Consider the following 57,671-nt stretch of genomic DNA (forward strand, 5'->3'; position numbering starts at 1 on the left):
CCGCCCCCACCCTCATCGAAAGCTCGCAGTCCGCCCATCAGGTATCGGCCGGGCAAACGGTCACCTTCCACGTCACCGGAAGGGATGACCTGGCGTGCCCGCTTCAGTTCTCCTGGGACGCCAGCTCGGGCACCCTGGGGAGCCCGGAGACCTCGGCCGCGACGAGTGATGTGACATGGACAGCTCCGCACTGCGTGCTCTGGAGCTCCGAGGTCACCATCACCCTGACCGTCACGAACACCGCCCGGCTCTCCGCCTCCAAGTCCTTCACGGTGTCCGCCCCGCGATGCCCGGGCCCCGTGGTCTCGGGGGGTGTCTCACACTCGCTGGCCATTCGTGGCAATGGCACCCTATGGAGTTGGGGGCACAACTCCTTCGGCCAGCTCGGCGATGGGACGAACGCCACGCGCCACGCCCCCGTGCAGGTGCCGGGGTTGACCGACGCTACGGCCGTCGCAGGGGGCCACGCCCACTCGCTGGCCTCACGCGCCGACGGCACCGTCTGGGCCTGGGGGCTCAACGGCGGCGCGCTCGGTGATGGGACGACCTCCATCCAGTACGCCCCTGTGCAGGTATCCGGGTTGACCGGCGCCATCTCCGTTGCCGCGGGCTCCAGCTTCTCGCTGGCCCTGCGCGCCGACGGCACCGTCTGGGCCTGGGGGATGAACGGGAACGGCGAGCTCGGCGACGGGACGACCACCGATCGCCTGACCCCGGTGCGAGTGTCTGGCTTGAGCAACATCACCGCGCTCGCCGCGGGCACCGGCCATTCACTGGCCCTGAGCGCCGACGGCACCGTCTGGGCCTGGGGACTCAACTTCAATGGCGAGCTCGGCGACGGAACGACCGTCAGCCGCCCCCACCCCGTGCAGGTGCCCGGGCTGACCGGCGTCATCGCCGTGGCCGCGGGCATGTACCATTCGCTGGCCTTGCGCAACGACGGCACCGTCTGGGCCTGGGGATGGAACCTGAAAGGTGAGCTCGGTGATGGGACGACCACCCAGCGAGAGAACCCCACGCAGGTGCCCGGGGTCACGGGTGTCATCGCCGTGGCCGCGGGTGGCTACCATTCGCTGGCCCTGCTGAGCGACAACACCCTCCGGGCCTGGGGCGAGAACGAAGATCGGCAGCTCGGCGACGGGACGAATACCGACCGCCATACCGCCGTACAGGTCTCCGGGCTGACCGGCGTCACGTCCGTCTTCGCGGGCGGCGGCCATTCACTCGTCCTGCGTAACGACCAGGCGGTGTGGGCCTTTGGCTCCGATGTTTCCGGCCAGCTCGGAGATGGGAACCCGCCATCCGGCCACGGTCCCGTCCAGGTCTCCCTGCCGTGACACCGTGAGGGAAGCCGGTGCCCGGCGGTGGAACCTCGAGTCCGCCGCCGGTGCCCCTCCGGCGCGAGGTGGCGCACCGCACCGTCATTCAATGAGGCGTGGCGGGGGCTCAACGACTGACGAAGGCCTTCTCGATGAGGAAGTCGCCGCGCTCGTGTGAGTCGCCTTCCTGAAAGCCGAAGCCTTCGAGAATGGTCGCGGTCTCCTTGATCATCTCGTGGCTGCCGCAGATGACGACGCGGTCGTGCTCGGGGGAGAGCGGCTTCGCGCGAAGCAGGTCGGTGATTCGGCCCTGATTGCGGAACGGCTCGCGCGTGACCGTCGGAAAGTACGTCAGCCTCTCGCGCACGAGTTCACCGAGGTACGGGTCGTTCGGCAGCACCTCTTCGAAGAACTTCGAGTACGAGAGGTCGCTGACGTGACGACAGCCGTGCACCACGGTGACGCGCTCGAAGCGCTCCCAGGTGTCGGGGTCTTTCACCATGCTCAGGAACGGCGCGAGGCCGGTGCCGGTGGCGAGCATCCAGAGGTGACGGCCCGGCCTGAGGTTCGCGACGGTGAGCGTGCCCACCGCCTTCGTGCCCACCAGCACCTGATCGCCCGGAGCGACCTTCTGAAGTCGCGAGGTGAGCGGGCCGTCCTGGAGCTTGATGGAGTAGAACTCGAGCGTGTCGTCGTAGTTCGCGCTCGCCATCGAGTACGCGCGCATGAGCGGGCGGCCTTCGACCTCGAGGCCCATCATCACGAACTGACCGTTCTGGAATCGGAAGCCGCTGTCACGCGTGCAGACGATGGAGAAGAGACGGTCAGACCAGTGTTGCACCGAGAGCACACGCTCGGTCGTGAAACCAGTGGCCATGGTTCAGACTAGCTCCTTGTGAGTGGTGCCCCCATTGCCATGTGCCCGCCAGGCTGTCCTCCTTTTGCCAATGTATTGGCACAAGGCCAACACGCTGGCGCGCGGGTCATTCGCGGCGCCATGCCACCGCGGAAGGCACCACTGCCCGGCCCACGTGAGGGACCGGGCAATGGCGGAGAGGGCTAGAGGCCGTCGTGGTAGCAGAAGCCGTGGCCGCGGTCGAAGCCGCCACCGGGGAGCGCGAAGTTCATGTAACCCAGCTCATCGCCCGGGCCACACTCGGAGCGGGCGCGGTGGTAGGGGTAGCACTCGCCCTTGCCGTCGCGGTTCAGGTCGGCACACACACCACGCGCGCCCTCGGTGCCACAGTAATTCGCGAAGCCCAGGCTGCAGATCTCACCCGTCAGCGCGGGGTCGAACGTGAAGCCGTTCTGCTCGAGGACGGACTGCTCGGTGCACAGGCCGTACACGCCGCACATGGTGCCGGAGGGGCAGCCGGGGTTGGGCGCCATGAAGTCACACGTCTTGAGGCACTGGGCGTTCTCCGACAACAGGTCGGTGCAGGCGAAGCCCTGCTCGCAATCCGTCGAGGCCAGTTCGGACTCGCTCGCCGCCGCGGTCTTCGTGCAGGCCTCTCCCTGGACCTTGGCCCCCAGCGCGCGCTCCAGCGTGCCGTCGGAGGCGACGTAGTCATTCGGGACGCAGGTGGTGTCCGGCAGGTTCGCCGTCAGCGAGCCCTGGCGAGGGTCGCACCCGTCCTGGCGCACCGTGTTCCACGTCGCGAAGCGAATCCACCGGCACTCACCGCCCGGCACCACCGCGCTGCCCCAGTACGGCGCGTTGAGGGGCGGGGCATCCACCGACTCACGCAGCGTCACGTTCGTCAGCGCGCCAAGGGTCTGCTGCGGCGACACCTTCACCGCGAGCAGGAGCGTGCCCGCGTCGGCGACGAAGAACTTCTCCGCGGGCGAGCCCTCATCCTGATAGCCGAAGACGCAGCGATCACAGGTGAAGGTGTTGCCTCCACCCACGGACAGGTCATACACGCCAGGCGCCGTGTTCACGTCCAGGCGGATGCGCGCCGGGTCCGGGAACGCCGGGTCGCCAAAGTTGTTGAAGTGGCCGCGGTACGTCGGCTGCGGGGAGTACATCGTCGGCGTCAGCCCGATGCCGTTGGCCAGCTCCCCCATCGTGATTTCGGTGCAGCCCGCGGGAGGTTGGAGCTGCTGCGCCTGCGCCTTCACGGCCTCGATGGCGTCCTGTTCGGGCGCCGGCTTCTGCGCCTCCTGTCCACAGCCCACCAGACCGGCCAGCAGCACCGCGCTCCACCTCATTCCCTTCACGTTCGCTGCCTTCGCAACAGGGAACGACATATCGTGTCTCCGATTCCTCTCAGACGATGTCTGAGTTTCTCTGCCCGGACGCGCCGGGGCTTGGTGAACGCAAATCCAATTGATGTAGGTGAAGCAGCGCTTTGGCCGTCAACGGGCGAGATGGATGCTCGAAAAGCAGGGATGCCGGCCTATTCAACATATTAGCGAAATCCCGTCGCAAGTCGAAAACCATACCAAGCTCAAGGAGGAGGACTGTTGCAACGGGATTGAAAAAGGCCGTTGGGGGATGACACGCGAGCTGTGCGCCGGACCGAACGCCCCTTGGAGCACTCGCCGGCCCGAGTTCTGCTACGTGCCCGAGCCCCGGGCCCGTTGCCCTGGTGAGGTCGCGAGCAACCGCGCCACGGCATGGAACACCGCGGCCGCATTGGCCGGATGCCTCACGTACGCCGCGGGATTCAGGTAGGAGAGCCGGCCCACCAACGAATCCGGTCCGCTCACGTTCACCATGACGCTGCGCGTGCCGATACGGGCCGCGGACGTGAGGCACGGGCGAGGAGGCGTTCGGGAGCATCCGGCAACGTGATTCGCAGCACCAGCATGCGGCCCCAAGAGGGTGGTGTACGCCTTGGGGGTGCGTGCGCCCGCCGTGCCCAGGAGCCGACCACGCCGGAGAACGGCCACGTTCTCGTCCTCCAAATGTCATTTCAAGACATGGCGGATATTTTGAGCTAGCCGTCATATCCACGCTTCCACGATTCAATCAAAAACGACGACTGAACCATGAATACACGACGCAGCGCGCCGCCCCAGATGCGGCGGAGACGGGACGCGTCGCGCAGGCGCCAGACACCTCGGACCCGCCAGATGTGCAACTGACGATACATTTGCAACGCGCAGTCGCCACACAAACAGTGCGGGCCATCCGTCGGAGCAGCTGTTCCGCTTTCTCAGCGCTCCGCGGCGTGTATCGGCCCGGATTCCCGTTGAAATGCCCCGTTCCAGCACGAGCCAGACACCCCTGACCCACTGCCGCGTCGCACGCTGCGAGTGAATCAATTTGTAATCAACGACGCTCCTGCTAATCGTGTGTAGCAACTTTGCGAACAGGCCGTGACGAATGCGGTCCTCGTGACGGGCGCGGCGCGCCCGGAGCGACGGTCCCATGGGGGGACGGGGTCCTGCGCGGGAAACCGGCAGTACAGCCCTCCATGGTGGTGGGCTACCTGCCTTGGAAAGGTGGCACGCATGACTCGTGGTGCATCGCTGAAGAGCAGTCGTCGGACCGTCGCTCCCACACACGACCGGAAGCGTGGCGTGATGCTGGGTGCGTTCCTGCTGGCGGGAGCAGCCTCGGCCGAGCTACCGGACTACACGTTCCAGTTGCAAGCGCGCACCAACCTGGCCGTCAACACGGAGGAGGGCTCCTACAACGTCGAATTGGGCAGCCTCACCTCCGGCGGCAGCTATTTCGTTCCCATCACCGCGGACCGGCAGCTGGCCTTCCAGCTCGCCATCACGCTGGAGGGACGTCCGGGCGTCTGGTACGGCCAGAACGGCGAGGGCGGCCGCATCTACCTGCTCCCTGACGGCCTGGGGCCGGATGCACGCCTTGGCGAGGTCAGCCTCAACTCGCACCGGCAGTTGGTCTTCTCCGTCACCGGGACGAATGACGCGTCGAAGAACGGCATCTACGTGCTGAACGCGGACGAACCCGATGCGCCGCCGCAGATCGTCCGCTCGCCGCTGGGCTCCTCCAGTTGGTCCAGCCTGGTCATGAACGAGGCGGGGCAGATGGCCGCCCGAGTCACGCTGAGCACGGGATATGCCTACGTGCTGTACACGCCCAATACGACGGGCGGCTTCGACGCGAAGGTGCTCGCGGCGGAGAAGTACGTCGACCCGGGCTACCCCTACACGTTCCTCTACTCCCCGGGCGTGAACGACCTGGGGCAGATCGCCGCGGCGGTGGACCTGCAAGCGCCCACCTCCAGCGCCTGGTACCAGGAGCTGCGCATCTTCAACCCGGATGGGACGTCGCAGGTCATCGCGGACACGCGCGGGCACAACCCGGACTCCAACATCTTCCGCTTCGCCGCCGTGCAGCCCGCCATCAACAACCTGGGCCAGGTGGCCATCCAGGCCACGCTGCTGGAGGCGGCTGGGCGGCAGAGCACCGCCATCCTCCTGTGGGATGGCAACGAGCTGAAGGTGGTCGCGAAGAACGGAATGGACGTGCCGGGCGAGCCCGGCGAAGCCATCGGGACGGTGGAGGTATTCCCGCCCGACATCAACGACCGCGGACACGTGGTCTTCCGGGCCACGCGCAAGTCGGACGGGTTCCGCGCGGTGTGGGTGGGTGACGGCGAGAACTTGAAGCGCGTGGTCACCGAGCACGACATCCTCCCCTCGGACAAGGGTGACGCCCGGGTGGACCAGGAGACCCCCTCCAACCCGGTGTTCTCCGGCATGCCGAGCATCAACCGCCACAGCGACATCAGCTTCGGCGTGGGCCTGGCCCCGCCGGAGTCGGACCAGGTGGAATGGGGCACCGCCGTCTACATCGCCCAGTCCTCGCTCTGGACGCCGGACGCCCCGGACGCGGGCACCGACCCCGAGCCTGACGCCGGCACCGAGCCCGACGCCGGCACGGAGCCCGACGCGGGCACCGAGCCTGACGCCGGCACGGAGCCCGACGCGGGTACCGAGCCTGACGCCGGCACCGAGCCCGACGCGGGCACCACCCCGCCGGACGCGGGCCCGGGCACCCCCGAGCCGCAGCCCAACCCGGAGTCGGACAGCGGCTGCGGCTGCCAGTCCACCTCGGCCGCCGGCCTCTGGCCCTTCGCGCTCGCGGGCCTGGCGGGCCTGACGCGCCGCCGCTCGCTGAAGCGCCGCGAGCAGGCCCCGCGCGACTGACGCCCTCTCCTTCCCTTTCGCGGGGGCGCGCCCGAAGGCGGCGCGGCCCCGCAACCACTTCGCAACGTCGGGGGGCGCGGCCTGTCTGGGTCGCGCCCCCTGTTGTCTCTACCCTCCTCTCCGGAAGAACGATGCATCTCAGGAAGCAGTGGCTCACCCATGTCCTGCTGGCGTCATGTCTTGGCACCAGCGCCTCGGCCGCTCCACGGTCGAACTTCGACGCCTTCCTCGCGCGGCCCGGCAGCACACCACTCGCCGTGGGCGATGAGCAGGCCCATGCCCGCGGCCTGCGAGTCGAGCACACGGAGGCACGGCTCGGCGTCCCCTCCGTCCTCTGGACCATGCAGTCCGGCCCGGGCCTGCAGACCGCGGCCCGAGCTGGCACCCGCCCCGAGGACGCGGCGCGCGCCTACCTGGGCCAGGTCGCGGACCTCTACCGGCTGAAGCGGGAAGACGTCTCCGCCGCGCCGTTGCAGTCCGTACACCAGACGGGCAAGGGCGCCGTCATCGTGACCTTCCGCCAGGCGGTGGATGGCGTGGAGGTGTTCCGCAGCGAGGTGAAGGTGGTGATGACGCAGGCGCTCGCGCCCGTGGCCGTCACCGGCTACCTGGCGCCGAGCGAGCTCACCCTCGCGGCCCGGCAGCGCACCGGCGCGAACGCCTTCCAGCGCTCCGCGGCGGACGCCGTGGCGGCGGCGTACTCGGACCAGAGCGGCACCCCGCTGGGGGCGCACGCATTCATCGCCGTGGACTCCCGCGGCGGCTACACGCTGTTCGACTTCGAGCCCGGCGTGCGCACCGTGATGCCCGGCCAGCTCGTCGTTCCCGCACGCGCGAAGAAGGTCTTCTTCACCCTGCCCGACGGCCTGCGGCCCGCCTGGTACGTGGAGGTCAACGCGGGCCCCAAGAACAGCAAGGACTCGGACTACACCTCCTACGTCATCTCGGCCACGGACGGCGCGGTGCTCTTCCGCAATGACCTGCGTGCCCACACTGCGGAGCAGACGTACCGGTACACCGTCTGGGCGGAGACGGCCGCGCCGTACCTCCCGTTCGACGGCCCCCAGGGGTCCGCCGGCTCACCCTACCCCCGGCAGGAGCTGGACGGCTACGACGCCCCGCTGGACGTGGCGCCCAACGTCGTGGAGCTGCGGAACAGCCCCTTCTCGCGGAACGACCCGTGGCTGCCCGCCAACGCCACGCAGACCGTGGGCAACAACGTGGACGCCTACGTGGACCTGGTGGCGCCGGACGGCTACCAGCCAGGCTCGGACCTGCGCGCGGACATCACCGGTGAGCGCGCCTTCGACTACGTCTACGACCCCCACCGTGCCCCGGGCTCCAGCATCGAGCAGATGAAGGCCTCGGTGGTGAACCTCTTCTTCATCAACAACTTCCTGCACGACTGGTACTACGACGCGGGCTTCGACGAGGCCTCCGGCAACGCGCAGATGCAGAACTTCAACCGTGGCGGCATCGAAGGTGACCCGCTGCGCGTCGAGGGGCAGGACTACAACGGCCGCAACAACGCCAACATGGCCACGCCGGCGGACGGCATCTCGCCCCGCATGCAGATGTATGTCTTCGACGGCCTGCCCATCCTCCAGGTGACGGCCCCCGCCTCGCTGGCCCGCGGCTACGTGAACGGGGATAGCCGCTTCGGGGCCCAGGAGTACACGCTGGACGGTCCGGTGCGGGTGCTCGCGCCCACGGGACGGACACTCGGCTGCACGCCCTTCGAGGCGGGCACGTTCGCCGGCCACGTGGCGCTGCTCGACCGCGGCTCCTGCGACTTCATCACCAAGGCGCTGAACGCGCAGAACGCCGGCGCCACCGCGGTCCTCGTGGCCAACACCAATGCCGGTGAGGGCCCCCTCTCCATGAGCGGAGACGACGCGCGCGTCACCGTGCCCGTGGCCTCCATCTCCCGGGAGACGGCGGACCTCTGGAAGGCGGAGGTGGCCGCCAACGCGAGCACCCTCCAGGTGCGCCTGCACCGCTCCAAGGACCTGGACCGCGACGGCACGCTCGACAACACCATCATCGCCCACGAGTGGGGCCACTACATCAGCAACCGCCTCATCGGTAACGCCAGCGGCCTCACCAACAACCAGGGCCGCTCCATGGGCGAAGGCTGGGCGGACGTGCACGCGCTGCTGATGATGGTGCGTGAAGGGGACGACTACGCGCGCGGCGCCTACGCCGTCGGCGGCTACGTTTCGGGCGGTGGCGGCGGTGACGGCTACTACTACGGCGTGCGCCGTGCGCCCTACGCCACCGCACCGACGCTGGCGTCGAGCCGCAACGCGCTGACCTTCCGGCACATCGAGAACGGCAATCCCCTGCCGACGAGCCACCCGCTCGCCTACGGCCAGGCGGGCCTCGGCAACTCCGCCGTGCACAGCAGCGGCGAGGTGTGGGCCTCCATGCTCTGGGAGTGCTACGTGTCGCTCCTCCAGGCCCACCCCTTCCAGGAGGCCCAGGACCGCATGAAGCGCTACCTGGTCGCCGGGTACAAGGCCACGCCCGTCTCCCCCACCTTCCTCGAGGCGCGCGACGCGCTGCTCGCGGTCACCGCCGCGAGCGACCCGGCCGACTACCAGCGCTTCCTCCAGGCCTTCGCCAAGCGCGGTGCCGGCATGGGCGCGAAGGCGCCGGACCGTGACTCCATGGACCACGTGGGCGTGGTGGAGAGCTTCGCGGCGGGCAACTTCCTCGAGGTCACCTCCCTGCGGCTCGATGACGCCCTGGAGGGCTGCGACCAGGACGGCGTGCTCGACGTGGGCGAGACGGGCCTGCTGCGCGTGAGCGTGCGCAACGTGGGCAGCGGTTCGCTGGGCGCCTTCTCCGGCACCGTCTCCACCACCAGCAGCACGGCCACGCTGGAGTTCCCCTCGGGCAACACCCTGACCTTCAGCTCGATGGGCCGCGGCGGCACGGCCACCGCCACCCTCCCGGTGAGGCTGACCGCCGCGCAGCCGAACGCACACGCCGGCCTGAGCATCACCTTCGACGAGCCCTCGCTCCCCGCCAGCGCGAGCAGCACGACGTTTGACCCCCGGGTGAACTACGACGACGTGCCCGGCGCGACGGCGGAGGACGACTTCGAGGGCGCCCTGTCGTCGTGGACCTCGTCCACGTGGCTCAACCCCTACGGCGAGGCGGACTGGAAGGTCCAGGGCCCGGAAGGCGGGCGTTACATGCACGCGCCCAACCCGGCGGTCCAGGCGGACCTCTTCCTCGCCTCCCCGTGGCTGAAGGTGACTGAGACCGGCTCGTTCACGTTCAGCTTCCGCTACCGCCACTCGTTCGAGTCCGACATCTACCCCGGCGGCTCCATCTTCCCGTACTACGACGGCGCCGTCCTCGAGTTCACGCACGACGGCCTGCAGTGGTACGACATCGCCGCGTTGGGCGTGGCCTCCATCTACTCCATCGACCCGATGGACGGCTCCCCGGGCTACATCGAGCAGGGGCCCAACCCGCTGATGTACCGCAACGCATGGGTGGGCCAGAACGTCACGCAGGAGAACGGCAGGACGGTGCGCTTCCCGGAGTGGTCCACCGCCGAGCTGCGGCTGGCGGACATGTTCGCCGGCAAGAACGTCCAGTTCCGCTTCCGCATCGGCGCAGACACCGCGGTGGGCGCGTACGGCTTCGACCTGGACGACGTGCGCTTCACCAACGTGGAGCGCATGCCCTTCGGCGGCCGGGTGGACGAGCAGGGCGACGGCACCACGTGCAACCAGCGGCCGGTGGCCAACGCCGGGCGAGACCTCGGCAGCCCCATCGCCCCGGTGCTCGAACGCGTGCGGAACGCCGAGACGGGGGAACTGGAGCTCGTGCGCCACACGCTGGACGGCACCGCCAGCTATGACCCGGAGGGCCAGCCCCTCACCTACCACTGGACGCAGGTGAGCGGGCCGGCGGTCACCCTGGTGGACGCGGACACGGCCACCCCGTCGTTCACGGCGGATGTGCCCGACGACTCCATCCTGACGTTCCAGCTCGTGGTGCGCGATGGCATGGAGACCAGCGCGGCACGCCAGGTCCAGGCCTGGGTGCTCAACGTCAACCGCGTCCCCACGGCGGTGGTGACCGCGCCGGCGGAGGTGGCGGAGTTCTCCTCGGAGCCCGTGACGCTGGACGCCCGCGGCTCGAACGACCCGGACGGGGAGCGCATCACCTACAAGTGGGCGCAGACGTCCGGCCCCGCCGTCGCGCTCAAGGCGGGCTCCGGCGCCACGCCGAGCTTCGTGGTGCCCGAGGTGGCCGCTGATACGAAGCTCACCTTCACGCTGGTGGTGAACGACGGCAGGGCCCAGAGCAAGACGGCCACCGTGACGGTGATGGTGCGCAACGTCGACCGGGCGCCCGTGGCGGATGCGGGCTCGGAGCAGGTGGTGGACCCGCTGGCCACCGCGAGCCTCAGCGCGACGGCGGTGGACCCGGACGGGGATGCCCTCACCTGGACGTGGCGTCAGGTGGAGGGCCCCGCGGTGGAGCTGCAGGGAGCCGACACGGCCACCCCGTCGTTCACCGCCCCCGAGGTGCGGGCGGAGACGGTGCTGCGCTTCGAGGCCATCGCCAGCGCGAACGGGCTGTCCAGCGCCCCGATGACGGCGACGGTGACGGTGCGGCACGCCAACAAGGCGCCCCAGGCCCTTCCGCGGCTGGTGGGTGACGCTCGGTCGGGGGCGCAGGTGACGCTCGATGCATCCGCGTCCAGCGACCCGGATGGCGACGCCCTCACCTTCGGCTGGAAGCAGGTGGCGGGACCGTCCGTCACCCTCTCCGCGTCCGAGGGTGCGCAGGTGACGTTCCGCGCGCCCGAGGTGAAGCAGGCCGTGACGCTGCACTTCGAGCTCACCGCGACGGACGCCCGCGGCGGCGCCAGCACGGCGGTGCTCGGGGTGACGGTGCAGCCGGCCTCTAGCGGCTCCTCGGGTGGCTGCTCCAGCACGGGCGGCTCATCGCCTGGGCTGCTGCTCTCCCTGTTTGGGCTGCTCGCGGGAGCCGTTCGCACCCGGCGACGCGCGTAGCGGCATCCGTCCCCCTGTCGCGGTGGAGGGATTCGCTCCTCCGCACAGGGTGCACCGATGAAAAAAGAGGGCCGCGCCCCCTGGATGGGAGCGCGGCCCTCGCTGCTTCAGGGGCGCGTCGCCAGCCTGACTACGGCCGGGCCGGGTTCTCCTCGCCGAAGCTGGACGTCTCCGAGAAGGCCCAGTCCACCATCGAGTGGGTGTCAGCCCCCTGATAGCGGAACACGCTCTGGGTGTTCTCCGCCACCACGCCCCAGTCCACCGAGACGTCGAGCGCCGTCAGCGGAGCGCTGTCGTAGGCGCACGGCACCGGGGTGGCCGTCTCACCGCGGCAGTCCACCGGACTCCAGTGCCCCTCCGCCTGGGCGGCCCGGAGGACGACGGGGTAGTTGGCCGGACGGGCGGCGGTCATGCTCTTGTGGGAGAAGGCCACCACGTCCTGCGTGTCGCCCTGCGGATTCGCGAGGCGCAGCAGACGGTCATTGAAGGTCGGATGGCTGCTGGTCCCCGTCACGACGTCCCACGCCCCCGGGTAGAACGTCTCGTACGTCTTCTCGTCTTTGGACAGGGTGTCATTGCCCGCAGCGAGCTCGGCCGAGTTCGGACGGAAGTGGATGACGATGAGGTCGCCCGCGGCCACCGTCACGTCCGGCAGGGTCGCCAGCCGGGACACGCTGGTGGCCTCCTCGGTGAGCGTGATGCCCTCGATGGCCCCTGCCGTCACGGCCTTGAGCTCGATGAGGTCGCGGTTGTTCGTCGCGGAGACGCCCGTGGTGATGTTCGGGTTCACCTCGTTGATGATGAGCAGCGCCGGCACCCGGTAGCCCTTGAAGGTGGCCGTCCCACTCACGCTGACACCGGTGTAGCTCTTCACCGACGGGTCCACCGACAGCGTGTACTGCGTGCCGGGCTCCTGGGCGGTCGTGGTGAGCACCAGGGTCTTCTCGTCGAGGGTGTAGGCCGTGGCGGTCAGCCCGCTGTCACCGAAGGTGAACTGGGTCGCCACGTCCGCGAGGGTCCCCGGGTCGATGCCGGGCTCGAACGTCACGCGCAACTGCGTGGGCGACAGCGGGACCACGGTCTGCACCTTCAGGGTGACCGCCGTTTCCGAGCAATCCACCGAGAAGTCCGACAGCGAGAAGGCAGTCACCAGGGGCATGGGGTAGTACGGCGTCTGGGGATTGGGGGTGTTGGTCGCGTCGTCGTAGCGCCACATCACGCCCGCCTCGACGGAGACCCGGCAGTTCAGCCCGACACCGATGAGGTCGGCCAGCCCGGTGGGCATGCGCAGCCGCGGCCCCAACCCGCCCGTGATCGGGGTCCCGTCCATCGCGAACTGCGCGACCTTGAAGCCGGTTCCCGCCTGCTTGCCGGCGCCCGCCGTGGTGGTCACCCTGCCGGTCACCCGGACGAGCCGGCTCTCGTAGGTGTCGAGGTTCACCACCGCGTCGTCGGTGACGTGCGTCACCAGGCCGCCGTCCGCCGCGAGCTTCCGCACGGGGTGGCCCGAGCTCAGCTTCTGGAAGTCGGAGATGACGCTCGCGGTGTCCAGCTTGTAATCCGCGGCGGTGTTGCCGGACTGGAGGAGCTTCGTGACCACCTTGAAGGAGACCCGGTCCCCCACGGCCACCTGCGCCTCGTCGGAGTGGCTGACGAACAACGCGGGGCCCTCCGCCGTGGCCTGCACGAAGAAGCCGCGGGGCTCAGCGCTCTCCGGAGTGATGGCGGTGACGAAGGCGCCGTGAATGGACAGCGGCTCGGGCAGGTCGCCCGTGGGGGCCGCGTGGAAGGCGGCAATCTGCGCGTTCGCCTCGTCGAGCCCCGTCAACGTCTCGCACCTTCCAGCGGCGTTGCAGCTCTGCCGCGCGGTGCACTGGCTGTTGTCGATGCACTCCACGCACTCGCCCTGCCCGTTGTCCCGAGCGGTGTCGCACAGTGGCGTCTCACCACCGCACTGCGCGCTCTCGGTGCAGCCGCACACGTTGTTGTCGCTGCACACCGGCTGGGCGCCGTTGGCGCAGTGGCTGCTCTCCAGACACTCCACGCACACGCCCGGCGTCCCGGGCTTGCATTGAGGCGTGCCCTCGGCACACTCGGCGTTGCTGCCGCAGCCCTCGCACACGCCGAGACCACCGTTGCCGCCGGCGTTGCAGACCTGTCCCGTCAGACAGCCCTGGGCGCTGCCATCGGCGCCCTCGAGACACGTCTTGCAGCTCTTGCTGGTGATGTCACAGACAGGCGTATCACCGCCGCACTGCGCGTCGCTCATGCACTGGACGCACACGCCACGTCCGTTGTCCGCCGACTCGTCGCACACGGTACCGCTGCCACATCCTGCCGCGCAGGGCGAGTCGTCGGGCACGCATTTCTCCTCGACGCACACGTACGGGGTCGCCCCCGTCGACGCACAGTCCGATGAGGTCTCGCACTCGGGCGAGCAACCCGTCACCCCGAGGGCAACGGCCAGCACGCCGAGTGCAGCCAAGACACTTCGTTGTCTGTTCATGTTGGGTATCTCCAGGTTGGCTGCGCAATTCTCATACGCGCCGCCGCAGCAAGCGTCCATGCACTTGGCCCCCAACGCGGCCCAGTGGATGTGTCACGCGCCGGAGTCACACCGCTTGTGCATCAGGAACCGTCGGCGAGTGCTGATGGCATGCGTGGCTTTGGCGGGCCACGCAGCGGATGTCGCCGTCACTGGATGTGTTTAGATAGAGAGTGGCGCCAGACTTGTGACTCATGAAAGGCCGGAGACCCTCCAGCACGCTCTGCGTCACGGCCTGACGCGCCGCCTCCAAATGACTGCCCCATGCCGAGGCCCTACGCAGTCGGCCCCTTCTTCTGCTTCTTGGGGTCCGCCTCATCCCCTTCCTCCCAGACGGGAGGCGGGGGCGGCACGTCATCGCCATTCATGAGCTGCACCTCTTCGTTCTCTTCGGCGCTCGCAGGCTGCCCCATGAACTTGCGCTTCCTAGGGTTCGACGGCGCAACCTGTCCCGAGCCCGCGAAGGACTGCGACGACGGGGTTCCTCCACTGAAGCCCGAGTTCGAGAACGCCGCGGTCCCCCAGGCCGCTGGGTCCATCGCCTGGGTGGCGTCGTCGTCCTCCCAGTCCTCGGCGACGACGCTGGGCTTCTTGCGCTTGATTCCCTCGGAGGAAGTACGGCCATCGCTGGCGGACAGGAAGTCCAGGGACTGCGACTCCTCGACGCCCTGCATCGAGTTCTCGTCCTCGACGACCTTCCGCTTCGACGTCGCGCTCTTGACGTGGACCTCTGTACAGCGCCTGCACAGCGCCTCCAGGCGCTCGCGCAGGTAATCCAGCGTCCGAGGTGCGTGTTTGTCGAGCTTCCCCAATTCCGTGCCAAGAACGATGCGCCCCTCATCGTCTCGTTCGAGTACGAGCCTGCGATACTGGCCGCTCTCCACCTTCTGGGTGAGCACGTCCAGGTCCTCGTCGAACATCGCCTTGTTCTTCTCGTAGTCCTTGTCCGACAGCAGCCCCGTCTCAGGGGACGTCGCGCCGGAGAAGAGCAGCGTCCTCAACGACACGACGTTCGGCTGCCCCAGGACGCTCGTGCTGGAGTCATCTCCCATGGAGGCAGCCTGCCTCATCACGTCCGAGACCTCTTGCACGTGGAGGTCCGTCGCCTGCTGCCGCACCACGGCAGGCACGAGCACGTTCACCTGCGGGACGACCAGCACCGTGCCCAGGTGCGTGTTTGCCCAGGCGATGAGTTCGTCGATCTTCTTCGTCAGGTACGCCCACGTCTTGGGCGCATTGCCCGGCAACCTGGCGACTCCCGTCCCGATGTCCACATGGCCCCGCGAGTGGTTCCACGGCACCACCAGCGTGGTGTAATGGCCACTCTTCAGGAGCTGGACGGCCTCGGCACAGTCCTCATCGATGGCCTGCTGGTTCTTCGCGAGGTCCTTGTCCTCCATTCCCTTGCCCGGCACCCAGCACGTGCGAATTCCGAGCGCGTTCGGGTTCATCCGGATGACGGCCTGCGTGTCCGGCTGGGGGTATCTGGCCTTCTTCGCGACGGCGTTCTCCCCGAAGAGGAAGAGTGCGTGCGAGTGGTGGGTGGGGGTGTCGGACTGGAAGTAGCACGTGTGAGGCCACTTGCAGACCGGGCCCACAGTGGGCGGAGCCGACGTCGCGGTGGCGCTCTGCGTCGACGTCGCCGCTGACCGCGGAGACTCGACCTTCTTCGAACCAGGCTGAAGTGCCGGCCCCTCGTCGCGGCGGCGGCGCTCGCTGAGCGCTCCCAGTTCGGCGGGGAATGCCGTGGCCGCGGGAAGCGGCGCATCCGTGGGCCCCACCGCCTCGTAGTGCGCGTTGCCCAGGTTCGCCAGCCGGAGCAGGGGCCGCGCCGCGTGTCCCTCGGTGCGCGGCACGAAGTCCACCAGGTCCGTCCAGTACGAAGTCGCCCCCGTCTGGGCAAAAACCTCGAAGCGCACCTGGAACAGGTGGGACGCCGCCGCCAGCACCACGTGGTCGCCCCAAACCCTGTCCCGGCTCATGGCCCGCAGGTACTGGCGCCAGGGGTCCATGCCCGCCACCCGGCGATACGCGGGCTCCTGCGGCCAGGCCACACGGTGCCAGTCGAGCAGCAGTCCCATGTCCTGTCGGAACGTCGCCGCCGTCGAGGGTCCCACCATGCCCCCGTCGTCCAGCGACTGCCCGGCGAGCAGGTCCTCCAGGTGATTGACCACCGCCTGGCGCACCTCGCGGTGGTGCTCCTCCGTGCCGAAGAACAACTGGGACAGCGAGCGGAACAGACAGTCCCCACCGCCCGCGTTGTGAACCCGCCCCTGGTGGATGGAACCCAGGTGGGTGTCCAGCGAGATGCCCTGGCCGCCCCCCTTGTCCATCCCCTCCTCCGACTTCAGCGCGGGCCGATGGTCCCAGTACGCCTCCGGTTCGAAGCCCGCGCTCCGCAGCGCGGCGAACGTCTCCCGCCACTGCATGGCCTCCGCCACCAGCGCGTTGGAACGGGCATGGTCCGAAGCGGGGACCTTCTCCGCGGCGTCCAGAATCGCGCCGAGCGCCTCCGTGGCTTCGTCATCCGTGGCCTGGGACTGCTGATAGGCGGCACACAGTGCTTCCAAATGCTCCAGCTCGGAGGACGTCGTCTCGGTGGCGACCTCCACCTCCTCCACGACCAGCGCCTCCTCGCCGCTGTAGATGAGCCGCAGGTCGGAGACGAGCGGCATGTGGTCGCTCAGCTTCTTCGCGGCGGCCATGACCTCTTCCCAGCGCGCGTCCTCCGAGCCCGTGAGCTTCACGCCAGGGGCACGCAGGTGGTCGAAGATCCGCTCATCCTCGGGCAGCGCCGCGTCCTCCTGTTGGATGAGCCGCCAGAACGGCTGGAGGTGCTTGGGCAGCAGGTTGCCGTGGATGAAGAAGAGTCCCTTCTCCTTCTCGTCCGCGAGCGCCATGGGAAACGGGATGACGTAGACCGACGCCTGCTCCAGCATCCAGCCATCCGTCCGCCGCGAGTACACGAGAATCTTGTCGTAGCCGCTCGCCCCGTAGCGCTGCTGCGGAGGCGTGATGAACGACTCGATGTGAGCCAGCACGTCCTCCGCGGACGAGAACATGGGCCGCAGCTCGACGCCCGTCGACGTCTTGAAGGGGGCGAACATCTCCGGCTGCACCCGGCTGTTGACGAAGCTTCGGAGCGTCTTGAGCGAGCCGTCCCCGAACGCCTTCTCGCTGTCCACGGCCCAGCTACCGAACTTGCTCTTGGCGATGGTCGAGAGCTGGGGCGCCATGTCGTACAGGTGGCTCGCATCCGCCCCGGGCCCCAGCAGCGTCTGGAAGAACTGGTGGAACGACAGGCGCTCCACGCAGGTGTCGATGTACGGCGTGCCATCGTTCGCGAGCTCGGCCTTGGGCCGCGCGGTGTCGATGTTCAGGTCCGAGAGCACCACGCCGAGCACCTTCTCCTGGCGCTCGTCCTTGCAGTACTGGAGGAAGGCGCGGAAGTCCGTGCCGCGCGCGTTCTTGTTGCGGTCTCCCGGCGCGGGGGGATGCCACGCCACCACGCTCACCTCGGGCGCGTTCTTCACCTGCGCCAGCCGCACCGGAATCCGGATGGGCTCCCGCTTGCTGTAGAGGCTCTTGACGGTCTGCGCCGGCGCGTCCTCCGCCTCGTCGTCCCCCATCCTGGTGTCGACATCCATCGACGGGGATTCGCCCCCCGGCGAGCGCTTCGCCACGTAGGCACTGAGGTACGAGATGGCGGATTCGTCCACGTCCAACTTGGACTTGCGCCACAGGACGCCGTACGCCTCATCTTGGGTGTAGAGCCCCTTGACGGGCTTGTCGGGCACCTCCGCGGGCCACGACGCATAGACTTCCTCACCGCGCGCCTTGCACTGGTCGTTCAGCGCATCACGGATGCGAAGGAACTCGCGCAGCCCCGCGTGCGACTCCGGCGCGTCCTCCACCTCGCCCTTGCGCGCCTGGTACTCGGCGAGCTTCTTCTTGTAGACGCGCTGCAGATGCGCGTCGTTGGAGCGGTGCAGGATGTTCTCGAGGACCTGCTCCTGACTGGCCGGGACATCCTCGACGTCCAGGCCCGCGATGACCGCCAGGTAGCGGTGGAACAGGATGCCGCAGTGCTCGCGGAGGAGCGCGACGCCAAGCTTCGCCAGGTCGTCCCGCTTCGCCTTCTCCTTCGCCTCCGCGCCTCCCTTCTTCGAGTCCTTCTCCGTAGACGAGTAGCGGTTCTCGTGGGGCTGGAGCCAGTCGTAGTAGCCCTCCTCCACGAGCAGCCGCACGCAGAGCAGACAGTAGGCATCCAGCTTCGCCTTCTTCTTCCCGTGCACGTCGATCGACGTCGCGACGAGCGTCTCGGGTGGCTCCTCGTCTTCTTCGTCGTCCTCGCCCTTCGCCTTCTTCGCCGGAGGCTTGCCGAAGCGCTTCACGAGGTCTGGCTCGCATTCCGCCCAGGCCGCGTCGAGCCGGCCCTCGATGATGTCCAGCTTGCCGTCGTCCAGCGCCCGCGAGGTCTCGCTCCATTCGATATGAGCGGGGTCCCACGCCTCGGCGTCCGTGTCCTGCGCGTCACGTGGCCAGATGGTCCGCCGCACGTGCTCCGCGAAGCGCTTCGCCAGGTCGTTGAGGAGCGCCGCCTCCTGAGCCGCAATCTGACCGACCCGTGTGCCGGAGGCGGTCTTGACCTGGTAGCCAGTGGGCTCGACGAAGGCCGACGCCAGTTGCTTCAACACCGGAAGCTTCGTTCCGCTGCCTCCGCGGCCCGTGTGTTGCTTCATCGGGACCGGAGGCTTGGGCTCCACCAGACGGATGCCACCCTTCTTCTTCAGCTCCAGGATGGTGACGATGTCGGCGTTCGCCGTGCGGATGACATGGGCCAGGGCGGCAATGGTCCACGGCTTGCGCACCGGGAGCGTTCCACTCGGGCCTCCGCCCAGGTCCGCGATGTTCCACAGGAGCGTCCGCAGTGGGAAGCTCGGCGGAACGACGGGCCTGTCGGAGACGGTGGTCTCCGCGCCCAGCGGAACACAGCGCTCCTCGGCGACGTCGTCGCCCATCGTATTGGACGGGGGCGACTCCGGGGGCGTGATGTCGTCGGTGACCAGCGATGCCCGGAGCGTCTCATCACGCATCTCGTTGCTGGAGAGTCGGTACGGCTCCTCGTCGTCCAGGATGTCATCCAGGACGTCGTCGTAGTCGCCGCTCTCCAGCCGCTCGACCTCGGTCTCCATCGAGCCGAAGGAGGGGGGAATGCTGGGAGGCTCGGAGACCAGCACCGCGCCGCATTCCAAGCAGCGAGGCGGCGTCACGGACAGGTCGCGCATCGTGTCGGGCGCGCAGTTGGGGCACTGCATGACGAAAGACCTCCGGTGCTACGAGCGGTGCAACAGGCCCAGCGCGGCGCAGGTCGCCTCGTCGGCCTCTCCGCTCGGAGGCAGCCCGAGCGCGTACTGGAACCACTCCACGGCCAGGCGCGTCTTCGGGCCGAACTGGCCACGCTCGCCGCCACAGGAGAACCCCAGGTTCTCCAGCCGCTCCTGCAAGCCCTCCGGAGCGCTCGTCGCGCGCAGCGCCGCGAAGCGCAGCGTCACCTTGCGCTCGTCGTCGCGGCCGGGAGACACCGTCACCTCGCCCCGCGCCGCGCGAGCGGGCAGGACCTGCGCCATGCGGCCCTCCGCGTCCGTCATGCCCTCGCGCGCGGGCAACTCCTCCTCGTCGTCCAGCCACACCTTCAACAGGTAGGGCTGGTGCGCTCGGGGGTGGTGCGTGCCGTCGCGCAGCACCACCACCAGGGACAGGGGAAGCCCGATGCGGTGGACCACATGCCGGAAGCCGGTCTCCACCGTCGTCCACTCATGGGAGAACGGCAGCACCTCCACACGCGTTCCCGGAGCGGGAGCCACCTCCGGGGTGAGCGGCTGTCCCGTGCTCGCGTCAATGAGCCGTGAGGGACGCACACCCAGCTTCGCCGCCAGCACCGCGAGCGACTCCGTCCCTTCGCACGTCCAGGACAGCGGCTTCGGCAGCGAGACGGAGCTCCAGCGGGGCGCTGCGCCCGCGGCGCGCGGAGGCAGGGGAAGCCGGCCGAGCACCCGCCACAGCGCGGGCTCCACGTCGAGCAACCGGAAGCGGTAGCGCCCCTCCTCGAGTCCCTCGAACAGCGCGACGCCGTGCTCGTCGGTGCGCGTGCGCAGCGCCTCGTCCGCCGCCCCCTGCGCCAGCTCCACCGCCACGCCGGACAGCGGCGTCTCGCGGTCATCGACAACAACAACCTCCACCTGCCCCTTGCCCGCCTGCAATGGGCATGGAGCAACCGCCGGGTCCTGCCGTGAAGTCGAGGAAGGGGGCATGAGGCATCCAGGGAGAGGAAAAGTCAGCGGCCCTCGCCGGGCGGGGCGTGGCGGAGGCGGAAGGCCGCTTCCTTCCGCTGGTTCTGCGCTGCCACGTCCTCGCGGCGGCGGCGCTCGCGCACCACGCGGTGCAGACGCGCGACAGGGTCCGAAACGGAGGCGTCATCCAGCCACGAGCGCATCCACGCGTGGCGACGCTGTGACTCGAAGTCATCCCCCAGCGACTCGGCGAGCTGCACGTACACGCGCACGTCGTCGAGCGAGAAGATGCCCCGGTCCACCACCCTGCGCACCACCGGCTCGAGCCGCTCGCGGGTCCATCCAGGCTCCGCCGCCGAAGGCTCCGCGAGGAGCGCCGTGACGAGCTGCGCGACGCGGCTGTCCATCGCGGCGCTGCGCAACGAACTCATCTGCGACTCGCGAATCCGCAACAACGTTGAAACCATCCCGATGAAGTGACGCAGGATTATTTCCGTTTTACGCAAATCAAACAAGGTGCGACGACGCGCTCCGCACCGCGCCCCACGGCCTCCTGGAATTCGTCGGATTCACGCGCGTAATACCGGAGTTCGACACCCTGCCCTCCTGCCTGCACGTCCGCGCCAGGACCCACCCCCGTAGAGGAACATCCGATGACGCCCGTGGACCGGACCTGGAAGTACCCCTCCGCACGCAGAGACGCGCTGAGCGGCTACACGCTGCACGGCCAGCGCTTCGACGACCCCTACGCGTGGATGGAACAGCTCGATGCGCCGGAGACGCAGGCGTGGATTTCCGAGCAGGAGGCCCTCACGCAATCGGTGCTCCACGCCTTCCCTGGACGCGAGGCACTGCGCGAGGCGGTCACCCGCTCCGCGCGGCAGGCACGCAGGTCCCCGCCCATTGCCGCCGGTCCGGAGGGACGTGAGTTCATCTGGCAGGCAGAGGCCCACGACGACAAGCTCAAGCTCCTGCTCCGGCGCCACGAAGGAGCGCCGTTGGAGACGTTGCTCGACCCCAACACGTGGGCGAGCAACGAGGTGCTCGTCTTCGCGGTCCCCTCCCCGGATGGCGCATTCGTCGCGTTCGGCAAGGCCGTGGGAAGCGCCCACGGCGCATTGATTCACGTCCTCGAGGTCTCGACGGGGAGGCTGCTGCCGGACCGCCCCCGAGGCACCAGCCACGCCTCGGTGGCCTGGCGGCCCGATTCATCCGGGTTCTTCTACGCCGCGAATCCCGACCCCGGCGAGGTGCCCACGGGCGAAGAGGCCCACTGGAACGCCGTCTACGAACACCGGCTGGGCTCGGGCGCACCCGCCCGGCGCGTCTTCGGTGATGACCACGAAAAGGAGTACTGGTGCACCGTCAAGGTGAGCGAGTGCGGCCGCTTCGCCGTGCTCGCGAAGTGGGACTACGTCCACGCCAACGTCATCACCCTGCTGCGCCTCGCGGATGATGCGCGCATCCCCGTGGCAACGGCCATGACCTCCCTCAATCAGGTGCAGGTCATCGGGGAGTCCCTGCTCATCCATACCGACCTCGACGCACCACGAGGCAGGCTCTGCACCGCGCCGCTGACGGCGCCCACCCAGTGGCGGACGCTCATCCCGGAAAGTGAGCACACCCTTCAGACTGTCGCAGGCGTCGGCGGCCGGCTCTACGCCGTCTATTCACGCGCGGCGTCGCACCACGTGCGCATCCACGCCGAGGACGGCACCTGGCTGCGAGACCTGAAGCTCCCAGCCCTGGGCTCCGTGAATCGCAACGAGGGAGAGGGAATCATCAGCGGCGTCAGTGGCCCATGGCAGGGCGACGAGGTGTGGGTGAACTTCATGTCGTACGTGCAGGCGCCCTCTGTCTATCGCTACGACTACGACGCAGACCTGCTGACGCCGTACCACGTCCCCGACGTCGGGCTCGACGCGTCCGAGTACGTGACGGAGCAGGTCTGGTACCCGTCGCGCGACGGCACCCGGGTGTCCATGTTCCTCGTCCACCGGAAGGACCTCCCGCGCGACGGACAGTGGCCCGTGAGGCTGAGTGGCTACGGCGGCTTCAACATCTCCGTGGAGCCGCGCTTCACGCCGCTCCAAGCCGCCTGGCTGAAGTGTGGCGGCGTGCTGGCCTTCGCCAACGTCCGGGGCGGCGGAGAGTACGGCCGCGCCTGGCACGAGGCAGCCCTCAAGACACGTCGGCAGAACGCCTTCGACGACTTCATCGCGGCGGCGCGCTGGCTCGTCTCGGAGGGCTACACGGTGCCTGCCCGGCTGGCCTCGCGAGGAAACAGCAATGGTGGGCTGCTGGTCGCCGTCACCGCCATGCAAGCCCCAGCGTCCTTTGGGGCCGTCTTCTGCCGCGCGCCCACGCTCGACATGCTGCGCTTCCCGAGCTTCGGCTACCTGAGCTCGGCCACCGTCGAATACGGCTCACCCGAGGACCCGGTGGAGGGTGCCTACCTCGCGGGGTACTCGCCCTACCACCATGTCAGCGCCGGGCTTCGCTACCCCCGGATGGCCTTCGTCGCCGCGCTGAACGACCGGACCGCCCCACCCCACGACCCGCTGAAGATGGTCGCCAGACTTCAGGCGGAAGGCACGCAGGGCGGGCCCTTTCTCCTGCTCCCGCTTCGCGACTCCGGGCATGGGGGCGGCACCACCCTGACGGCGCTCATCGAGCAGGACGTCGACGAGCTCTGCTTCTACTGTGGAGCGCTCGGCGTCTCGCCGGATTGAGGCACCCGCGCCGCAGGGCCCGGCCCCAGAGGCCACAGGAGAATTCGGCGCCCGATGACGTCAAGCGCCCACCACCCCAGGGCTTCTTGATTCGAGAATCAACGCGCGTTATGTCGGAAATTCCCAGATTGATTGCCCTCGGGGGAGGTCTGGGGATTCGGGGCAGCCATGCCATCTGACGCATCCACCGTTAGCGATTCTCGCGCCCGGTCCCAGGATTGGCGGGCGCGCACCCTGCGGAGCGTGGTCCAGCTCGTGGGATGCGTGGGCGCCTATGTCCTGCTCGCGGGGGCCAGCTATGTCTTCTTCGCCCAAAGCCTGGTGGGCGGCGTGGCGCTGGCGGTGCTCGCGGGCGTCGTGCTCGTCCGGGTCTTCATCCTCCAGCACGACTGTTCCCACCGCTCGCTGTTCCAGCGTCCGGTGACGAATGACCGGGTGGGCGTGGTGCTGGGCATGCTGACGCTGGCACCGCACGCGTACTGGCGGGCCATGCACCTGGTCCACCACAGCACCAGCGGAGACCTCGACCGGCGCGGCGTGGGCGACATCGTGACGATGACGGCCCAGGAGTACCTGGCGCTCAAGCCCTTGCAGCGCCTGCGCTACCGGCTGTACCGGCACCCCGCGGTCCTCCTGGGCGTGGGGCCCATCTTCCAGTTCCTGCTGCGCTTCCGCATGCCGGGCATCGTCGCCAAGGAGCGCAGGCCGGAGCGCCGCTCCATCCTGGTGACGAACCTGGCGCTGGTGGCCGTCCACCTCGCGTTCCTGGCGCTGGGTGACTGGCCTCGGTGGCTGGTGGTGCACCTCATCATCACCCAGGTGGCCGCGGGCCTGGGCATCTGGCTCTTCTTCGTGCAGCACCAGGTGGAGCGGCCCTACTGGGTTCCGCGGGCGCAGTGGTCCCTGAAGGGCTCGGCGCTCCAGGGCAGCAGTCACCTGGTGCTTCCACGCGCCTTCGAGTGGCTCTTCGGCGCCATCAACCTGCACCACGTCCATCACCTGAAGCCCCAGATTCCCAACTACCTGCTGCGCGGCTACATGGAGCAGCACGGCCTGGCCGAAGAGGGCGTGAAGCTGGGTCTGCGCGACTCGGTGCTCGCCTTCCGCCTCAAGGTGTACGACGAGGCCACCGGCAGGATGACGGGCTTTCCCCCTGTCCACGCGGGCCAGGCCAGGACACCGCTGGCCTCCCCGCCCTCCATCGAGCCGACAGGTCAGCTGGGCCGACTGCTGACCATCTCCGGCGAGGAACGCTGAAAATGCCTGATTACGTCCATGTCCTCCTCGGACTCGTGCTGGGGTACGTCATCTCCTCGTACGTCGAGTCCTTCATGCACGAGTACGTGTCCGACGCGCGTCCGAAGGCGGTGCGCTTCTGGAACCGCGCGCCGCGCCTGTTCCGGCCGATGATCAACACGCACTTCTCCCACCACACCATCCACCACGTGAGGACTTTCCGGAGCAACCACGTGACGCAGTTCCGGAGCGAGGAGGAGAAGCAGAAGCTCACCGAGGAGCTGCTCCAGCGGGGCAAGCACGGCCGGACCATCATCAACGGTGCCTTTGCCACCCGACTGCACGGCGAGGGCGCCTTCGTCTTCGTGGCCCCGCTGGTCATCTTCTTCCCGGTGTTCTACTTCACGCTCAAGCCCATCGCCTTCCTGGCCGGATGCGTGACGCTGCTGCTGCCGCCCTTCATGAGCCACTTCGTCCACCCGTACCTGCACATGCCCTTCGAGGAAGGACAGCGCACGGCGCCCCGGTGGCTGGCGTGGCTGCTGCGGACCCGCTACATGCGCGCCGTCTACCGCAACCACTTCCTGCACCACCGCTATGGCGGCGTGTCCAACTTCAATCTGGTGCTGGGGGCGGACATCGTGCGGCGGCGCACCCGCGTGCTGACGGAGAAGGACCTGAGCGTCATGGCCGAGGTGGGCATGCCGCTGCCCGAAGAGGCCCCCACGCGGACCGTCCATGGCTGAGCATGCGAACGTCTTCCACGTCCCCTGGTGGCTGCGCTTCTCCCATGTGCAGACCGTGGTCCCCCACCTGGACCGGCGCCGCCACGACGTGGTCACCGAGCACATCCGCCACGAGCTGGCGGATGGTGACTTCGTGGACGTGTACTGGCTGAACCGGACGCGGCCAGGCCCCTTGTTCATCCTGCTGCCCGGCATGCAGGGCACGCAGGACTCCACCTACGTCCGCAGCCTGCTGTCGGAGCTGTCCCTGCGCGGCCTGCGCGCGGCGGTGTTGTGCCACCGGGGCGGCGCCGTGCCCAACCGGCGGGCCCCCTTCTATCACGCGGGCTTCACCGACCACCTGGCCTGGCTGGTGCGGCTCGTCCGTGAGCAGGAGCCCCACACGCCACTCTATGGCGTGGGCTTCTCCCTGGGCGGCAGCATGCTGATTCGCTACCTGGCGGAGACAGGCCACGCCAGCCACCTGTCCGCCGCGGCGGCCGTGTCCCTGACGTTCTCCCTGGGCAGCACGGCCCGGCGGGCCTGCGAAGGCATCAACCAGCTCTACCAGCTCCGCGTGTTGAACTCGTACAAGCGCGTCGCGCGGCTCAAGGCCCACCTGCCGGAGTTCGCCTCACGCGTTGGGACGCTGAACGGGATGCGCAGCATCCAGGCCTTCGACGAGGTCTTCACCGCGCCCCTCCACGGCTTCAAGGACGCGGAGGACTACTACGAGCGGTGCAGCAGCCAGCAATTCCTGCCGGGCATCGAGGTGCCCTTCCTCGTCCTCAACGCCGAGGACGACCCGCTCGTCGCCCGGGACACGCTCCCCGACGCACGCGCGCTGCGGGAGCACGTGCGGCTGGAGCTGACGCCGCATGGCGGGCACCTGGGTTTCATGTATCAGCGTTCCTCCGGGCTGGGTTACTACCCGCCGGCCCGGCTCATCTCGTTCTTCCTGCAGGAGCCGTCCGAAGCACATGAATCTCTATCTCAGGATGTTGTGGGTCATGCTCTCCTCGCTCTGGAAGCCGGAGATGCGCGTGGACGCGCTGACGAGCACGCTGGAGCAGCGCGTCCTGCCCAATGACCTGGACCTGAACCTGCACATGAACAACGGACGGTTCCTCACCGTCTGTGACTTGAGCCGGGTCGACCTGTTCATCCGGACGGGCCTGCTGGCGCTCATGCTCAAGCAGAAGTGGGCGCCCATCATCGTGCGCCACACCATGGACTACAAAAAGCCGCTTCGCCCGTTCCAGAAGTACACGGTGTCCATGTCGATTACCCGCTGGGACGAGAAGTACTTCTACGCCACCCACCAGTTCCTCTCGCGCGGGAAGGTGGTGGCGGAGGGCGAGTCCACCGCGGTGCTGCTCGGGCGCGACGGCGTCGTCCCGCCGGAGAAGGTGATTGAGGCCGTCACCGCCCGGCAGAACCGGACGGTGGTGGAGAGCCACTGAGCATCCCGGGCCTGGGCCCGCTTCACGCCCAGGCCTTGCGGACCTCCGCGTAGTAGTTGCGGAAGAACGGCACCATGGCCGCGCGATTGCTGTCGACGATGGCCAGGAGCTCCGGGGGCATGACGAACTCCTCCTCCCCCAGCGCGTCGTAGAGCGAGTCCAGCATCTGCTGGTAGAAGCGCGGGAAGGCGCGGTGCCAGCCCACCTTGGGCAGCCGGATGCCGTGCTCCCACCCCATGGCCAGGTAGTGCTTGAGCGCCTCCGCGCGCGCCTCCTTCAGCGTGTAGAGGGAGATGGGCTTGCGCTCCGGCAGGAAGTCCTCGGCCACCAGGCCGCTCTGCCCGCACATCCGCCGCGCCATGTGTTGCCCCAGCAGCGGGGAGAGGAACAGCCCGTCGCGGTACGTGCCCGTGAGCAGCCACAGCCCGTCAACGGACGTCGGTCCGATGAGCGGGCACGTGTCCACGGTGACGGGCCGGTTTCCCGCCTGCCAGGCGACGAGCTGCGCGGCGCAGAGGTCCTGGTCCATCTGCTCCAGGACGCACTCCAGCAGGAAGTACATGTCGGCCGGTGTCGTGCGCAGCATCGGCCGCGCCATCAGGATGTTCGTCGCGCCGAAGTAGAGCTGGTCCCCCCCGCGGGGCATGCCATGAAGGCCACAGGCGAAGGCCCGGTTCGGCGTGCGCACCACGTGCTGGAGCGACGGCCGGGGCACCTGGAGCAGCAGCGACGTCCCGCCGCCGCTGAAGATGCGGGGGATGCGCCGCGCCAGCTCCGGTAGCTCGTCGAGCACCGCCTGCGTCCCCACGCCCATGGCGAGCACCACCTGCGAGGCGCTGAGCGCGCGGCCATCCTCCAACCGCACGCCCGTCACGCGGCCACCCTGGACGTCCAGCGTCTTGACCGCCCCATCCACGACGGAGACCTGCGGCGACTGCTCCAGGGACAGGGTGAGCGCCCGCAGCAGGCGGCTCGCGTCCACCGAGCCCTCGCGGGGAAGGAACAGCGCCTGCTTGGGCCGGCAGTCCTCCGCGGGATTCAGGCCCGGCACCTGGTTGGGGTCCAGCAGCTCGTGCGGCTCGTCCTCGTCCTTCACCGCCTGCTGGATGGCGATGAAGTTCTCGTCCTCAATCGTCCCGGACTTGGCGTTGCTGAAGACAATGGTGCCCGCGCGGACCTGGACGTGTGCGTCCTCGGGCAGCTCGCCATTGAGCTGCTCCAGCCACGAGGGCCAGAGGCGCGCGGCGAGCACGCCCTTGGCATGCTTCGCGCGGCCCGGCGCGGTCCGCAGCAAGGGCGCCGTCACCTCACCGTAGCAGCCCAGCATCGCCCCGGCGGCGGGAGACGCTCCCGCGGGACGGCTGAGGGGACCGACCACGGCGATGCGCAGACGGGGGTCCACCAGCGTCAAGGCGCGTGCGGTCGCCAGGCCCAACGCGCCGTTGCCCGCCACCACGATGTCATACGTGTCCATTCGCTCGCTGTCCTCGGTGGCATGGGGATAGGGAAGAGCGCCCGCCGCATCCGGCTCGAAGGGAGCGCGGACACGGCGGGCAGAACGTCAGGGTTTCAGGCTGACCCGCCGGGGGTCAGTCCTCCTTCTTGGACGTGTCGTTGACGACGTAGGGAGGCCACCACTGGCGCTCCGCGCTCGACCCACACGTCACGCTCGGCTCCTGGAGCAGGTCCTTCTCGGCCACCAGGTTCTTCACGGTCTCCAGCCACTGCGATCCGTTGTTCATGCCACGTCTCCTTGCTGCCGTGTTGGCTCTATGAGGGTACTGCGTACTAGTGAGTCGAGCCCCGAACGCAACTGTCGGCGCGCTTCGTCCGGGGCCACTCTCGCGCCGACAACCTCGAGGTAAGCCCGCTCCATGTCGGAGTACGTCCGGCCGTCGCTGAGTTCGAAAATCAGCCACGCATTCAAGTCGAGCCATTGGATGCGTGGCGCGGCCGGTGAGAACACCATCAAGCACTCGCCCTGCTTCGACGGGCGGACCCGCAGCCCGTTCACCTTGCGGTACGCGGCCCGCTCCTGCTCACGGGCTCGGGGGCCGGCGTCCTTGAGGAAGAGCGCGCGGTCCACGGGCGCCAGGGACTCGCTCAGCCACCGAACGAAGTCGCGCCCTTGCGGGGTGAGCAGGTGGGCCCACTCCGTCAGCAACATCTCTCCCAGGTAGCGGGCACGATCCACCGAGCGGCCGTAGCGCGAGGCGCTGTCGTTGTTCACCACCGACATCGCATGCGGGCGAGACACATACGCCGAGGGGTCCCCGAACCGCTCCGTCAGGGTGCGGTCCGCCGTGAGCGCGGCCGCCTTGAAGAGCGAGAGGTGCACGTAGACGTGGTAGGCGAACACCGTGCGGACGATGGACCAGCGGATGTCACGCCAGGGGACCTGAATGGTCTCCTCCGGACGGGCCGCGAGCGCCACCGAGCGCGTCGCGTCGAAGAGCTTCATGTGAAGCCCTTCGTGCAGCAGGCATCCGGCGACGTCCCAGGGGTTCCCGAGCTCCTCCAACGACAGGAAGATGGTGGAGGGCGTCAGGTCGCCCCCCGCGGCGGACAGGACGGTGCCCCCTTCGAGCCGGGCGCTGAGCAGCGCGATGGCCTCGATGTGGGTCAGCGCGCTCGCGCCCGAGTCAGGCAGCAGCAGGGAGAGCAGCTCGATGGAGTCGTTGATCTTCCGCTGCGCGGTGGCGTCCGGGCTCAAGAGCGTCCCGCCGCTCTTGGACTTCGCGCCGAAGACGCCGTCGAACGCGGCATGCAGCGCCCGGGAGTACGAGTCCGCGGGCCGGGCCACGTCCCACAGCCACTTCGGCACCTCCGAGCCCACCCGAAAGCGGGAGGGCATGCGCGACTCGCACAGGCCCAACGGCAGCGCATCCAGCGCGCCCGGCAGCATCTCCTCCAGCGGGTGCGGCGACGCCAGGTGACCTGCCTCCAGGCCGGAGAAGGCCTGCTCCAGCGTCAGGCGCACGAGCGGGTCGAAGAAGACGCGGCGCGCGTCGGCGTCACTGAGCGCCTCCACCGTCGACGCGGCGCGCGCCAGGGAGGGCAGCCGCTCCGCGAACAACTCCACGCCAAAGCGGTAACGGGTCATCACCTTCGCCAGGATTCGCGGCGAGTCCCCGAACACAGGGTGCTTCGACAGCGCTCGGTCAGCGGTTTGAACGACGCCCAGGACACTCGTCACGGTGCACCTCCCTCGGCGACCTGCTCAATCATCCCACTCGACTCCAGGCCCCTGAGCGTGGGCGCCAGCTGGGCCCAGGCGCGCTCGGCCCCGAGCCCCAGCGACGACGTGTACGAGGTGAGGACCTCTTCCTCCGTCTTGCCGTCACACAGCTCGAAGGCGAGCCACGCCGACAGGTTCAGGGTGACAATCTTCTGCGATGTGGGGTCCAGCGCGAACAGCACCTCCGACGCCGGAGAGCGGCGCAACGAGAGGTTCCGCCCCTGCCGGTAACGCACCGAGGACGGCGCCCGGCTGGAGCTGACCGGTGACGGCGTGGAGGCCGCGGCGCGCGGAGCGGTGTCGCCCGTGGTGACTCCGTCCACCAGGGGACGAACCGTGTCCCAGAGCCACGCGACGAGCTCGCGCCCGTAGGGCGTCACCCGGGGCGACAGTGGGCCCGAGAGCTGCGAGTGCAGGTACGCCAGCCGCTCCTCGGCCCGGGAGTAGGGCTTGACGTCGTTCTTCACCACCGACATCGCGTGGGCCGGAGCGTCGTAGTCACGAGGCGCGCCGAACTCCGCGTAGCAGTCCGGCCCCAGGTGCTTCACCGCCTCGCGGAACACCTGCATGTGCGCGTACGCGTGGTAGGCGAAGACGCTGTTGGACAGGGCCGTCCGCCGTCCCCAGGGCAGCTCCACCGGGTCGTCATCCGTCACGATGGCGCCCGTGCGAATCAGGTCGGAGAGCTTGAGGTGAATCGCCTCATGCAGGATATGGCCCGCCGTGTCCCACGGGTTCTCCAGTTCGTCCGGGTCGATGAAAATCATGCACGGCGTGCCGTCGCCCCCGGAGCCGGTGAGCATCCGGCCACGCGGGCCTCGGATGTTCGCCACGGCGATGCAGTGCAGGTGCAGGAAGACGCTCTGCGCCATCTCCGGCACCAGCCGCCGGAGCAGCTCACAGGCCCGCTCCAGGCCCTCCACCATGCGCGGCGTCGGACGGATGATTTCAACGCTGCTCTTGGCCCCTGGCATGAACCCGGTGCGGATGCTGTCGCGCAGCAGGTCCCCGACCCGCGACGGCGTGTCCGGGAGGTCCCAGACCCAGGTGCGGCCCAAAGGGCCCACCGTGAAGTCACGCCCCATCGCCTTGCGCGCGACGGACCTCCCACGGCCCTCCTCCAGCGAATCGAGGGCCTCGCCGAGCAGCGCCGGGAAGGTGTCACGCACCGCCCCTACCGGCCCCGTCGTCTCCAGCTTGCTGATGGCCGTCTCCAGCGCGGCGCGCACGAGCAGGTCACCGAACAAGACATTCACGGACGCGGTGTCCAGCGCCTCGACGCGCTCCATCAGCGCCCGCAGCCGCGCGTCCTGGCGCGACAACACCTCCAGGACGAACTTGTAGCGTTCGATGACACGCAACACGATTTTCGATGAATTTCCAAACGGCTCCTGATGCTGGAACCGATGGTCGAGCTGCCGAATGACCTCAATCTGTTGCACGCTGCTCTCTCCTCGGACGACAGACTCATCAAAAAATCCGCATCCCGGCATAAACAGCATTTCGAAATTTAAAGGTAACAACGCTTGAAGCCTGTCACAAGCACCTGACGAAGAAACAGCGTCCAGTCCTCGCTATTTCCCGCAACAACCAGACAGCTGTCTCTGGAAAGAAACTGTCTCAGTGAAGTAGCGAAGACGCTGTGCGTTGGCTCGCCCGGAGCACCGCGCCCAGCCCCAAAGACAGCCAGCAACGCATCAACCGCAGGAAGCAATTGGAGTTGAGCATGGCACGGCTGTCATGCCCGCAGCCTCGTCTTGTCTTCCCTTTCGCGCCCTCTTCTCGATTTCGGACATAGACGTCCGGGTCATGGCGCTCCATGAAGGACGCGGGCGCGCCCAATGGCCGAAAGCCGTAACGCGCATAGAGCGAATGGGCATCTCGCGTGGCGAGCAAGAACCGCCGAAGCCCTTGCAGGTCGGGATGCTCGAGCAGCGCCTCCATCATCCACTGGCCCAGGCCCCGTCCCTGGTACGACTCCAGGACGAAGACGTCACAAAGATAGGCGAAGCTCGCGCGGTCGGTGACGACGCGGGCGTAGCCCACCTGCTCTCCAGAGGAATAGAGCCCGAAGACGAGCGAGTTCCGGGCGGCCCGCTCGACCGTCTCCCGGGGAATGCCCGCGGACCAGTATGAGCGGGACAGGTAGCCATGGACGACGTCCAGGTCGATGCGCGCGGGGTCGTCGGAGGCGACGAACCCGTCATCGCGGTGGACTTCGTAGGGAATGGCCTCAGTGTGGGTGCGCATGGGCGTGACGCCATCCTACGTCCTCCCCACGTGTCGCCCGCTGTGCTGCACCCAGGGAGCAGTACAGTTCGTCGCGCGCGTCAGGGACAGGCCACCGCGACCTCGTCCACCTGGGTACGGCAGCGCATCCGCGAGTGACCTGGTCAGCGTGCTCGCCAACGAGTGCGTGGACATCGTGAACCACAACACGTCCAGCGGCGCCCGGCTCATCATCTACGAGTGCACGGGCAACCCGAACCAGCAGTGGGACTACCGCTGCCCCTCCGTCGCCTGACCGAGCGACCCGGGTGCCTGGAGGCGATTCAGGCACCGAGGGCCGCGCGGGCGTGACACGCTGAGGTTCTCCAGCGCGCCTGGGCCGGCCAGCCCAGGCGCGCCGTCTCACCAGAGGACATGCCCATGCCCCCCTCTTTGCTCCGCACGCGCCCCCTGCTCGTGCTCGTCCCGCTGCTCCTGGCGGCGGCACCCGCCCCCCATGCCCCGGCGCAGCCTCGGCTGGAGGACGCGGTCCCCGACACCTTCACCGGCGTGGAGCGCGTGGTGGCGGTGGGGGACGTGCACGGTGACGTGGACGCCCTGAAGGAGGTGCTCCGGCTCGCCGGCCTCATCGACGCGAAGGACCGGTGGATTGGCGGCAAGACACACCTGGTCCAGACGGGCGACGTGCCGGACCGGGGCGACCACACGCGAGCGGCGTTCGACCTGCTCATGCGGCTGGAGCAGGAAGCGCTCGCCGCGGGCGGACGGGTCCACGCCCTGCTCGGCAACCATGAAGCCATGAACATGCTGGGTGACCTGCGCTACGTGAACCCCGGGGAGATGGCTTCGTTCGCCGACCAGAGCCCCGAGCAGGACAGCGCCGGCTCCCCACCCGGCCTTAACGGGCACCGCGTCGCGTACAGCCTTCAGGGCCGCTACGGCCAGTGGCTGCGCAAGCACGCCGCCGTGGTGCGCATCAACGACACCCTCTTCGTGCACGGCGGCGTCGCGCCCGGCGTTCCCGGCGGAAACCTGGCCGAGCTCAACCGCTGGGTGCGCCAGGACTTCTTCCCCGACAATCCCCCCGGCGGCGCGCGGGACGCACAGGGCCCCTTGTGGTTCCGAGGCTACGCACTGGGCGAGCCGCAGGACGCCGAACCCGCGCTGGACGCGGTGCTGAAGCGTTATGGCGCCAGGCGCATGGTCATGGGGCACACCACGAACCGCGACGGTAAGGTGAAGGTGCGATTCAACGGCAAGGCGCTGCTCATCGACACCGGGCTGAGCACCGGGTACGGGCGGAACCTCGCGGCCCTGGAGCTTCGCGGCGGCAAGGTCAACGCCCTGTACCGCGAAGGCCCCGTCACGCTGGGCTCCGTGGAGCCCTCCGCCGCGCCGGCTCGCCCCGCGGGGCCGAAGGCCCGGAAGAAATGAGCAGACGCGCCCCGTCCGTCCCCGCGACTGCGCACGGGCGGTGACGCAACGTGCAATCCCTTGCACAGGCAAGACGTGCCATCCCTTCGCGCGGAGACAGGGCCCGGTGGTTGCATCCGGGCGGCCGCATGCGCCTTCCCGTCCCGCTCCTGGCGGCGTCCGTGCTCTTCGCCCTGCCCGCGAGGGCGGACATCACGCTGTTCCCCGAAAGAGAGACCTGGCTGTCCGTGGGCCCCCTGTACAGCGCGGCATTCGGGGCGGACGAGCCCGGCGCGGGCGTGGGCGGGGAATTGACGCTCAATTGGTTCAAGGGCGTGGGCGCCCTGGGCCTCTTCGCGCAGGCACAGAAGATGGAGCGCGGCAGCGCGCGGCTCTGCGCCGGGCTCCAGGGCACCCTGTTCTTCGGGGGTGTGGAGCTGGGCGTCATGCATGAAACAGCGAGCCGGACGCGCGTGGCGACCACGGGCCTGCACGTCGCGCCCTACCTGGCCTTCGTGTTCGGCAGCCTGGGCGTGCGCTTCGGGATTCCCCTGGCCGGGGACCGGGACATCGGCCCCGGCGGCGTGGAGCGGACGCGGCATGCCCGCGAGGTGGGGCTGGTGTTGACGCTCAAGCTCCCCGTCGCGCTGAGCTCGCACTCCGTCTGGGGTCCCATCTTCCCCTGGAACTAGCACTCAACCGAGCGGCATCTCGTCGCGAATCCACGCCGTGACGGAGTCGTGCCGGGGCTTCCAGTCCAGTTCGCGGCGCGCGCGCTTGCCACGCACGCGGCTGTTGGAGCCGAAAGAGTAGCGCGCGTGGCCCTCACCCCATTCGCGGCTGGCTTCCTCCACCGACCAGGATTGGACGGGCCCCAACCCGAGCCGCTGGGCGATGGCGGCGCCAATCTCCGCGAAGGAGGCCTCGCCGTTCTCCACGAAGTAGAAGGCCCCGGCGGGCGCGCGCTCCAAGGCGAGCAGGTACAGCGCCACCACGTCATCGATGTGCACGTTGGACCAGCGGTTGACGCCCTTGCCGACGATGCGCACCACGCCGCTCTTGCGCGCCTGCTTCACCAGCGGGGGAATCTGCACGCTGTCCGGACTGAGCCCGGTGCCCGTGCCGTAAATCATCGTGTTGCACAGGACGATGCCGCGCATTCCCTCGGCGCCGAGCACGCTGGTATCGACCGCGTGACGGGCCTGCTTGTCGGGCTCGACGATGAAGGGGGTGTCCTCGTCGAACACCTTGTCGGAGAGCACGTCGCCTCGGGCGTCGTCGCCAATCACGCTGGAACCACTGGTGTGGAGCAGCGGCTTGCCAGAGCCGCGCAGCCCCGCCAGGAGCGCCTCGACGGCCTCCGCGTGGTCACTGCTGGCCGCGTTGATGACCGCGTCCGCGCGCCGCGCCTCGGCTGTCAGCAGCGTGCGGTCCTCCAAGTCCCCCAGCACGGGCTCGATACCGAGCGCCGCCAACCGCTCCGCCTTCGCCTTGTCCCTGACCAGCCCTCGGATGGCATGGCCGCGGGCCTTCAGCGAGTGAGCAAGGGAGCCGCCGATGAAGCCGCTCGCGCCCGTCAGGAACAGTTGCATGGACGACCTCCAGGTTCAGTGATGCGTGCAGTCTGCGCATTCCTCCCAGGAAACGCCGCCCGCCTCAACGGACCACCGTCAGCTTCGGTGACTTCTGGGCACGCTGGCCCAGGTCGCTCTCTCCCCAGGCGCAGGGCCAGCCCCCCCTTGCGGAGGGATTCCCCCAGCTCGGTGAGGCTACGCGGGCTCCATGAGGCGTCCGACACGCGACGCGCGTGCTGCGCGATTGCTGAGCCAATCATGACGATTCCGTGAGGCTTGCCCAGCCGCGGCTCCCTACCGTCGGGGCATGACGAGGACGAGGGAGCGGCGCATGCGCAGCGACGGGGCGTTCACGATTCTGGCCGTCGGGGTCCTCGGGATGCTCGCCTGGGATGCGAACTCCACGTCAGAGGCCGTCGCCCGAGGCGCAGGCGTCGCCGCATCGTCGCAAGCCGCGAACCGCATCGAAGGAACTGGCACCCCAGGCATGGCGGCCCTGGGCTCGCTCCCTCAACCCGAAAAGAGACGGCGCATTCGTGGCACCGTGGTGGATGCGCGAGGAGTCCCACTCGCGGGCGTGCGCGTGTCCGCCCTGTCGCGGGCCGAGGAGCCCCTGGCAGAGCTACCGTGTCCCGACTGGGCGCCTGGTACAGGGGGCTCCCGCAGCAAGGAGAACCCCCTCCGGCTCATGCATGACTGCTGGCAGTCGGCCCAGGACATTCTGACGGAGTGGGTTTCCTCCCGCATGGGCGAAGCCATCCTCCAGGCAGAGACGGTCACCGACGGTGACGGCACCTACGTCTTGGATGGACTGGACGTCGGAATCCTGTCGGTCTGGGCCTTGAACGAGGACGGGGCGGCCGTGCAACAAGGCATCCTGGGGACGCACGACGGACTGCAGTTGGTGCTGGCTCCGGGTTTACGGGTGGAGGGAACCGTCTTTGGTGAAGACGTACCGCTACCAGGCGCCCGCATCAGCCTGGTCTCCGTGGCGACGGACCGATACTTCGACGGCATCGCAGGTCCGGACGGCCGGTTCCATATCGGCCCTCTGCCGTATGGGAATTACGTCCTCCTGGCGAAGCAGGATGGCTGGCGACCGGAGCTCCTCCATCTCAATGAGGCCACCGCCCTTCCATGGGGCAGCGTGCATCTCACACGGCCGCTGAACCATGCAGGCCGGGTCCTCTTCCAGGGAAGCCCCGTCGCGGGCGCCCGCGTCGAGCTCACCGCGGAGTTTCCACATGACTTCCCCTTTCAGTTCGCCACGTCCGACGCGAAAGGACGGTTTCATTTCTCCGGACTCCGCAATGGCTACGGCCTCAAAGTGTCGGCCTTCCATGAAGGGATGATTGCCAGCGAGGAAGTCACCCTGAAGGAACGAAACGGGGCTGAGTCGGTACTCGAACTGCGGCCTGCACCTCATTTCGAAGGAATCGTTCAAGACGAGGCGCGCCAGCCCATTCCAGGTGCCCGCGTCTCCGTCGTTCCGCAGCGCCTTGATATCGACTACCCGGTCACGACAACGAACCTGGATGGCCGCTTTCGTCTGGGCCCCTTCGGCCCCGACATGAACCAGGTCACGGTGTCAGCACCGGGTCATCTGGACGAATTCGTCACGCTGAGTTCCCCAGAGGCCACGTCCCCTGCCACCATCACCCTGTCTCGCGCGGTGTCCATCACTGGCGTTGCAGTCGACGCACACGGGGCGCCCGCTCCGAACGTCACGCTCAGGTTGGAGGGCCAATGCAACCCCACGGTGCCGCACCATAATCACGTGACGACCACGGACGACGCCGGCCGTTTCGAGCTGAAAGCCTGCCGCGCAGGTAATTGGGAGCTCCAAGCCGATGACCCGCGCTTCCTTTCAGACGTCGCTTCGGTGCACGCGCCCAGCGGAGACCTCCGCATCTCGCTGAAGCAAGGCCCGACCTTGCCAGGCACCGTGTTGGATGAGCACGATGTTCCCGTGCCCGATGCGGACGTCATCCTCGCCAGGCGCGAGGCGAAAGACACGCTCAGCCAAGATACATCTTCAGATGCCCAGGGGCATTTCCAGCTTGGGGCAGTTCCGCCAGGGCACTATACGGTGTGGGCACAAAAGGAGGTTCTGGGTGTCATCCGGCGAACCTTCGCCCAGGACATCGAGTTGCGAGAGGGACCTCCGCCGCAGGTGGAGCTGCGCTTTCCCGAAGGTGTGACGGTCTCCGGCATCGTGGTGACAACGAGCGGAAGGCCCCTGGAGGGCGCGACTATCACGGCCTCTCGGCAGTCACCAGTTGACGCGACAGAGCCGCCGACCGTCAGCTTCAAATGCGGCGGACCTTTCGGCGTTCGCACAGGCGCGGATGGGCGATTCGTCCTGCGGCATCTGTCTTCCGGCCCGCACACGATATCGGCCTCGATCGATGGCCATACCTTCGTCCCAGCACAATCCTCGGGAGGGACCGAATACGAGACCTTCACACTTCTTGTGAAGCCGGGGGAGGCCCCCCTCCGTATCGTCATGCAACGTGATTCACAAATCCGAGGCAGGCTCCTGGGTCCCAATGGGTCGCCCTTCTCAAATTTCGTCCTCAACAACCGCGAATTCTATGTCGACCCCCAGGACGGCGCCTTCAAATGGTCGACCCTGAAATCTGGGGTGCAGACGCTGAGATTCGATGCCCCTGGGATGGCATCACGAACCCTCACGGTCGATGTTCCCTTCGAAGGAGATGTGGAGTTGGGTGACATCCACATGAGTCCGGGGCCTTCCATCCTGGGTTCACTGCTGGACGCTACGCCTCACGAACCTGTCGCCATAGGCTGGTGACGGCACGGCCACATCCATTTCCACCGGGAGGAGTTGACGATTCCGGCCTCCGGGGAAATCGTCCCCACGTGGGTTCCCGACAGGCAGCCACTGCCATCTTCTGGGGAATGACGGAACGGTCCATGAACGACTATGAGTTGATTGGTTCACCGGGATGTGGTTCGGCCATCGTGGAGATGGCGCTGAGCATCACTGGCATCCCGCACCGCCTGACGGAGCTGCCCTACCTGGAGCCTGGTCCCGGGCGCGACCGGCTGCTGAAGCTCAATCCCCTGGGGCAGGTGCCCACCCTGATCCTCCCCGATGGCGCGGTGATGACAGAGAGCGCGGCCATCATCCTGCACCTGCACGACGTCTCGCCCCAGAGCGGCCTGGTGCCGGAACCCACGGCGCCCGAGCGCGTGCGCTTCCTCAACCTCCTGCTTCGCCTCGTGGGCGCGGTGTACCCGACGTTCACCTACGCGGACGACCCGCCGAAGTGGACCCTGCCCGGTCCCGCCGCGGACCGGCTGCGCGACACCGTCATGGAGCGCCGTGCCAACCTCTGGCGCGAAATCGAGGCCCAGGTGGGCAAGCCTCACGTACTCGGCAAGCGCTTCAGCGCGCTGGACCTCTACGTCACCGTGATGACGCACTGGCGCCCGAACAAGGCCTGGTTCATTCAGAACTGCCCCGCCCTGGCAGCAGTGGCCACTCAAGCGGAGAAGAACCCGCACGTCGCCGCAGTGCTGGAGCGCCACTTCAGTTAGAGACAGCGTCGGCTCCGCAGGGGCTCATGTCCAAGCCCCTGGCTCCTCGAGGCCCGCCTGGTCCTCGACAATCCCTCCCCGTGCCGCTTCGACATGGGACTCGTGAAGGGCATGGCCCAGCGCTTCGCGCCCGAGGCCACCCTCCCCCACGACACTTCAGCAGGGTGCCGCCAGAAGGGCGCGAATTCCTGCACCTACCACGTCCTCTGGCAGGTCAGCCCTCCCGGCGGCCTTGGGTTCAACCTTCTGCCCGCCCCGGGGTGTGGTCCGGGTCCGGGTAGGGGCGAACACGGTGCGGCGCGTCCTCGTCGTCGCCCTCCGCGCTCCCCGGCGTGTGGCCCGGCTCTTCCTCCATGTAGCGGCTCTGTCGTTCCTCCGCCTCGTCTGGCGGCTCGGACAGCGGCCGCGGCGCTTCCACATCTGGCATGGCGATGTCCTCCTCTTGGAGAAGATAGGCAGTCGTCAGTCATGCGATGGTCGCGCCCATATGACGCTCCACCGATTCCTTGGCACCGCTCGGGGGCTGCTGCGGAATGCCATCGGCATTCCCCTGACGCTGTACCTAGCGCTCCGCCCCGGGAAGAAGGAGGCGGAACGCGCGCAACGCAACGCCGAGACGCTCATCGCGGCCTGCCGCGCCTACCAGGCCCGGCACGGACAGCTCCCCGACACCCTGGAGCAGCTCGTGCCGGAGTTCCTCCCCCAGCTGCCACCCGCCAGGTTCAGCGGCCCTCACTTCGGCTTCACCTACGACGTGAGCGGCCCGGCGGACGCACGCCGTCACGTGCTGGGATGGACGGACAGGATTCCCTTCGGGCGCCCCTTCTTCGTCTTCGAGGAGGAGCGCTGGGGCTACCTGGATTGAGCGCGTCCCGGGCCCGCGAGCAGGCAGGCGGTCCCCTCTTCGCCGTGACTCCGAGGAGCGGTCGGGGCGCGTAGCGCCTCATCCGCCGCGTGCCTACCGTTCCCGGTGCGATTCACGGACCGAAGGGAGGCTCAGACGGTGCGCGGTGAAAGGCGTGTCGGAGTGTTGCTGTTCGGTTGGCTGGCCCTGCTCCTGGGGGCCTGTGGCCTTCCCCGGGATACCCACGGGACGCAGGAGCGCATCGTCCGAGATGGCGTGCTGCGCGCGGGGCTCGTGCGCCATGAGCCCTGGACGGGCCTCCAGGACGGCAAGCCCACGGGGCCTGAAGCCGAGGCGGTGGCGAAGCTCGCCGAACAACTGGGGGCGCGCGTGTCCTGGACGGTGGCCCCGGAAGCCGAGCTGATGCACGCCCTGGAGGAGCGAGCGGTGGACGTGGTCGTCGGAGGAATCACCGCGAAGTCCCCCTGGGTGAAGCAGCTGGGCGCGGGACAGCCCTACCTCACCACCCGGATGCGTGTGGGCGCGCCGCCGGGGCAGACCGTTCCGGAGTCCCTGGAGGGTGCTTCCGTCTCCGTGGCGCCGGGCAGTGACGCCGGGCCGCAGCTTCAGGCCTGGGGCGCCCGGGTTCGCGAGGTGGAGCGGCTGCATGAAGCCCCGGGCCTTCGGGCCGCCTGGGACTGGCAGCTCGATGGATGGGGATACGCCGCTGGCGAAGACGTGCTCCGCGAGGAGCAGCGCATCTGGGTGGTGCCCGCGGGCGAAAACCGCTGGCTGCTCACCGTGGACCGCTTCGTCCTCGACCACGCGGAGCCCATCCGGCGGCGCCTCCTCGCCTCCGCCAGAGCCGGTGAGACACCCACGACCTCCGAGGAGGACCGGCGATGAGCTGGCGCCAACGACGGCAACGCACCGGACATGCGCGCGGCCCGGTGGACCCGAAAGACTTGCCTGACGACAAGCACCGCGCCCTCAAGCGCGCGCAGCGGCTGGAGGCCTGGTCACTGGCGTACCTGGCGTCGGCCATCGTCATCATCTACCTCACGCTGGGCGCGTCCCAGGCCATGAAGGCGGCGTGGCTGGAGGACCTGCTCAGCCTCATTCCGCCCATCTCCTTCCTGGTGGGCAGCCGGGTGGCGCACCGGAAGCCCTCCGCCGAGTACCCCTATGGCTACCACCGCGCCGTCACCGTTGCGTACCTGGTGGGCTCGGTGGCGCTGCTCTTCATGGGGATGTGGCTGTTCGTGGAGTCCGTGCTCAAGCTGGTGCGCACCGAATACCCGTCCATCGGTACCACGCAGTTGTTCGGCCACACCGTGTGGATGGGCTGGCTGATGCTGGCGGCCCTGCTGTGGTCGGCGATTCCGTCCGTCTTGCTGGGACGGGCGAAGCTGCCACTGGCGGAGTCGCTCCACGACAAGGTGCTTCACGCCGACGCGCTGATGAACAAGGCGGACTGGCTCACCGCGGTCGCCGCCATGTTGGGCGTGCTGGGCATCGGCATGGGCTGGTGGTGGGCGGACGCGGTGGCGGCGGGGGTCATCGCGCTGGACATCGCCTGGGACGGACAGCGGCACCTGCGCACCGCGCTGGGTGACTTGATGGACCGCGCGCCGCGCACGCTCGACTCGAAGCACGCCGAGCCGCTGCCGCGCCGCATTCACGAGGCCCTGTGCGGCCTGGACTGGGTGGAGGCCGCGCAGGTGCGCGTGCGCGAGGACGGACACGTCTTCTGCGCGGACGTGCGCCTGGTGCCGAAGGAGCGGGGACCGGAGCTCGTCACCCGGCTGGGCAACGCCGCCGAGGACCTCAAGCGCCTGGACTGGCGCCTGCGCGACGTGATGCTGGTACCGGTGGACCGGCTCGGCTGACCCGGGCCCCGCGGGCACACCGTCAGCGCGTTCCGACGCCCGCGTCGCCGAAGGTGTCACAGGCCTCGAGCGTGCCCTGCTCCAGCCCACGCCGGAACCAGGTGACGCGCTGCTCGGACGAGCCGTGGGTGAAGGACTCCGGGACGACGTAGCCCTGGGCCCGCCGCTGCAAGGTGTCATCACCAATGGCGCTCGCCGCGGCCAGTCCTTCCTCGACGTCCCCCGACTCCAGCAACTGCCGCTGACGCTGGGCATGGTGGGCCCAGATGCCGGCGAAGCAGTCCGCCTGCAGCTCCTGGAGGACGGACAGGGCATTGGCCTCTTCCGAGGACAGGCGTCCGCGCAGCGACTGTACCTGTCTCGAGATGCCCAGGAGGTTCTGCACGTGGTGCCCCACCTCGTGCGCCACGACATAGGCTTGCGCGAAGTCACCGGGCGCGCCGAAGCGCCGGTCCAGTTCGTCGAAGAAGCCGAGGTCCAGGTACACGCGCCGGTCCGGTGGACAGTAGAAAGGCCCCACCGCGCTCTCCTGGAAGCCGCATGCGGACTGCACCGCGTCCGTGAAGAGCACCAGCCGGGGCTGCGCGTATTGCACGCCCACGGGCGCGAGCACTTCCGGCCAGGTGTCCTCCGTGTCCGCGAGCACGACGGACACGAAGTCCTTGAGCTCTTCCTGCCGGGGGTCCAGGCGCTGGCCCGAACCGCCCGTGCCGTCCACGCTCCGAGGGTCCTCGCCTCCGCCCAGCCCGAGCTCGGAAGGGTCTCCTCCGAGCAGCAGCACCAGCAGCGCCACGACGATGGAGGCCGCGCCGCCCCCCAGCGCCAGCGGGCGGCCCAGGCCACTGCCCCGCCGGTCCTCGACATTCGAGCTGCGACGTCCACCCTGCCACCGCATGCGGCGCCCCCCTGGCTGGTCCCTGGCGGCCTCAAGATAAGCAGCCAGGGACACGCAGGTGGATGACAGCCCCTGCCAGGCGGGACGGCCAGCAGGCAGGGGGCCGGGGTGGGCTACGGCTGGGACATGGCCTGGATGACGGGCCGCGCCTTGCCCTCATCCGCGGTGATGGAGACAACGAGCCGCTGAGAGCAGCCCTCGAACTCCTTCCGAAGGGACTCGGCCGTCACCGTCTGGAGCAGCGCGGGCCGGCGCGTCACCGTGTCCGGCTCGAAGCCCCGGACGCGCGCGGTCAGCAGCGCGTTCACCCAGGCTTCCGAGCTGATGAAGGAGACGGCCTGGGACGCCAGCATCCCCCTGCGAGCCCGCTCCAGCGCGTGCTCGGGCACTTCCTTCCCGAAGGACGAGAGCAGTTGGGTCACGGTGCTGATGCTTTCACCCATGCGCTGCACATCCACCGCGCCCTCCAGCACCAGGTGGGCCGCGCCGCCGCGCCCCAGCCAGGGCCGCGCGGAGAAGCCGTACGTCGCCCCCCGGCGCGAGCGCATCTCCCCCCAGGCGTGATTGTGAATCAGCTCCGCCATCAACGCGTAGCGCGCCTCTGCTTCGGGCGTGGCCGTGGGCAGCCGGCAGGCCAGTTGCACCTGTGCCTGGCTCGCGCCAGGACGCGGCGAGAGCAGGACCGTCGCCTCCGAAGACGCCGCCGGCAGCTCCGGCGCGGCCGGCGTGACGACGGGCGCCGCCTTCCCCCGGCTCCAACCGCCGAGGTACTTGCGCGCCAGCCCCTCCACTTCCTTCACGTCGAACTCGCCGGCGATGACGACCACCGTATTGGCCGGGCGATACACGTCCTTCAGCCATGCATCGGCTTCCGTCCAGGACACCTGGGCCAGGTCCGCGCCGGTGGCGGCGCGCGCAAAGGGATGCGTGCCATACAGCGCCTTCTGGAGGTGACGCTCGGCCAGGAACTCCGGATTCGAGTCCACCGCCTGGCGCCAGGGCAGCACCTGCTCGCGGTAGAAGCGCACCACGTCCTCGGAGGTCCGCGTGGAGTCGAGCTGCTCGGCCAGCATCGCCAGCATGTTGCCGACGTTGCCGGCCGTGCCGGAGATGCCGACGCGCAGGTGGTCGCGCTGGAACGACGAGGTCGAGTGCAGGCCCCAGTCACTGGGGCGGCCCTCGAACCAGGACTCCCGGAAGGAGCCCCAGTTGGCCAGGTCCGCCACCCCCGACTTCGCGCCGTAGGACGAACCGCCGCCCAGCGCCGCGCCGATGCGGACCACCGGGAGGCCCGGACGCGGAGCGAGCAGCACCTCCATGCCATTGTCCAGCTTGAGCACCTGCACGGGCGAATCGAGCGCTGCCGTCATGGACGGCGTCACCTGCTCGGCGGGCGTGGTCCAGGGCTCCTCGTCCGCGGACAGCGTGGCGGCCGCCGTCGCCGCGCCCGGCACCTCACCGGGACGGACGACAATCATTCGCACCCGGTCCCGCTGCAGCCACTGGTAGGAGAAGTCCGTCACCTTGCCGCCGCCGAGCCCCATCAGCGCCACCTGCGAGCGGGTGTAGGAGCGCACGTCCTGCGTGAAGTGGGTGAGCAACGCCCGGCGCTCGGTGCGGGACATGAGGTCCTCTGACTCCAGCACCATGCCCGTCACCACCTGCCGGCGCGTCGCCTGGAAGTCGAACTCGCGGCCCAGCACGGAGCCGGGCTGAATCTCCTGGACCCACGCGTTCTGCACCTGGTCCAACACCTTCCCCGCCGAGCGCGTCGGGTCGTCGCCCCGGCTGAGCCGCACCCGCACCACCAGCAGCGAGGCGCGCGTCCCCGGAATCAGGTTGGTGGAGATGTCCGCGATGTCGCCGTCGTTGCGCACCGCGCCCCAGAGGTTCTGGCCGAAGGTGGCACGCACGAAGTCCTGGACCGCGCTGGACTCGTCGAAGCCGCGCGGCAGCACCCAGGACAGATATACCTCCGGCGTGGGCACGGCGGCGGTGAAGACGGGCACCGACTTCTGGGCGGGCGTGGTGGCCGGGGCCGCGGGCTGCGCGGGCAGACGCGCCTCCAGCGCCAGGGGTGCGCCTGTCCCCACCCAGGCCTCGGGCAGGTTTGCCCGAAGCGTGGCCTCCACGGCCGCCAGGTCCACGTCACCGGCGATGACCAGCGTGACGTTGTCTGGACGGTAGTGCGCCCGGGCGAAGCGCTGCGCATCCGACAGGCTGAGCGCGGACAGCGACTCATGCGTCCCGGCGAGAGGACGCGCGTAGGGGTGTCCACCGGGGAAGGCCGCGGCGTTCAACCAGCTGAAGACCTGTCCCACGTAGCCCGTCTCGTTGCGCTGGCGGAGCTCGTTGCGGACCACCTCGCGCTCGACTGCGAACACCTCCGGGCTCACGCCCGCGAGCGGCGCGGCCAGGCGCTGGCCTTCCAGCTTCAGGAGAACGGGCAGGGCCTCCTTCGGGCCCAGCGTCTCGTAGGACGTGTAATCCAGACTGGTGGAGGCGTTGTAGAAGCCCGCGCCCGACGCCTCCAGGCGCCGCCACACCGACGGACTCCCCGCGTGGCGGGAACGGAACGCCAGGTGCTCCACGACGTGCGCCAGGCCCTCCTTGCCGCCTGGGTCACTGGAGCCCCCCGCGCCCACCACCGCGACCACCGCCACCACGGGAGAGCGGGCATCCTGCTCCACCACCACGCGGAGCCCCGAGGGGAAGCGGAAGTCCCGCAACGGGAAGGCCACGTCGCGCATGACGATCTGCCCACGCTGGGGCAGCGTGGCGCACGCGCTCAGCAGCAGCGTCAGGGCAACGACGGCGGCACGGGGCCGCCAGACGGAAGGGAGGGAGATACGCGGGCGAAACATCCAAGCTCCAAGGACGAACCCGGGAGCGGCGCGCTGGGGCATTCCCCACCGCCTCCCCCGAGCGGAAGTGAATCTCGACAGCGATGAGGCGAAGACCGTGCACGAACCGCGCTGGCCCTGGACTCAAGGCCAGACGGACGGAATGCTCATACCATCCGCGGGAAGACAGGCCAAGCGCCGGGACTTCCAGGCGCGATTGCCACATCCAGGCACCTCCGCAATTCTGGCAATCCACAACGCAACAGGACCGTCTTCGCGACGGGGGAGGCATCATGCGAGCTACGTGGATGGGCGTGGCGCTGGCCACGGTCTTCATGGGGACAGGCTGTGGCGGCATGGACCCGGGACTGGAGGACCCCGCCAGCACGGACGAGGCACACGGAGCCGAAGTCCAGGCGCTGACCACCTGTGAAGACTGCCATACCACCTACACCGCATGCATTCGTCAGGCCCTTGGGGACCCCGAGGAGACGCAGGTCTGCATCGACCAGCGGCACGAGTGCGCGCTGCAATACTGTCCGTGACGGCGCGCGCGCCGAACCCATGGCGCTGACGCGCGGGGCGGGAGGAGCGCCTCTCCCTCCGCCCGCCGTCTATCTGAGACAGGCGCGGGACGGACTCTGTTGACCGCTCGCCATCCGCGCGCCCAGAGACATCGAGGCGCGACAGACACGTCGGGGCAGGCGGCTACATTGCGCCCCGCCCAGCACCACGCCCGTTCCGGCGTGCGCAGGCGAAAGGGAGCAACCATGGCCTTGCAGAATGATTACCAGGACGTGCTCGACGTGGCGAAGAACGTGGGCGCCAGGGTCGAGTCGCGCGAGGAGAACGGCAAGCTCATCATCAAGGGGACGGTGGACTACGCCTGGGACCGGGACCGGATGTGGGACCAGATCAAGGCCAGACATCCGAACTGGCAGAACGAGGTCATGGTCATGCTCACCGTCACGCACGAGACGCCGTACGGCCTGTACACCGTCAAGTCAGGCGACACGCTGAGCAAGCTGGCCAAGGACATCTACGGGGACATGAAGCTGTACCCGAAGATTTTCGAGGCCAACAAGGACCAGCTCAAGGACCCGGACAAGATCAAGGTCGGGCAGGTGCTGAAGCTGCCGCCCAAGTCCATCGCCAACGCCTGACATCGAGCGAGGCCAGGGGGCACCGAGACGTGCCCCCGTGGCCCCTCAAGTCAGGTGTCGCACCAGCCGGGCGGGGACGCCCGCCACGAAGCTGTTCGGCGCCACATCCTCGGTCACCACCGCTCCTGCGCCCACCACCGAGTTTTCGCCCACAGTCACGCCCGGCAATATCGTGACGGCCGCCGCAATCCAGACATTCCGCTGGAGCACGATGGGCTTCGCGACCGCGGAAGCACGCCGCAGGGCGGGCTCCAGGGGATGACTCGACGTGATGAGGTTCACCTTCGGGCCAATCATGACGTCGTCAGCGATGTCGATACCGCCGATGTCCATCAACGTGCAGCACTGGTTGATGAACACATTCCGCCCGACGCGGATGTTGACGCCATGGTCGGTATAGAACGGCGGGATGAGTGAAAACGAGCTGTCGACATTCCTGCCGGTCAGCTCACTGAAATGCGCCCTGATCTCCTCGGCATCATCGAAGGTGCGCTTGTTCAATTCCGCGGTCAGGCGCATCGCTCGCCGGATGTTGCTGAACATGACCTCTGATTCAGGGGTGCCAATCAGCACCTCCCGGGGAAGGAATGGCTTCTCGCCATGCATGGAACGGTTCTCCTGGAATTACGGCAGCCATTGAAGCGTGCGTGCCGTTGAATAGAACCCTAGCCAGTGCATCACTGAGACATCAAACAACTTGATATCCCCTGAGACACAACCGCGGGTTGTGCCGTTCCCTGGCACCCTCCTATCCCGTGCGGTACCCTCCCCTGACGACACTGGAGCAACGGAGGCGGGGCAGCGTGGATTTCGATGGGGTGCGGACCTTCATTGCCGTCGCCGACACGGGACAGTTCCAAGAGGCGGCATCAAGGCTGTCACTGACTCAGCAAGCCGTCTCGAAGCGCATCGCCGCGCTCGAAGCCAGCCTCGGGGCCCGGCTGTTCGTCCGGACGCCACGCGGCGTTCAGCTCACCATCGACGGGCAGGTGTTCCTGCCTCACGCTCGCAGCCTCCTCGAAGCGGCGGAGCGGGCAGCCGATTCCGTGCGCCCTGGCCGCCGCCGGCTCCGTGTCGACGTGGTCAAGCCGAACCTCGGGAGCGCACGCATCCTTCGGGACTTCCACAGCGCCCATCCTGAAATCGAAATCGACGTCGTCACGCATCTCTTCGACGCGAAGACCGCGTTGGCCGCTGTGCGGGCTGGGACGATTGACGCGACGTTTCGCGCCATCACCCGGCCCGCGCAGCAACTGACCGACGGCGTCGTGGCGACCCGGGTTCTCGACGACGCCGTGGAGCTCCTCACGAGCGATACGCACAGGCTCGCCACAGCGACTTCGCTGACGCCGGCCGAGCTCGCGAAGCACAAGGTCTGGATGCCCTTCATCGTCCCAGGAACAGAGTGGGCCGCCTATTACGACGAGCTCGCCGCGAGATTCGGGCTCACCATCGACACGCTCGGCCCCGACTTCGGCATCGATGCGCTCCTGGAGGTGATTGCCGGCTCCTCGAGCCTGGCCACCCTGGTCGGTGAACACATCCGGCTGGTGTGGCCGGCCGAGTACAACCTCCGCCGCCTCCCCATCCGCAACCCGATGCTCGTGTACCCACATTCCCTGGTCTGGCGTAGCGACAACGCGCACCCCGCGCTCACGAAGCTCCGCGCCTTCCTCGACGCCCGGAAGGACCGCTATCGGCATCCCAAGGCGTGGTCCCCTCCATGGACGGACCGCTGAAGACAGACACGTCGATGTGAGGCAGGTCCGAGCCCCCTACAAGCGCTCAGCGGACCTGCGCCGGCGTCGTCACAGGCTCGGGCTTCGGCAGGTCCGCGTCCTTCAGCACCTTGCCTCGCAGATGCCGCTCCGTCGCGTCCGTGTAGCCCCGGTCCACCAGCCCGCTCAAGTCGAACGGCACGCCCCGGGTGCGCTCCAGCTTCTCCGCGCGCGCTTCCAGTGTCTTGGCGGCCACCTTCTCCTCGTACCCCACGCCCACCAGGATGCGGTTCGAACTCTGCGGCACGATGAACTCATACAACTGCGTGAAGGCCACCTGCCACGTGTGCACCATGGCGTCGTAGTGACGGTTGGGCGGAAAGGCCCACACGTTGCCCACCACCGCGCCCTGGGGGCTCAGCTTCGCTCGCACCGCCGCCAGGAACTCCTGCGTGGCCAGGTGCTCGGGGATGCTGTCCGGGCCATAGGCATCCAGGAAGATGAGATCATACGCGGGCCGCTCGGCTTCGATGAAGCGCCGGCCGTCTCCGACGTGCGCGCGCAGGTGCGTGTCCTCCCGGAAGCCGAAGTAGCGCCTGGCCACCGTCACCACATCCGGATCGATGTCCACCACGTCGATGTGCGCTCGCGGCACCACCTTGCGCAGGAACATGGGCATGGCCCCGCCCCCCAGCCCCACGATGAGGATGCGCTTGGGCGCGGGCACGTAGGCCAGCCCCACCATGGAGACCTGCGTGTAGGGCAGCACCAGGTCCAGCGGCTTGCCCGGCCGGACCACGCTCTGCAGCGCCCCCGAGGCATCGAAGCCCAGGTACCGGCGCCCCTCCTCGTCCTCCGTCACCGAGATGAGGGTGTAGGGCGATTCCTTCTCGTACAGGACCTTGCGGGACGCGGAGGCCGTACATGCCAGGAACACCAGCCCCACCAGCAGCAGCCGCTGGGTCACACCGCGCATGTCCATCCCTTTCCGGTACAGAGTACCAAAAAGACAGCATTTCTCTCAGGAAAAACAACAGGTTGACGCATACGGCGCCGAGGTTCACCTTGCCGCGCATGAGCCACGTCGAGGCGTCGCTGCCGGACCATGCCCGCGCCATCATCGCCGAGGAAGAGGCCTTGCTGGCCCGTGTTCAGTCCACGCTGGAAGCCGCGCGGCGCAAGTCCGCACGCGGACAGGACGCCCAGGGACTTGTCGCCCAGTTGCAGGTGCTGCGGGACGACGCCTCCACCGCTGCCGTGGCCGACCTGCCGCACATCTTCGCGCAGATGAACCAGATGCGCGCCCTCCTGGAACGTCAGGAGGGAGTGAAGCTTCCCGACCCACAGGCCCCCTACTTCGCGCACCTGCGCCTCAATGGCGAAGGCGGCCCGCGCGACTACCTGCTGGGCCGCACCACGTTCGCGGACGTGGGCGCTGGTGTGCGCGTCATCGACTGGCGCTTCGCTCCCGTGGCCCGTGTCTTCTATTGCTACGAGGAAGGCGACGACTACGAGGAGTACTTCGGTGAGCGGCTCGCCGAGGGCAGCGTGGAGACGCGCCGGCTGGTCATCATCGAGCGCGGCGTGTTGACGCGCATCATCTCCGGCGCGCTGGTGCTGGAGCGCCTGGCGGACAGCACATGGCGCAGCGTGAACCGCGACTTCGCCACGCTCCAGTCGGGCGGCGCGGGGACGGCGGCGCGGCCGGAGTTCCTGGGCACCGGCAAGGGCGCGCGGCGCATCGAGGATGCCTTTGGCGTCACCGCCATGTTGGACGCCGAGCAGTACGAGGCCGTCAGCACCGGCCCGGACCGGCCGCTGCTGGTGCTGGGCAGCGCGGGCAGTGGAAAGACGACCGTGGCGTTGCACCGGCTGGCGAAGCTGGCCTTCGACGACCCGAAGACGTTCCCGCAGGCCCGCATGAAGCTCATCGTCCCGGAAGAAGGGCTGGCGCGGCTGTCCCGCCGGCTGCTGGCGCCGCTGGGCCTGGGCAACGTGGCCGTGCAGACGCGGGATGCCTGGTTGCTCGCCGCCGCGCGCTCCGCCTTCAACGTGCCCGGCATCAAGCTGTGGAATGACACGCCGCCGCTGGTGTCCCGCCTCAAGCGCCACCCCACCCTGCGGCGCGCGTTGGCCGCCCGGGTGGGCGTGCCAAAGACAGACGCGGGCACCACGCTGGAGCGGCTGCGCACGCGGATGGCGGACGCGTACATGGACCGGCACTTCCTGGAGAGCGTGGTCACCGCCGCCAAGGGCGAGATTCCTCGCACCGCCATCGACGAGACGCTGGAGCACACGCGCCTCCAGCTCGCCACGCCGCTGTCCAAGGCGCTCAAACACATCACCGACGCGGAGCGGCTCATCACCGTGGATGGGCGCTCCATCGAGGACGACACGCCGGACGCCATGGCCGGCACGGTGGACCTGGACGACCTGCCCGTCCTGATGTTCCTCAAGGCCCAGCACACCTCGCTGGGCCTGGAGCGGCTGGCGCACGTGGTGCTGGACGAGGCCGAGGACTTCTCCCTCTTCGAGCTCTTCGCCGTCCGCCAACTGCTGGGCAAGGGCAAGAGCTGCACGCTGGCCGGCGACGAGATGCAGCAGACGGACGCGGGCTTCGCGGGCTGGCCCGCCGTCCTCAACGAGCTCAACATCCGCGACGCCGCCACCTGCCGGCTTCAGGTCTCCTACCGGTGCCCCCAGCCCGTGGTGGAGCTGGCGCGGCAGGTGCTGGGCGCGCAGGCCCCGGAGGCCGCCGCCACCGGCCGCGCGGGCGCTCCGGTGGGCTTCCACCACTTCCCCGACGAGGCCCAGGCGCAGCTCTTCATCGGCGAGGCGCTCCGGGACCTCGTGGCCCGCGAGCCCCACGCCTCCGTGGGCGTCATCGCCAGCAGCCCCGAGTCCGCGAAGGCCATCTACCGCGTCGTCTCCGACCAGCCCTGGGCGCGGCTGGTGAGCGACGGCGAGTTCACCTTCGAGCCCGGCGTGGACGTCACCGACGTGGGCAGCGTGAAGGGCCTGGAGTTCGACTACGTCATCCTCCCGGACGTGACGGCGCGGGCCTACCCGGTGGACGACGAGTCACGCCGCCGCCTGCACGTGGCGGTGACGCGCACCTCCCATCAACTGTGGGTGGTGTCCTCCGGCGTCCGCTCGCACCTGGTCACGCCGGGTGGCGCGGCAGCTCCACGGTGAAGGTGGAGCCCTGGCCGGGCACGCTCTCCACGAGGATGCGCCCCTCCATGGCGTCCACAATCTGCTTCACGATCCACAGGCCCAGCCCCAGTCCGCCGTAGTGCCGCTCGCTGGCCAGCCGCTCGAAGCGCTGGAAGAGACGCGCGCGCCCCTCCGGCGGAATGCCCATGCCCTGGTCCTTCACCGACAACCAGGCGCGCGACGCATCCGCCCCCACCCGCACTTCAATGGGGCGGCCCCGGCCGTACTTGATGGCGTTGGAGAGCAGGTTCTGCAGCACCTGCTCCAGCCGCAGCCGGTCCCAATGGCCGGTGGCGGCGCCCTCCGCATCCAGGTGCAGCGCACAGCCCGCGCGCGCCAGGTCCTCGGTGAAGCGGGGCACCACCTCGCGGGTGAGCGCGGCCAGGTCCAGGTCCTCGCGCTCCAGCCGCAGCCGCCCCGCGGTGATGCGAGACACGTCCAGCAGCTCGCGCACCAGGCTCGACAGGCGGGAGACCTGCCGCTGCACCGCCACCACCTTCGTGGAGAGCGCCTCCGGTGGCGCGGGGCCATTGCTGGCGCGCGGGTCCATGTCGCGCCGCAACGCCTGGATGTTGAGCATGAGCGAGGTCAGCGGCGTGTTGAGCTCGTGAGACGCCACGGACAGGAACGAGTCCCGGGCGCGCACGGCCTCCTGCGCCTCCGTGTAGAGCCGGCCGTTGTCCAGCGAGGTGGCGGCGCGGCGGGCCAGGTCTTCCGCCAGCCGCACGTCCGCCTCCGTGTACCTGCGCCGGGACTCCGAATTGAGCAGCGTGAGCGCCCCCAGCACCCGGCCCCGGCTGATGAGCGGAACGATGATGTACGCGCTGATGCCCAGCGCCTCCACGGCCCGCCGGTACGCCGAGCTGCCCCCCTGGGCGGCGGCGAGCATGGCGGGAAAGTCCGGGATGAACTCGGTGACGCCGGTACGCAGCACCTTGCCGATTCCCGCCGCGTCCTCCAGGCGGATGGGATAGCGCGCCAGGAAGTCCTGCGCGGGCGCCACCATCTCCGGCTTGGAGAAGGCGACGGCGGCGCGGCGCACCTGCCCGTCCGGCATGGGGAGGTCCACCGAGCACGCGTCTCCCAGGACGGGAACGGCGAGGTGGGCCATGCGCTGCAGGATGAGGTCGTGCTCCAGGGACGACGCCAGCACCTCGCTGGCCTGGGCCAGGAAGGCCGCGTGCCGCTGCGCCCGGCGCATCTCGTCGTAGAGGGCCCGAAGCGTCGCCTCCTGCTTCTTCTCCGCGCTGATGTCTCGCGAGAACAGGACGACCCGCTCATGGACGCGAAACAGCCGTTTCACGAACCAGCGGTCCTGGGGCTCTGTGTGGCATTCGAACTCGTCGGATTCGCCCGTCCGGGCCACCTGGAGGAAGCGCTCCTGGAAGGAACGCTCCGCCCACTCCGGGTGCAGCTCCCAGAGCCTCCGGCCGAGCAGCTCCTGGCGCGGCCGGCCCAGGTGCCGCTCCAGGGAGGGATTCACATGGACACAGACCGCGTCCAGCGAGCAGACCACGACCGCTTCCGGCATCTGGTCCAGCAGGGCGGTATCCAGCCCGCTGGCGTCCGACCCGCCGTGGCTGGCGCCACCAGGGTCCTGTCCGGTCGAGAGTGAGTCCACGCGGTCGGTGTGAGAACGGGCCAAGGCGATGTACCTGCCGCTTAACATTTCCGCCGCGCCCACCCCACTGTCACGCGCCGGAAATCTGCAAGGCAGCCGACATTCTCGCCGCTCGGGGGAGACGCCCTTCCCCACCCCGAGGCATGCCGGGCGCGCCCGCGGAGGCACTGTCCGGAGATGGACAGTCTCCTCGCCCGCACGGGAGCGCGCTCAGGGCGACTGGAGGCCCTGGCGCCAGGCCTCGCGGCGGCGCTCCTGGGCTTCTCGCCGGTCCAGCGCGTCCTGCTCCTGCGCCGGCAGCTCCGCCAGCCGCGTGCGGTGCATGTTGATGCTCAGCTCGTAGAGCCCGCGGTCCCGCTCCGGCAGCACGTCACCAAACCGGGACAACACCTCGGTGGAGAAGGTGATGAAGTCCTCGGACACCTGACGGCGGTGGCCGTAGTACTCGCGAATCTGCTCCACCGTGGCATCGGCGGACAGCACCTTGCCGTAGAGCTCGTTCCAGCGGCGGGACTCCGCTTCGCGGCGCTCCAGCTCCGCCGGGTCCTGCGTGGGCGCACCCATCCGCCAGTAGAGGTTGTCGGGCAGCTTCGCGCGAATCACCTGCAGGTCCACCGGGTGCACCTTGGGCGCGTTGTCATCCGGCACTTCCTCGGGCGGCCGCGTCAGGTCCAGCGGCGGCGGCGTGGCCCGCGGAGGAGGCGGCGGCGTGCGCGCCTCGGCATGCGGCGCCATGGGCGTGGCGGCCTGCTCGATGACGGCGGGAGACTCCGGCGTCACCGGCTCCGGGTCCTGACGAAGCGCGTACACCAGCGCCGCCACCACGAGGCCCGTCGCCACGACAAGGCCGGGCAGGCCCTTCCTCCATGCATTCACGGCCATGCCGCTCCGAATACCGCGCACGGAGTGGGCGCGGCAACCTCCCACCGCGCGATAGCGCAACGCACCACATCGGATGCCGCAATGCGTCGCATCCTTGGCGCAATGCAGCACCCGCGTCCCTCTCGTCGGAAACGTGAAACAACCACAATCCTCCTGACGCGGATGCAACGCCATTGTATACACGGATTTCCCAACTAAACCCGGAGGTCCCCGAATGAAGAACCTGGTCCTGGCTGGACTCACGGCCGCCGCGCTCGTGCCCGCAGCCGCACGCGCGGAGGTGGTGATGTCCTCCATCGTCGACGTGCTGGTGGACGGTGGCAACAACTACAACTGGCAGAAGGTGGAGCTGCCAGGAACCAAGTGTGGCAATGGCTCCCAGTTCAAGTTCTGGGTACATCGCACGGGTTCGCCCAACCTGATGTTCCTGTTCGAAGGTGGCGGCGCGTGCTGGGATTACGACACGTGTAGCGGCCGCGCGGGCCTGCTGGGCGCCGCCAATCCGAACGGCATCGCCGACGACTACATCACCCAGTTCACGGCCAAGTATGTGTCGCCGCTCGTCAACGGCGCGGACCCGGGCCTGCCGGGGCGCAGCAAGACGGACCTGGTGACGAAGGGTTGGAACATCGTCTACGTGCCGTACTGCACCGGTGACGTGCACGTGGGCAACAACGTGGCCACCTACGTCGATTCGACGGGGCAGAACCCGCCGCTGACGTGGCACCACAACGGCTACAACAACACGCTGGCGGTGGCGAACTACGCGAAGACGCAGTTCCCCAACGTCCAGAAGATGCTGATGACGGGCTACAGCGCGGGTGGCACGGCGACGTCGGCCGGCTACTACTTCCTGCGCAAGGCCATCAACCCGGCGCGGGGCTACCTGCTCAACGACTCCGGCCCCATCTTCCTGGCGCCCAACGCGAACTTCCGCTCGCGCGCGCTGCACGACAAGATTCGCCAGTCGTGGGACCTGAACTCCGTCTTCTCCCTGCTGCCGGGCACGTTCAGCCAGAGCGACTTCGGCACCATCAACCGCATGGTGGCGCAGGAGTTCCCCAACGACCAGCTGGCCTACACGGGCTACTCGCGCGACTACAACTACTCGCGTTTCTCGTATGACCGCTTCCACTCGCCCAACGACAAGGAGTCCGTGCTGGGCTACTGGAAGCAGGACCAGGACGCGCTGGTCACCGAGCTGAACAAGTACAACAACTTCAGCTATTTCATCCCGCACGAGCGCGCCATCAACTCCAGCCACTGCAGCACCATCATCACCTTCATCGGCGCGCACGCCTGCCAGCAGATGGAGAAGAAGCGTTACTGGTACGAGTACCTCGAGTTCCCGTGGAGCCAGACGTACAAGTGCTACAGCGAGTTCGTGGGCATGGACACGTTCCTGTCGCGGTGGATCAACGGCAACCAGCGCGTCCGCATCTACGAGCCCGCCAACGGCTACAACGCCGAGGACCCGGGCATGCAGATTGTCGCCCCGCTCATCAACGGCGCGCTGGGCGGGTAGTCAGCCGCTGACGCCGGGCCTGGCCCGGTGACGCCACACCTGGAGCGGGACGTCGGGGATTCCCGGCGTCCCGCTTCGCCGTTTCAGGCGCCGGGCGAATGGCGCCTCCCCTGCCGCTGGCCACGCGGCCAGTGGGGCGATAGACGAAGCCACGCCATGGACAACCTCACCCACGGACTGCTCGGGCTCGCCATTGGCGCCATGCGCAAGCCCGACGTGCGCCCCGGCGCCCCGGAGCGCGCCTCCCCCACGGACCGAGCGGTGCTGGTGGCGTCGGTGCTCGCCGCGGAGCTGCCGGACCTGGACACCCTGCTGGCGCGCGGCGACGCGGTGACGGTGGCGCTCCAGGCCCACCGGGGGCTGTCCCACGCGCTCGTCGCCGCGCCGCTGGTGGCGCTCACCGCCACGCTGGCCGCCCGCGCCTGCTTCTGCGGCGCGCGGCTGGCGCCCGTGTTCCTCACCAGCCTGGCCTCCGTCGTCTTCGCGCACCTCCTGCCCGACTTGTGGACGGGCTGGGGGACGCGGGTGCTGCTGCCCTTCTCCGACAGCCGCCTGAGCCTGGACTGGACGATGGTGGTGGACCCCTGGGTGACGCTGCCGCTGCTCGGCGGAGCCATCCTGGCCTGGCGCCGGCGCGCGGACTGGCGGCGGACGCTGCTGTGGAGCGCGGCCTGCTCCGTGGCGTACGTGGGCTTCCGCGTGGCCACCTGGGCGGTGCTGACGCAGCGGGTGGAGGCGGCCTACCCCGCCGCGCAGGCGGTGCGCGTCTTTCCCCTGCCCTTCTCCGTGAGCACGTGGCGCTACGTGGCCACGCTGCCCGGTGACGTCTTCGCCGCGGGAGATGTCCCCCTGGCGGGTCCGCCCTCGGAGGCCCGGCGCGCGGAAGCCACCGGGAGCACGCTGCCGGAGCACGTGCAGGCCGTGCCGACGGTGCGCGAGGCGCTCGCATGGGCCCGCTTCCCACTCGTCCACATGGAGCCGCTGGCCGAAGGAGGCCGGAAGGTGCGCATCGCCGACCTGCGCTACCACCTGCGCGGCGAGCCAACGCTGGCCTTCGTCATCCACCTGGACGCGTCCAACGCGGTGACCCACGCGCAGTTGGAGCGCGGTGGCAGCGCCAGCGAGCTGCTGCGCAGGTGGCGGAGCGCTGACACCGCGGCGCCCTGAAGAAACACGAAGGCCCCGGCGAAAGCACGCGGCTCCCACCGGGGCCCGGACTTCAAGCCCGAGCGCCGCTCAGGTGAGGCCCGGCAGCTCCCCCGTGTAGTCGGGGTGGCCGAACGTATTCACATTCACGCCGAAGGCTCGGGCAATGGAGACCAGCAGCTTGTTGTGCGCCACGGCGCCACTCAGCCGCGTGCCGGGGCCCGCCCAGCCGCCCAGCGGGTTGGAGCCCGCGGGGCGCACGCGCAGGAAGCGGCCCATGCGGAAGCGTCCCCCCGCCCCGCCCGCGAGCACGGTGGGGACGCGCACGTTCATATGGCCGGACGCATCGCCCAGCTCGTTGCCCCAGTAGATGAGCGTGTTGTCCAGCGCGGTGCCGCTGCCCTCCGGGATGTTGGCCAACTGCGTCATCAGGTAGGCCAACTGCTCGGCGTACCAGCGCTGAATCAGCACCATCTTCCCGCGGATGGTGCTCCGGCGGGGCTCATCCTGCACGTCGAGCAGGTGGGCGATGTCGTTGTGCGTGTCCTCGTGGATGCGCAGCCAGGGCATGGACGGCCCCGGAATCGTCATGGTGACGACGCGCGTCAGGTCACACGCGAAGGCGCGCGCGATGAGGTCCATGTGCAGCCGCGTCAGCGCCGGCATGTTGTTGAGGTCCCCCAGGCCGCCCAGGCCGTAGGACGGCGGAGCGGCGCCGCCACCGCAAACGGCCTCGCCGGACTGCTGCTTGGGGAGCGGCGCCGGCTCCACGGCCAGCGCCCCCAGACGCCGCTCGATGTCGCGCAGCGCCTCCAGGTGCGTCTCCAGCTTCTGGCGCTCGGCGCCCGCCAGGCGGTTGCGCAGGCGCGTGGCGTCCTTCATCAGGAAGTCCAGCAGGCTCTTGCGGCGCGCCCGGTTGCTCGCCACCTGCGCCGGGTCGGCGGACGGCGAAGGCGCGTCACCGAAGAGGCGCTGGTACACGTTGGCCGGGTCGCGCTCGAAGGGGACGCGCGAGCCGTTCGCCGTGAAGCTGATGCTGTTGTAGACGTGCTGGCCGCCGAACTGCTCCCAGGCGTTGAGCTGCAGGGAGCGGAAGCGCGTGCCACCACCGATGTGGTTGCCCAGCACCTGGTCCAGCGAGGCGCTCTCCGGCAGGTGGTCCCCGCTGCCGGTGTTGACCTTGCTTCCGGTGAGGAACGTCACCGGGCCGCCTTCATGGCCCGTCAGGCCCTGCTCGTAGAGGACCTGGTAGTCCAGGCCGTCCAGCACCAGGAGCTTGTCCCGGTGTTCTTGGAGCGGCAAGAGCATGGAGTTGGGGAAGTCGAGCGTGAAGTTCGTCTCCGAGCCCTGGGGATTCCAGAGCTCCGGGAGGCAGCCGTGCGAGGTGAACAGGGCCACGAAGCGCAGCGGCGGCGTGGTGCCCTGG

The 57,671-nt window shown here is 68.7% G+C and carries 43 protein-coding genes (1 of these 43 running past the window's edge); 22 read left to right on the forward strand and 21 right to left on the reverse strand.

Features of this window, described 5'->3' with window-relative positions; all coding sequences use genetic code 11:
• On the forward strand, nt 1-1,337 hold a 1,337-nt coding region (locus tag FL344_RS17990), incomplete at its 5' end, for an RCC1 repeat-containing protein (protein WP_141619394.1).
• A gap of 109 nt (nt 1,338-1,446) precedes the next feature.
• On the opposite strand, the gene FL344_RS17995 is transcribed toward FL344_RS17990, so the two are convergent.
• The 3 genes from FL344_RS17995 to FL344_RS18005 all read right to left on the reverse strand — a co-directional run bounded on the left by FL344_RS17995 (nt 1,447) and on the right by FL344_RS18005 (nt 4,040).
• Nucleotides 1,447-2,196 (reverse strand): ferredoxin--NADP reductase, encoded by a 750-nt coding sequence (locus tag FL344_RS17995; protein ID WP_141619395.1) that lies wholly within the window; start codon nt 2,194-2,196, stop codon nt 1,447-1,449.
• A gap of 182 nt (nt 2,197-2,378) precedes the next feature.
• Nucleotides 2,379-3,569 (reverse strand): hypothetical protein, encoded by a 1,191-nt coding sequence (locus FL344_RS18000; protein ID WP_141619396.1) that lies wholly within the window; start codon nt 3,567-3,569, stop codon nt 2,379-2,381.
• A gap of 309 nt (nt 3,570-3,878) precedes the next feature.
• Entirely contained in the window at nt 3,879-4,040 is a 162-nt protein-coding gene (locus FL344_RS18005; protein WP_194863150.1) for a hypothetical protein, read from the reverse strand.
• Nucleotides 4,041-4,850: 810 nt separating this feature from the next.
• Here FL344_RS18005 and FL344_RS18010 point away from each other — a divergent pair.
• Nucleotides 4,851-6,449 (forward strand): MXAN_5453 family MXYO-CTERM-anchored protein, encoded by a 1,599-nt coding sequence (locus FL344_RS18010; protein WP_228565161.1) that lies wholly within the window; start codon nt 4,851-4,853, stop codon nt 6,447-6,449.
• Nucleotides 6,450-6,580: 131 nt separating this feature from the next.
• Nucleotides 6,581-11,491, forward strand: a complete 4,911-nt coding sequence (locus FL344_RS18015; RefSeq protein WP_141619398.1) for a myxosortase-dependent M36 family metallopeptidase — start codon at nt 6,581-6,583, stop codon at nt 11,489-11,491.
• Nucleotides 11,492-11,621: 130 nt separating this feature from the next.
• On the opposite strand, the gene FL344_RS18020 is transcribed toward FL344_RS18015, so the two are convergent.
• The 4 genes from FL344_RS18020 to FL344_RS18035 form a co-directional block, all read right to left on the reverse strand.
• The gene (locus FL344_RS18020) at nt 11,622-13,853 is read right to left on the reverse strand and encodes a hypothetical protein (RefSeq protein ID WP_141619399.1); all 2,232 of its coding nucleotides are present in this window, start codon (nt 13,851-13,853) and stop codon (nt 11,622-11,624) included.
• 458 nt (nt 13,854-14,311) lie between these two features.
• A complete protein-coding gene (locus FL344_RS18025) occupies nt 14,312-19,354 on the reverse strand; it encodes a hypothetical protein (protein ID WP_141619400.1) in 5,043 nt (1,680 codons plus the stop codon).
• 18 nt (nt 19,355-19,372) lie between these two features.
• Nucleotides 19,373-20,350, reverse strand: coding sequence for a peptidoglycan-binding protein (locus tag FL344_RS18030; protein WP_228565150.1), 978 nt, complete (start codon nt 20,348-20,350; stop codon nt 19,373-19,375).
• A gap of 23 nt (nt 20,351-20,373) precedes the next feature.
• Complete coding sequence (locus FL344_RS18035; RefSeq protein WP_225888024.1) at nt 20,374-20,760, reverse strand: hypothetical protein; 387 nt, start codon at nt 20,758-20,760, stop codon at nt 20,374-20,376.
• 222 nt (nt 20,761-20,982) lie between these two features.
• Here FL344_RS18035 and FL344_RS18040 point away from each other — a divergent pair, with 222 nt between their 5' ends.
• From FL344_RS18040 to FL344_RS18060, 5 genes are all read left to right on the forward strand, one after another.
• Nucleotides 20,983-23,061 carry a prolyl oligopeptidase family protein gene (locus FL344_RS18040; RefSeq protein ID WP_141619401.1) on the forward strand — a complete coding sequence of 693 codons (2,079 nt, stop codon included), beginning with the start codon at nt 20,983-20,985 and terminating at the stop codon, nt 23,059-23,061.
• Nucleotides 23,062-23,304: 243 nt separating this feature from the next.
• Nucleotides 23,305-24,318 (forward strand): fatty acid desaturase, encoded by a 1,014-nt coding sequence (locus FL344_RS18045; RefSeq protein ID WP_228558145.1) that lies wholly within the window; start codon nt 23,305-23,307, stop codon nt 24,316-24,318.
• A gap of 2 nt (nt 24,319-24,320) precedes the next feature.
• Nucleotides 24,321-25,043: a hypothetical protein gene (locus FL344_RS18050; protein ID WP_011555420.1), complete on the forward strand. Its 723-nt coding sequence runs from the start codon at nt 24,321-24,323 to the stop codon at nt 25,041-25,043.
• A complete protein-coding gene (locus FL344_RS18055) occupies nt 25,036-26,112 on the forward strand; it encodes a YheT family hydrolase (protein ID WP_141619402.1) in 1,077 nt (358 codons plus the stop codon). Before FL344_RS18050 ends, FL344_RS18055 begins: the two co-directional genes overlap by 8 nt.
• Nucleotides 26,033-26,485, forward strand: a complete 453-nt coding sequence (locus tag FL344_RS18060; protein ID WP_228565151.1) for an acyl-CoA thioesterase — start codon at nt 26,033-26,035, stop codon at nt 26,483-26,485. Before FL344_RS18055 ends, FL344_RS18060 begins: the two co-directional genes overlap by 80 nt.
• 22 nt (nt 26,486-26,507) lie before the next feature.
• Here the strand turns inward: FL344_RS18060 and FL344_RS18065 are convergent, their stop codons facing one another.
• From FL344_RS18065 to FL344_RS18080, 5 genes are all read right to left on the reverse strand, one after another.
• Nucleotides 26,508-27,959 carry an FAD-binding oxidoreductase gene (locus tag FL344_RS18065; protein WP_141619403.1) on the reverse strand — a complete coding sequence of 484 codons (1,452 nt, stop codon included), beginning with the start codon at nt 27,957-27,959 and terminating at the stop codon, nt 26,508-26,510.
• Nucleotides 27,960-28,074: 115 nt separating this feature from the next.
• Nucleotides 28,075-28,227: a hypothetical protein gene (locus tag FL344_RS38550; RefSeq protein ID WP_163884630.1), complete on the reverse strand. Its 153-nt coding sequence runs from the start codon at nt 28,225-28,227 to the stop codon at nt 28,075-28,077.
• Nucleotides 28,224-29,681, reverse strand: coding sequence for an HEXXH motif-containing putative peptide modification protein (locus FL344_RS18070; RefSeq protein ID WP_141619404.1), 1,458 nt, complete (start codon nt 29,679-29,681; stop codon nt 28,224-28,226). Before FL344_RS18070 ends, FL344_RS38550 begins: the two co-directional genes overlap by 4 nt.
• On the reverse strand, nt 29,678-31,165 hold the full coding sequence (locus FL344_RS18075; protein WP_141591885.1) for an HEXXH motif-containing putative peptide modification protein: 1,488 nt from the start codon (nt 31,163-31,165) through the stop codon (nt 29,678-29,680). Before FL344_RS18075 ends, FL344_RS18070 begins: the two co-directional genes overlap by 4 nt.
• Nucleotides 31,166-31,343: 178 nt before the next feature.
• Nucleotides 31,344-31,973: a GNAT family N-acetyltransferase gene (locus FL344_RS18080; protein ID WP_228565152.1), complete on the reverse strand. Its 630-nt coding sequence runs from the start codon at nt 31,971-31,973 to the stop codon at nt 31,344-31,346.
• A gap of 148 nt (nt 31,974-32,121) precedes the next feature.
• Here FL344_RS18080 and FL344_RS39770 point away from each other — a divergent pair, with 148 nt between their 5' ends.
• From FL344_RS39770 to FL344_RS18095, 3 genes are all read left to right on the forward strand, one after another.
• Entirely contained in the window at nt 32,122-32,247 is a 126-nt protein-coding gene (locus FL344_RS39770) for an RICIN domain-containing protein (RefSeq protein WP_255508223.1), read from the forward strand.
• A gap of 119 nt (nt 32,248-32,366) precedes the next feature.
• Nucleotides 32,367-33,386, forward strand: coding sequence for a metallophosphoesterase (locus FL344_RS18090; protein WP_141619405.1), 1,020 nt, complete (start codon nt 32,367-32,369; stop codon nt 33,384-33,386).
• 128 nt (nt 33,387-33,514) lie between these two features.
• Nucleotides 33,515-34,057: a hypothetical protein gene (locus tag FL344_RS18095; RefSeq protein WP_141619406.1), complete on the forward strand. Its 543-nt coding sequence runs from the start codon at nt 33,515-33,517 to the stop codon at nt 34,055-34,057.
• A gap of 3 nt (nt 34,058-34,060) precedes the next feature.
• Here the strand turns inward: FL344_RS18095 and FL344_RS18100 are convergent, their stop codons facing one another.
• A complete protein-coding gene (locus tag FL344_RS18100) occupies nt 34,061-34,957 on the reverse strand; it encodes an NAD-dependent epimerase/dehydratase family protein (protein ID WP_141619407.1) in 897 nt (298 codons plus the stop codon).
• A 313-nt stretch (nt 34,958-35,270) separates the two neighbouring features.
• Between FL344_RS18100 and FL344_RS18105 the strand changes: the two genes are divergently transcribed.
• Both FL344_RS18105 and FL344_RS18110 read left to right on the forward strand, forming a co-directional pair.
• Nucleotides 35,271-37,754, forward strand: a complete 2,484-nt coding sequence (locus FL344_RS18105; RefSeq protein WP_228565153.1) for a carboxypeptidase regulatory-like domain-containing protein — start codon at nt 35,271-35,273, stop codon at nt 37,752-37,754.
• Between the two features lie 107 nt (nt 37,755-37,861).
• Entirely contained in the window at nt 37,862-38,503 is a 642-nt protein-coding gene (locus tag FL344_RS18110; RefSeq protein ID WP_141591879.1) for a glutathione S-transferase family protein, read from the forward strand.
• Between the two features lie 238 nt (nt 38,504-38,741).
• On the opposite strand, the gene FL344_RS18115 is transcribed toward FL344_RS18110, so the two are convergent.
• Nucleotides 38,742-38,930 carry a hypothetical protein gene (locus FL344_RS18115; protein WP_011555432.1) on the reverse strand — a complete coding sequence of 63 codons (189 nt, stop codon included), beginning with the start codon at nt 38,928-38,930 and terminating at the stop codon, nt 38,742-38,744.
• Nucleotides 38,931-38,990: 60 nt separating this feature from the next.
• On the opposite strand from FL344_RS18115, the gene FL344_RS18120 reads away from it, so the two are divergent.
• The 3 genes from FL344_RS18120 to FL344_RS18130 all read left to right on the forward strand — a co-directional run bounded on the left by FL344_RS18120 (nt 38,991) and on the right by FL344_RS18130 (nt 41,236).
• The gene (locus FL344_RS18120) at nt 38,991-39,368 is read left to right on the forward strand and encodes a hypothetical protein (protein ID WP_141619409.1); all 378 of its coding nucleotides are present in this window, start codon (nt 38,991-38,993) and stop codon (nt 39,366-39,368) included.
• A 162-nt stretch (nt 39,369-39,530) separates the two neighbouring features.
• The gene (locus FL344_RS18125) at nt 39,531-40,253 is read left to right on the forward strand and encodes an ABC transporter substrate-binding protein (RefSeq protein WP_194858478.1); all 723 of its coding nucleotides are present in this window, start codon (nt 39,531-39,533) and stop codon (nt 40,251-40,253) included.
• Nucleotides 40,250-41,236, forward strand: coding sequence for a cation diffusion facilitator family transporter (locus FL344_RS18130; RefSeq protein ID WP_141619410.1), 987 nt, complete (start codon nt 40,250-40,252; stop codon nt 41,234-41,236). The genes FL344_RS18125 and FL344_RS18130 overlap by 4 nt, the downstream gene beginning before the upstream one ends.
• A 22-nt stretch (nt 41,237-41,258) precedes the next feature.
• Here the strand turns inward: FL344_RS18130 and FL344_RS18135 are convergent, their stop codons facing one another.
• A complete protein-coding gene (locus FL344_RS18135; RefSeq protein ID WP_141619411.1) occupies nt 41,259-42,131 on the reverse strand; it encodes a neutral zinc metallopeptidase in 873 nt (290 codons plus the stop codon).
• 113 nt (nt 42,132-42,244) lie between these two features.
• The gene (locus tag FL344_RS18140; protein ID WP_141619412.1) at nt 42,245-44,995 is read right to left on the reverse strand and encodes a pitrilysin family protein; all 2,751 of its coding nucleotides are present in this window, start codon (nt 44,993-44,995) and stop codon (nt 42,245-42,247) included.
• A 272-nt stretch (nt 44,996-45,267) separates the two neighbouring features.
• Here FL344_RS18140 and FL344_RS18145 point away from each other — a divergent pair, with 272 nt between their 5' ends.
• On the forward strand, nt 45,268-45,519 hold the full coding sequence (locus FL344_RS18145; RefSeq protein WP_228565154.1) for a hypothetical protein: 252 nt from the start codon (nt 45,268-45,270) through the stop codon (nt 45,517-45,519).
• 225 nt (nt 45,520-45,744) lie between these two features.
• A complete protein-coding gene (locus FL344_RS18150; RefSeq protein ID WP_141591872.1) occupies nt 45,745-46,137 on the forward strand; it encodes a LysM peptidoglycan-binding domain-containing protein in 393 nt (130 codons plus the stop codon).
• 45 nt (nt 46,138-46,182) lie between these two features.
• On the opposite strand, the gene FL344_RS18155 is transcribed toward FL344_RS18150, so the two are convergent.
• Entirely contained in the window at nt 46,183-46,743 is a 561-nt protein-coding gene (locus tag FL344_RS18155; RefSeq protein WP_141619413.1) for a sugar O-acetyltransferase, read from the reverse strand.
• Between the two features lie 197 nt (nt 46,744-46,940).
• Between FL344_RS18155 and FL344_RS18160 the strand changes: the two genes are divergently transcribed.
• Complete coding sequence (locus FL344_RS18160) at nt 46,941-47,876, forward strand: LysR family transcriptional regulator (RefSeq protein WP_141619414.1); 936 nt, start codon at nt 46,941-46,943, stop codon at nt 47,874-47,876.
• A gap of 46 nt (nt 47,877-47,922) precedes the next feature.
• On the opposite strand, the gene FL344_RS18165 is transcribed toward FL344_RS18160, so the two are convergent.
• On the reverse strand, nt 47,923-48,837 hold the full coding sequence (locus tag FL344_RS18165) for a fused MFS/spermidine synthase (RefSeq protein ID WP_141619415.1): 915 nt from the start codon (nt 48,835-48,837) through the stop codon (nt 47,923-47,925).
• Between the two features lie 92 nt (nt 48,838-48,929).
• Here FL344_RS18165 and FL344_RS18170 point away from each other — a divergent pair, with 92 nt between their 5' ends.
• Nucleotides 48,930-51,050, forward strand: a complete 2,121-nt coding sequence (locus FL344_RS18170; RefSeq protein WP_141619416.1) for an ATP-binding domain-containing protein — start codon at nt 48,930-48,932, stop codon at nt 51,048-51,050.
• Here the strand turns inward: FL344_RS18170 and FL344_RS18175 are convergent.
• Both FL344_RS18175 and FL344_RS18180 read right to left on the reverse strand, forming a co-directional pair.
• Complete coding sequence (locus FL344_RS18175) at nt 51,019-52,740, reverse strand: PAS domain-containing sensor histidine kinase (protein WP_368667439.1); 1,722 nt, start codon at nt 52,738-52,740, stop codon at nt 51,019-51,021. The two genes, FL344_RS18170 and FL344_RS18175, sit on opposite strands and share 32 nt — an antisense overlap.
• A 162-nt stretch (nt 52,741-52,902) precedes the next feature.
• On the reverse strand, nt 52,903-53,574 hold the full coding sequence (locus tag FL344_RS18180) for a hypothetical protein (protein WP_141619418.1): 672 nt from the start codon (nt 53,572-53,574) through the stop codon (nt 52,903-52,905).
• 214 nt (nt 53,575-53,788) lie between these two features.
• Between FL344_RS18180 and FL344_RS18185 the strand changes: the two genes are divergently transcribed.
• Together FL344_RS18185 and FL344_RS18190 are read left to right on the forward strand one after the other, a co-directional pair.
• Nucleotides 53,789-55,099 (forward strand): pectin acetylesterase-family hydrolase, encoded by a 1,311-nt coding sequence (locus FL344_RS18185; RefSeq protein ID WP_141591865.1) that lies wholly within the window; start codon nt 53,789-53,791, stop codon nt 55,097-55,099.
• 156 nt (nt 55,100-55,255) lie between these two features.
• Nucleotides 55,256-56,266: a metal-dependent hydrolase gene (locus FL344_RS18190; RefSeq protein ID WP_141619419.1), complete on the forward strand. Its 1,011-nt coding sequence runs from the start codon at nt 55,256-55,258 to the stop codon at nt 56,264-56,266.
• Between the two features lie 69 nt (nt 56,267-56,335).
• On the opposite strand, the gene FL344_RS18195 is transcribed toward FL344_RS18190, so the two are convergent.
• A protein-coding gene (locus FL344_RS18195; protein WP_141619420.1) for a DUF1552 domain-containing protein crosses the window boundary here: on the reverse strand, nt 56,336-57,671 show its 3' portion. It continues 101 nt past the right edge of the window; only the last 1,336 of its 1,437 coding nucleotides appear in the window; the start codon falls outside the window, past its right edge; its stop codon occupies nt 56,336-56,338.

The sequence above is a fragment of the Myxococcus sp. AB036A genome (assembly GCF_006547355.1).
Taxonomy (GTDB): domain Bacteria; phylum Myxococcota; class Myxococcia; order Myxococcales; family Myxococcaceae; genus Myxococcus; species Myxococcus virescens.

Coding starts and splice junctions, on each gene's coding strand:
- FL344_RS17995 (WP_141619395.1), bottom strand. CDS start 2,196: ATGGCCACTGGTTTCACGACCGAGCGTGTGCTCTCGGTGCAACACTGG.
- FL344_RS18000 (WP_141619396.1), bottom strand. CDS start 3,569: ATGTCGTTCCCTGTTGCGAAGGCAGCGAACGTGAAGGGAATGAGGTGG.
- FL344_RS18005 (WP_194863150.1), bottom strand. CDS start 4,040: ATGGTGAACGTGAGCGGACCGGATTCGTTGGTGGGCCGGCTCTCCTAC.
- FL344_RS18010 (WP_228565161.1), top strand. CDS start 4,851: ATGCTGGGTGCGTTCCTGCTGGCGGGAGCAGCCTCGGCCGAGCTACCG.
- FL344_RS18015 (WP_141619398.1), top strand. CDS start 6,581: ATGCATCTCAGGAAGCAGTGGCTCACCCATGTCCTGCTGGCGTCATGT.
- FL344_RS18025 (WP_141619400.1), bottom strand. CDS start 19,354: ATGCAGTGCCCCAACTGCGCGCCCGACACGATGCGCGACCTGTCCGTG.
- FL344_RS18030 (WP_228565150.1), bottom strand. CDS start 20,350: ATGCCCCCTTCCTCGACTTCACGGCAGGACCCGGCGGTTGCTCCATGC.
- FL344_RS18035 (WP_225888024.1), bottom strand. CDS start 20,760: ATGAGTTCGTTGCGCAGCGCCGCGATGGACAGCCGCGTCGCGCAGCTC.
- FL344_RS18040 (WP_141619401.1), top strand. CDS start 20,983: ATGACGCCCGTGGACCGGACCTGGAAGTACCCCTCCGCACGCAGAGAC.
- FL344_RS18050 (WP_011555420.1), top strand. CDS start 24,321: ATGCCTGATTACGTCCATGTCCTCCTCGGACTCGTGCTGGGGTACGTC.
- FL344_RS18055 (WP_141619402.1), top strand. CDS start 25,036: ATGGCTGAGCATGCGAACGTCTTCCACGTCCCCTGGTGGCTGCGCTTC.
- FL344_RS18060 (WP_228565151.1), top strand. CDS start 26,033: ATGCTCTCCTCGCTCTGGAAGCCGGAGATGCGCGTGGACGCGCTGACG.
- FL344_RS18065 (WP_141619403.1), bottom strand. CDS start 27,959: ATGGACACGTATGACATCGTGGTGGCGGGCAACGGCGCGTTGGGCCTG.
- FL344_RS38550 (WP_163884630.1), bottom strand. CDS start 28,227: ATGAACAACGGATCGCAGTGGCTGGAGACCGTGAAGAACCTGGTGGCC.
- FL344_RS18080 (WP_228565152.1), bottom strand. CDS start 31,973: ATGCGCACCCACACTGAGGCCATTCCCTACGAAGTCCACCGCGATGAC.
- FL344_RS18090 (WP_141619405.1), top strand. CDS start 32,367: ATGCCCATGCCCCCCTCTTTGCTCCGCACGCGCCCCCTGCTCGTGCTC.
- FL344_RS18095 (WP_141619406.1), top strand. CDS start 33,515: ATGCGCCTTCCCGTCCCGCTCCTGGCGGCGTCCGTGCTCTTCGCCCTG.
- FL344_RS18100 (WP_141619407.1), bottom strand. CDS start 34,957: ATGCAACTGTTCCTGACGGGCGCGAGCGGCTTCATCGGCGGCTCCCTT.
- FL344_RS18105 (WP_228565153.1), top strand. CDS start 35,271: ATGCGCAGCGACGGGGCGTTCACGATTCTGGCCGTCGGGGTCCTCGGG.
- FL344_RS18110 (WP_141591879.1), top strand. CDS start 37,862: ATGACGGAACGGTCCATGAACGACTATGAGTTGATTGGTTCACCGGGA.
- FL344_RS18115 (WP_011555432.1), bottom strand. CDS start 38,930: ATGCCAGATGTGGAAGCGCCGCGGCCGCTGTCCGAGCCGCCAGACGAG.
- FL344_RS18120 (WP_141619409.1), top strand. CDS start 38,991: ATGACGCTCCACCGATTCCTTGGCACCGCTCGGGGGCTGCTGCGGAAT.
- FL344_RS18130 (WP_141619410.1), top strand. CDS start 40,250: ATGAGCTGGCGCCAACGACGGCAACGCACCGGACATGCGCGCGGCCCG.
- FL344_RS18135 (WP_141619411.1), bottom strand. CDS start 42,131: ATGCGGTGGCAGGGTGGACGTCGCAGCTCGAATGTCGAGGACCGGCGG.
- FL344_RS18140 (WP_141619412.1), bottom strand. CDS start 44,995: ATGTTTCGCCCGCGTATCTCCCTCCCTTCCGTCTGGCGGCCCCGTGCC.
- FL344_RS18145 (WP_228565154.1), top strand. CDS start 45,268: ATGCGAGCTACGTGGATGGGCGTGGCGCTGGCCACGGTCTTCATGGGG.
- FL344_RS18150 (WP_141591872.1), top strand. CDS start 45,745: ATGGCCTTGCAGAATGATTACCAGGACGTGCTCGACGTGGCGAAGAAC.
- FL344_RS18155 (WP_141619413.1), bottom strand. CDS start 46,743: ATGCATGGCGAGAAGCCATTCCTTCCCCGGGAGGTGCTGATTGGCACC.
- FL344_RS18165 (WP_141619415.1), bottom strand. CDS start 48,837: ATGGACATGCGCGGTGTGACCCAGCGGCTGCTGCTGGTGGGGCTGGTG.
- FL344_RS18170 (WP_141619416.1), top strand. CDS start 48,930: ATGAGCCACGTCGAGGCGTCGCTGCCGGACCATGCCCGCGCCATCATC.
- FL344_RS18175 (WP_368667439.1), bottom strand. CDS start 52,740: ATGTTAAGCGGCAGGTACATCGCCTTGGCCCGTTCTCACACCGACCGC.
- FL344_RS18180 (WP_141619418.1), bottom strand. CDS start 53,574: ATGGCCGTGAATGCATGGAGGAAGGGCCTGCCCGGCCTTGTCGTGGCG.
- FL344_RS18185 (WP_141591865.1), top strand. CDS start 53,789: ATGAAGAACCTGGTCCTGGCTGGACTCACGGCCGCCGCGCTCGTGCCC.
- FL344_RS18190 (WP_141619419.1), top strand. CDS start 55,256: ATGGACAACCTCACCCACGGACTGCTCGGGCTCGCCATTGGCGCCATG.